Origin of the sequence: Paracoccus sp. MA (assembly GCF_020990385.1) — a bacterium.
Classification (GTDB): Bacteria; Pseudomonadota; Alphaproteobacteria; order Rhodobacterales; family Rhodobacteraceae; genus Paracoccus.
In genome coordinates this window covers 1,196,458-1,251,921 of record NZ_CP087597.1, presented here as the reverse complement: position 1 = coordinate 1,251,921, position 55,464 = coordinate 1,196,458, and the positions used below count along the sequence as shown (strand labels likewise).

Here is a 55,464-nt window from a genome sequence, read left to right as displayed (position 1 = left end):
GCGCGGCGCCATGGCGATCACGGTCAGCGCGTTCGGCATGTCCTTGGCGGTCAGCGTGGTGCCCTCCAGCGGGTCCAGCGCGATATCCACCTCGGGCCCTGCGCCGGTGCCCACCTCCTCGCCGATATAGAGCATCGGCGCTTCGTCCCGCTCGCCCTCGCCGATGACGACGACGCCCTTGATGTCCAGCAGGTTCAGCTGCTCGCGCATCGCGTTGACGGCGGCCTGGTCGGCCGCCTTCTCGTCGCCGCGGCCGATCAGCCGCGCCGAGGCATGGGCGGCGGCCTCGCTGACGCGGGCCAGGCCGAGCGACAGCATGCGATCGTTGAAATCCTTGGGCGAGGTCATGCGGAAATTCCTTGTGCTTTCTGCCTTTCCGGGCTTCTACGCCCGGCGCCGGAAACGGGCAAGCCTGCGTGCGCTAACGAGTCAGTTTTCCGCCAGTTCCAGCGCCAGCGCATGGATGCGCGGCACGATGTCGCCCAAGGCGGCATGCACCAGCCGATGCCGCGCGACATGGCCCAGCCCCGCAAAGCGGGCGCTGGCCATGCGGATGCGGAAATGCGTCTCGCCGCCCTCTTGCCAGCCGCCATGGCCGCGATGGCTTTCGCTTTCGTCGATGATCTCCAGCCGCGAGGGCTGCAGTTCGGCCAGTCTTTCACGCATCTCGTCGGCAATCATGCGCTTGCCCCCTTTCATGTCCCGCGAAATAGCCTAAACTGCCTGTCCCGTTCAGGACAAGGCAGGCAGATGAGCAACAGCGACCCGTTCGGATTCGACATTTCCGCTGCCGCGGACAAGAAGCGCCGCGCCAAGGGCCGGCGCGGCATGTCCGGCGCCTTCGAGACCTCGACGCGGCGGTGCGACAAGGAGGGCTGCAACCAGCCCGGCCAGTATCGCGCGCCGAAATCGCCGCGGGCGCTGGACGAATACTACTGGTTCTGCAAGGAGCACGTGCGCGAATACAACCTGAACTGGAACTATTTCCAGGGCCAGTCCGAGGCCGAGTTCCAGGAGTTCCTGGACAATGCCACGGTCTGGGAACGGCCGACCAAGCCCTTCGGCCGGGCGGCGCAGGAACAGAAATGGGCGCGCCACGGCATCGACGACCCGCTGGAGATCCTGGGCGCGAACGGCACCAATCCCGAGCTGCGCAACCGCACCGCCCGGAAGCTGCCGCCGACCGAACGCCGGGCGCTGGAGATCCTCGAGGCCAAGGAGACCTGGACGCGGGCCGAGATCCGCAAGCAGTACAAGTCGCTGGTCAAGGACCTGCATCCCGACATGAACGGCGGCGACCGCTCGGACGAAGAGCGCCTGCAGGAGGTGGTCTGGGCCTGGGACCAGATCAAGGACAGCCGCAGCTTCAAGGACTGAAGAACGGGGGCTTTGCGCCCCCGCGCCCGTCGTGCAAGCCCGACGGGCTTCCCCCGCAGGATATTTTTCCAAGAAAGAAGGGCCGTCCTCGGTCCCCTTGTGGTTCTTTCTTGTCCAAATATCCTGGGGGAGCGCGGAACGCGCGGGGGCAAAGCCCCCTCACTCCCTCAAAGCTCGCGCTTGATCGCTTCGGCGAGGTCGGTCCTTTCCCAGGAGAAACCGCCATCCGCTTCCGGGGCGCGGCCGAAGTGGCCATAGGCGGCGGTGCGGCGATAGATCGGCCGGCACAGGTCCAGATGTTCGCGGATGCCGCGCGGCGTCAGGTCCATGGCGCGGGAGATCGCGCGCTCGATCTCGGTCTCGGGGATTTCGCTGGTGCCGAAGGTGTCGGCATAGATGGACAGGGGCTTCGCCACGCCGATGGCGTAGGAAAGCTGGATCACGCAGCGCTTCGCCAGCCCGGCCGCGACGACGTTCTTGGCCAGGTAGCGTGCCGCATAGGCGGCCGAGCGGTCGACCTTGGTCGGGTCCTTGCCGGAAAACGCGCCGCCGCCATGCGGGGCCGCGCCGCCATAGGTGTCGACGATGATCTTGCGCCCGGTCAGCCCGGCGTCGCCGTCGGGTCCGCCGATCACGAAGGTGCCGGTGGGGTTCACCCACCATTCGGTGTTCCCGGTCAGCCATTCCGCGGGCAGCACCTCGCGGATATAAGGCTCGACGATGGCGCGGATGTCGTCCGAACTCTGCGTCTCGTCCTTGTGCTGGTGCGACAGCACCAGACTGGTGATCTCGACCGGCCTGCCGTTCTCGTAGCGCAGGCTCAGCTGGGATTTCGCATCGGGCCCGAGCATCGGCTCGGCGCCGGATTTCCGGACCTCGGCCAGGCGGCGCAGGATGGCATGGGCATATTGGATCGGCGCCGGCATCAGCTCCGGCGTCTCATCCACGGCATAGCCGAACATGATGCCCTGGTCGCCGGCGCCGTCGCGGTCGACGCCCTGGCTGATATGGGCGGATTGCTCGTGCAGGTAGTTGTGGACGTGGCAGGTGTTCCAGTGGAACTTTTCCTGCTCGTAGCCGATGTCGCGGATGGTGTTGCGGGCGATCTCGGCGATGCGGCCCATGTATTCGCCGAGCTTCTTCTTGTCGCTCAGCCCGATCTCGCCGCCGATGACGACCGTGCCGGTGGTCGCGAAGGCCTCGCAGGCGACGCGGGCGGCCGGGTCCTCGGCCAGAAGCGCGTCCAGCACCGCGTCCGAGATCTGGTCGCACAATTTGTCGGGATGACCCTCGGAGACGGATTCCGAGGTGAACACATAGTCCTGTCTGGCCATGAAGATGCTCCGTTGAATGACGCCGCCACGCCAGGAAGCCGTTGTGACGGTCAGGCCGAAGCGTTAGTGGAGGCGCCGGTTGCCGTCAACCTCGGAGATTGCGGCGCCGTGCCGCAAGCAGCAGCCCGATCGCGGCAAGGCCGAGCGCCGGCCAGTCGCGCCAGCGCGACCAGGGGGTGGGCGGCAGGGCGCCGGGCAGGGCGGCGTCGATGCGGCCGGCCAGGTTCAGGCCCAGCGTGGCGCGCAGCTGCCCGCGCGCGTCGATCACCGCCGAGACGCCGGTATTCGCGGCCCGCAGCAGCGGCAGGCCCGATTCGATGGCGCGCAGCCGCGCCTGCGCCAGGTGCTGCCAGGGACCGGAAAGCTGGCCGAACCAGGCGTCGTTGGTGACCTGGAGCAGCCAGGCCGGGCGGTCGGCGCCGGTGACCAGATGCTGCGGGAACACCGCCTCGTAGCAGATCAGCGGCTGCAGGGGCGGCAGGCCGGGTAGGGTGATGACCTGAGGCCCCGGCCCGGCGGAATAGCCGAAACCGTGCTGGGCGGCAAAGGCGCGGATGCCGAAGCGGGCCATGACATCGCCCCAGGGCGTGTATTCGCCGAAGGGAACGAGGTGGAACTTGTCATAGACCGGGCCGATGCCCCGGTCCGAGAACGTGGTCAGGCTGTTGAAATAACGCGCGCCCTCGACGCGCTGGATGCCGAGGATGACCGGCGCGCCGACGAAGCCGGCGATGTCCTGCGGGGCGGTGCCGGATTGCTCGAGCAGGAAGTTCACCGCGGTTTCCGGCCAGATCACCGCATCGGGGGCGGGCCGGCCGGAATCGCGGATGGCGGAAAGGTCGAGCAGCCTGCGGAAGAACACCTCGGACCAGTAGGGATCCCATTTCAGCGCCTGGACGGCATTGGGCTGGATCAGGCGCAGATGCAGGGCGCTGTCGGCGGGCAGCGGCCGGGCCAGGCGCGCCATGCCGGCGCTCCAGGCCGCGGCGATGGCCAGGGCGGCCAGCAGCGCGCCGGGCAGGGCGGCGCGCAGGTGGTCGGGTCCGCCCCGCCAGAAGGCCAGCGGCAGCGCCGCTGCCAGCATGGTCAGCCCCGAGAGGCCGATCGAGCCAAGCGTCGCGGCGAGTTGGCCGGCCGGTGTGTCGATCCAGACATGGCCGGCCAGCGCCCAGGGCAGGCCGGTGAAGATCCAGCCGCGCAGCCAGTCGGAAAACACCATCAACGCGGCAAAGACCAGCCCTTGCCGGGGAAAACCCGGGGCGAGGCGCGCGGCGAGCCAGGCGGGAACCGTCCAGAACAGCGCGCCCCCTGCCGCCATGAAGAACAGCGCGAAGGGGGCCATCCAGCCATAGATCTCGGGCTCGACGAAGAACGGTTCGACGATCCAGTACATGGCCAGGGCGAAATGGCCCAGCCCCGCCGCGAAACCATGCCAGGCGGCGGCGCGGGCATGTCCGGCGCGGCCGATCTGCCAGCAAAGCGCGGCGAGCGCCAGAACCGTCAGGAACCACAGGTTCCAGGGCGCCTGTCCCAGGGCCGCCAGGGTCCCCAGCGCGAGATCGAGCGCGAGGGCGGCCCAGGATGGGCGCCGCCGCTGCGATGACGCCCGCGATAGTTTTCGCGTTGGTCCTGGAAAGACCGGCGAGACCATGCGGCCGGCTCAGGCCTCGGCGGTGCCGTCGTCCGGGCTGCCGGCAGCCTCGGGCTGGGTCGCATCGCCGTCGGACTCGACCGGCGCGGCTTCGGCTTGGTCGGCGGCCTTGGGCTTGCGCGGCGCGCGGGGCTTGGCCGGTTTCTTCGCCGGCTTGCGGGCCGGCTTCGCGGCCGGCTCGGTGTCGGCCGGTGCTTCGGCAGCTGCGGGTTCCACGGGCTCGGCGGGCACGGCTTCGGCCGTCTCTGCCTTGGGGGCACGCGGCTTGCGCTTGCGGGCGGGCTTGGCCGCGGCGGCGGGCTCGGGCGTTTCGGCCGGTGCCTCGGCTTCGGCGCTCGCCTCCGGTTCGGCCGGCGCCTGCGGCTCGGCCGGGGCTTCGGGGGCCGGCTTGGCCTTGCGGCTGCGCGAGCGCTTGGGCTTTTCCACCGCGGCGGGCGTTTCCGCCGCCGGGCTTTCGGCGACAGGGGTTTCCGGAACCGGGCTTGCCGTGGCGGGCGTTTCCGAAACCGGGCTTTCCCCAACGGGCGCTGCCGCGGCGGGGGCTTCGGCAGCCGGTTCGGGTGCGGGCCGCAGATCGGCCTGTTCGGCGATCTCCTCGGCGGGCTCGGTGAAGCCGGGGCGGAAGGTGCGGGTCAGGAATTCCGGCACATGGTCGCCCATGCCCATCACCGGATGGCGGTCGCCGCGGCGCTCCTCGCGCCGGTCGTGACGGTCATGGCCGCGCTCGCCATGGCGTTCGCGCCGATCCTCGCGGCGTTCTTCGCGCGCCGGGCGTTCCTGCCGGCGCTCGGCGGCTTCCACCGGCTTTGCCTCGGCGCGGGGTTCTGGGGCATGGCCGCGCTGCTCGCTGTCGTCGCGGCGGCCGCGGCGATCCCGGTCGCGGCCGCGTTCGCGGCGGCCGCCCTCGCGCGACGGGCGGGGCGCGTCCTGGGCGGCCGAGGAAAGCGCGAATCCCTTGGGCAGCGCCGCGCGCGGCAGGCTTTGCTTGACCAGTGCTTCGATGGCGCCGAGATATTTCTCGTCCGCGGGCGTGGCGATCGAGATCGCGGTGCCCTGGCGTCCGGCGCGGCCGGTGCGGCCGATGCGGTGGACGTAATCCTCGGCATGGCTGGGCAGGTCGAAGTTGATGACATGGCTGACCGCCGGGATGTCGAGCCCGCGCGCCGCCACGTCCGAGGCGATGAGGAAGCGCAGCGTGCCTTCGCGGAAGCCGTCCAGCGTCGCCATGCGGTGGCGCTGGTCCAGGTCGCCATGGATCGGCGCGGCGTCGAAGCCATGCGCCTTGAGCGACTTGGCGACGATGTCCACCTCGGTCTTGCGGTTGCAGAAGATGATGGCGTTCTTCAGCCCCTCGCCCTCGGCCCGAATCAGGGCGCGCAGCAATTCGCGCTTCTGCTTGGCGGTCTGGTCGCGGCGGGTCGGGGTGATCTCGACCAGCTTCTGGGTGATCGTTTCGCTGGTGGTGGCCTGGCGGGCGACCTCGATGCGCTCGGGCGCATGCAGGAAGGTGTCGGTGATGCGCTCGATCTCGGGCGCCATGGTGGCGCTGAAGAACAGCGTCTGCCGGGTGAAGGGCGTCAGCTGGAAGATGCGCTCGATATCGGGGATGAAGCCCATGTCGAGCATCCGGTCGGCCTCGTCCACCACCATGATCTGCACGCCGGTCAGCAGGAGCTTGCCGCGCTCGAAATGGTCCAGAAGCCGGCCGGGCGTCGCGATCAGCACGTCCACGCCGCGGTCGATCAGCTTGTCCTGTTCGCCGAAGCTGACGCCGCCGATCAGCAGCGCCTTGGTCAGGCGGGTGTGCTTGGCGTAGATGTCGAAGTTCTCGGCCACCTGGGCGGCCAGTTCGCGGGTCGGGCAAAGGACCAGCGAACGCGGCATCCGGGCGCGGGCGCGGCCGCGGCCCAGGAGCGTGATCATCGGCAGGGTGAAGCTGGCGGTCTTGCCGGTGCCGGTCTGGGCGATGCCCAGCACGTCGCGCCCTTCCAGCGCCGGGGGAATCGCCCCGGCCTGGATCGGGGTCGGGGTTTCATACCCCGCCTCGGCGATGGCTTTCAGAACCTTGGGGTCCAGCTTCAGATCGGAAAACTTGGTCATTCAGGGCTTTCGTATCAATGCGCGGACAACCCGCGCCGTGCTTGCGTCCATCGCCGCCCGTCCCGGAAACCGGGCTTCGCGGCGGGTCGGGACGCAATTTCCGCACGCCCCTCGCCTTGTCTGCCGGATGCAGACAGCGCGGGCCTAGCCGAAAACCCGGTCTGCGTCAATCTGATGCAGAGTTTTCGTGCCGCGGGGGCGGCTTGCCGGCGGTCGCGGCGCGGTTGACGGCCCCCTTGGGCAGGCGCTATCCCGGCGCGATCTTACGGATGGAAGCCATGAACCTCTTTTCGGATATCCGCGCGCTGGTCCTCGATGCGCTGGCGCAGATGGAGCAGGCCGGCGAGCTGCCCCCCGGCCTCGACACCGCGAACGTGACGGTCGAGCCGCCGCGAGACGCCGCGCATGGCGACATGGCCACCAACGCCGCCATGGTGCTGGCCAAGCCCGCCGGGAAAAAGCCGCGCGATATCGCCGAGGTGCTGGCTGCCCGCCTTGCCGCCGATCCGCGCATCGTCTCGGCCGAGGTGGCGGGGCCGGGCTTCCTGAACCTGCGCCTGGCCCCCGGCGAATGGCAGGGCGTGCTGCGCGCCGCGCTGACCGAGGGCGCGGATTACGGCCGCTCGGAGATGGGCAAGGGCCAGCGGATCAACGTCGAATTCGTCAGCGCCAACCCGACCGGGCCGATGCATGTCGGCCATACCCGCGGCGCGGTCTTCGGCGATGCGCTGGCGGCGCTGCTGGATTTCTCGGGCCACGAGGTCACGCGCGAATACTATATCAACGACGGCGGCGCGCAGGTCGATGTGCTGGCCCGGTCCGCCTATGAACGCTATCGCGAGGCCAACGGGCTGGAGCCCGAGATCCGCGAGGGACTTTATCCCGGCGACTACCTGATCCCGGTGGGCGAGGCGCTGAAGGCGAAATACGGCACCAGCCTGCTGGACAAGCCCGAGGAGGAATGGCTGGCCGAGGTGCGCGCCTTCGCCACCGAGGCGATGATGGACATGATCCGCGCGGATCTGGCGCTGCTCAACGTCCACATGGACGTGTTTTCCAGCGAGAAGGCGCTTTACGGCACCGGCCGGATCGAGGCGGCGATCGAGCGGCTGCGGCAGCAGGACCTGATCTATGAAGGCGTGCTGGAGCCGCCCAAGGGCAAGACCCCCGAGGATTGGGAGCCGCGCGAGCAGACGCTGTTCCGGTCCACCGCGCATGGCGACGACGTGGACCGGCCGGTGAAGAAATCGGACGGGTCCTGGACCTATTTCGCGCCGGACATCGCCTATCACTGGGACAAGATCGAGCGCGGCTTCGACGCGCTGATCGACGTCTTCGGCGCCGACCATGGCGGCTATGTCAAGCGCATGACCGCGGCGGTGAAGGCGCTGTCGAACGGCCGCGTGCCGCTGGACGTCAAGCTGATCCAGCTGGTCAAGCTGTTCAAGAACGGCGAGCCCTTCAAGATGTCCAAGCGCGCCGGCACCTTCGTCACCCTGCGCGACGTGGTCGAGCAGGCGGGGGCCGACGTCACCCGCTTCCACATGCTGACGCGCAAGAACGACGCGGCGCTGGATTTCGACTTCGACAAGGTTCTGGAGCAGTCCAAGGACAATCCGGTCTGGTATGTGCAATACGCAAGCGCCCGGGTGAACTCGGTGCTGAACAAGGCCGCCGGGATGGGCGTCGATATCTCGGATGCGGCGCTGGCCGGGGCGGATCTGGCCCGGCTTTCGCATCCCGCCCAGCTGGAGCTGGCCCGGAAAGTTGCAGAATGGCCACGCACCGTCGAAATCGCCGCCCGCGCGCATGAGCCGCACCGGATCGCGTTTTTCCTGTATGATATCGCCTCCGAGCTGCATTCGCTGTGGAACCGCGGCAATGACGAAGCCGCCCTGCGCTTCCTGCAAGAGGGCGATGCTGCGGCCACGGCGGCGAAAATCGCGCTGGCGCGGTCCGTCGGCGTTGTCATTTCGGCCGGTCTTGGTATCTTGGGGGTGACTCCGGCCAAAGAAATGCGCTGAAAAACGGCGCCCTGCCGGGGGACGAGCAGATAAACGAGCAGCGTCGGGACAACCGGCAGGCAGGCAGGAATGACGGTAGTGGATTTCCGCTCTTCGGGCGGGCTTGACGGGTCGCAGCCGGGCAGGCTGTCGCATGACTATCCCCATGGCCAAGGCCATCAGGGCTATCAGGACGATTGGCAAGAGGACGGCTGGGACGATCACGCCTATGACGCCCATGCCGGGCCCCTGGCCGAATCGCCCTCGCTTCTGGGGCGGCTGTCGCGGCTGACGCATTACCTGGGCGCGCTGATCTCGGTCGGGCTGATCGTGATCCTGGCGGTCTGGGGCTTCAAGCTGGTGGTGCGCGACGTCTCGGGCGTGCCGGTGATTCGCGCCATCGAGGGCGAGGCCCGCACCGCGCCCGACAATCCGGGCGGCGAGCTGACCGAGCGGACCGGCCTTGCGGTGAACTCGGTCGCCGCCGGCGCCGAGCCCGCCCGGGTGGACCGCGTGGCCATCGCGCCGCCGGCGACGCCTCTGGACGGGCAGGACGTGCCCATGGGCGAGCTGGGCGCCACCGCACAGGAGCCCTCGCACCCGGTCGAGTTGCCGCTGATCGAGGAAACCGCGCGCGTCATCGCCCGACCCGACGGTGAGACTCTCGTCGAACCCGACGCGGTCGAGAATGCGGTGATCTCGGATGCCCCGGCTGTCGATGCGCCGGTGAACGAGATGGTGACCGATCTGGCCGGCAACGAGACCCGCGACATCGCCATCACCACGGCGCTGGCCGAGGCGGGCGCCGCCCCGGCCCCCGGCGCCATCGCGAAATCGCCGCGCCCCGCGCCGCGTCCGCGCCGCGTGGCCGCCAGCAATGCCGCCGCCCCGGCGCCGTCGCCGACCCCGGCTGCCGCCGAAAGCCGCCCGGCCGCGGCGCCCGATGCCCCGGCGCCCGCCGCCCCCCAGGCTCCGGCCCAGGTCGCCTCGGGCGCGCCGCTGGTGCAGATCGGCGCCTTTGACAGCGATGCGCTGGCCAAGGGCGAATGGAACCGCGTCTCGGGCAAGTTCGGCGCGCTTTTCGCCGGCAAGGGCATGGTGGTGCAGGAGCACAAGGCCAATGGCCGCACCTTCTGGCGGCTGCGCGCCTCGGGTTTCGCCTCGCGAGACGAGGCGCGGCGCTTCTGCGCGGCGCTGATCGCCGAGGGCGTGGACTGCATTCCCGCCGCGGCGAAATGAGCCGCTGAGATGATCGGCGCCACCATCCTCGGCGGCATCGCCGGCCCGGACCTGAGCCGGGCCGAGCGCGATTTCTTCCGCGCCGCCGATCCTTGGGGCTTCATCCTGTTCGCGCGCAATGTCGACACGCCGGACCGCCTGCGCCGGCTGACCGACGCGCTGCGCGAGACGGTGGGCCGCGACGCCCCGGTGCTGATCGATCAGGAGGGAGGGCGCGTGCAGCGCATGCGCGCGCCGCACTGGACCGACTGGCCGGCGCCGCTGGATCAGGCCGGGCGCGGCGAGCGGGCGATCTGGCTGCACCATCACCTGCTGGCGCAGGAATTGCGCGCCGTGGGCATCGACGCGGATTGCGCCCCCGTGCTCGATATCGCCCGCGACGACACCCATCCCTTCCTGCGGAACCGCTGCCTCGGCCCGGATGCCGATACGGTGATCCGCCTGGGCCGCGCCGCCGCCCAGGCGATGCTGGCCGCCGGGGTGCTGCCGGTGGTCAAGCACATGCCGGGCCATGGCCGGGCGCGGGTGGACAGCCACAAGGACCTGCCGGTGGTCGAGGCTGCGCTGGACGAGCTGCGCGCCACGGATTTCGCCCCGTTCCGGGCGCTGGCCGACCTGCCGATGGCGATGACCGCGCATATCCGCTTTACCGCCATCGACGATGCGCCCGCCACCGCCTCAGCCGCGGTGATCGACCTGATCCGGCGCGAGATCGGCTTTGACGGGCTGCTGATGTCGGACGATATCGGCATGCAGGCGCTGTCGGGCAGCCCGGCCGAACGCGCCGCCGCCACCATCGCCGCCGGCTGCGACCTGGTGCTGTCCTGCAACGAAACGCCGGCGCAGATGGAGGAGATCGTCGCCGCGGCCGGGAGCATGTCCCCCCGCGCCGCCCTGCGGGCCGAGGCGGCGCTGGCCCTGCGCCGCGCGCCCCTGGCCGGGGACACCGCCGCGCTGCGGGCCGAACTGGCGGCGCTTGGCGGGCTGGCGGCCTGATCGGTTGACTAAGCCCGGGCATTGGCGGATTCTGCGCAGACCCATCTGCCCGGAAGCGTCATGACCAAGGTGCCCTATCTGACCCCCGTGCCCGATCCGCTTCCCGATGCCGGGCCGGCGCCGCATCTGCCGGGGCTGGCGCCGCAGCCGGCGGCCGAGCGCCGCGCCGAGGAGGTGCTGGTCGTCGACGTCTCGGGCTTCGAGGGGCCGCTGGACCTGCTCTTGACGCTGTCGCGCACGCAGAAGGTCGACCTGATGCAGATCTCGGTGCTGGAGCTTGCCGACCAGTATCTCGCCTTCGTCGAGGAGGCGCGGGCGCTGCGCATCGAGCTGGCGGCGGATTACCTGGTCATGGCGGCCTGGCTCGCCTATCTGAAATCGCGCCTGCTGCTGCCGCCGGATCCCGAGGCCGAAGGGCCCTCGGCCGAAGAGCTGGCGGCGCATCTGGCCTTCCAGCTGGAACGGCTGAACGCCATGCGCGAGGCGGCGGCGCGGCTGATGGCCCGCGACCGGCTGGGGCAGGACCGCTTTGCGCGCGGCGCGCCGGAAACCGTGGCCCGCCAGCGCCAGGTCGCCTGGCAGGCCGGGCTGATCGACCTGATGCGCGCCTATGCCCGGCTGCGCACCCGCGACGAGTTCCGGCCCTATGCCTTCGACCGCCGCGACGTCTTTACCATGGAACAGGCGCTGGACCGGGTGCGCGGGCTGATCGGCTTCGCCGGCGACTGGACCGCGCTTTCCACCTTCCTGCCCGACGGCTGGGAGACCGATCCGCAGCGCCGCCGCTCGGCCACCGCGGCGACCTTCGCCGCCACGCTGGAACTGGCGCGGCAGGGCGCGGTCGAGATCGCCCAGGCCGGCACCTTCGCCCCGATCACCATCCGCAGGCGCCCGCAATGAGCCAGGACAAGACCGCCGCCGACCCGCAGCGTTTCCCGCCGCCGCCGCTGGCCGAGCAGGAGCGCATGATCGAGGCCGTCCTGTTCGCCTCGGCCGCGCCGATGAGCCAGCGCGAGATCGCCGCGCGCCTGCCGGCCGGCTGCGACGTGGCCGAGGCGCTGCAGGCCCTGCGCGCCCGCTACGAAGGGCGGGGGGTGCAGCTGGCGCGGGTCGGCGATGCCTGGGCGTTTCGCACCGCCGCCGATCTGGGCTTCCTGATGCAGGAAAGCGTGGTGGAAAGCCGCCGCCTGTCGCGCGCCGCGACCGAGACGCTGGCGATCATCGCCTATCACCAGCCCGTCACCCGCGCCGAGATCGAGGAGATCCGCGGCGTCGCCGTCAGCCGCGGCACGCTGGACCAGCTGATCGAGCTGGACTGGGTCCGTGTGGGCCGTCGCCGCCAGACCCCCGGTCGGCCGGTGACCTTCGTGGTGACCGAGACCTTCCTGGACCATTTCGGCCTGGAAAGCGCCCGCGACCTGCCGGGCCTGGCGGAGCTGCGGGCGGCGGGCCTGCTGGAATCGCGCTCGCCCGGCGAGGAGATGGCGGCGGGCCTGTTCCGCGACGAGGACGGCGAGGAGAGCGGAGCCATGGCCGAGGATCTGTTCGAAGACGAATGAAGATCGGGACGTAACGCAATGAACATGAACCAGTTCATCAATATGCTGACCCGCATGGTCGCCCGGCGGCTGCTGAACTGGGGCATCCGGCGGGCGACTGCGCCAAAGCCCGGCGCGCCGCGGAACCCGCAGCAGAAAAGCCGCGACAAGGCCGCGCGCGAGGCGGCGAAGCGTGCCCGCCAGGCGGCGCGCATCACCAGGCGGATGCGGTAAAGGGGGCTCTGCCCCCGTCGCGCTGGCGCGCGACTCCCCCGGGATATTTGGGCAAGAAGGAAGGCCGGTCCTGGGCCGCGGTGCTAGGCGAATTGCTTGGCGAGCTTCAGACCCTGGCCCTGGTAGTTCGAGGCGATGCCGCTGCCATAGAGCCGGTCGGGGCGGGCGGCCATGCGCTCATAGACCAGCCGGCCGACGACCTGGCCATGTTCCAGCGCGAAGGGCGCCTCGTGGCAGCGCACCTCGAGCACGCCGCGCGCGCCTTGTCCCGCCGCGCCATGGCCGAAGCCGGGGTCGAAGAAGCCGGCGTAATGCACCCGGAACTCGCCCACCATGGCCAGGTAGGGCGCCATCTCGGCGGCGTAATCGGGCGGGATCGCCACCGATTCGCGGCTGACCAGGATATAGAAGGCGCCGGGGTCGAGGATCAGTTGCCCGTCCGTGGTGCGCAGCGCGTCCCAGAAGTCGCGGGCCTGATAGGCGCCGATGCGGTCGAGGTCGATGACGCCGCTATGCGGCCGGGCGCGGTAGCCGACCAGATCCCCCGCCGCGGGGCGCAGATCGACCGAGAAGCCCAGGCCGTCGTCGATCAGCGCCTCGCCGGTGACCAGGGGCTCGGCGGCATGCAGGTCGCGCAGCTCGGCATCCGTCAGCACCGCTTGGCCTTGCCGCAGTCGCAGCTGGTTCAGCCGCATGCCGGGCCGCACCAGAACCGAGAAGCTGCGCGGGCAGATCTCGGCATAGATCGGGCCGTCATAGCCCTCGGGCAGGCGGTCGAATTCGGTGCCCTCGTCGGTGACCAGCCGCGTCAGCAGGTCGAGCCGCCCGGTCGAGCTTTTGGCGTTGGCGACCGCGTCGAGGCCGGCGGGCAGCGACAGCCGCTCCATCAGCGGGACCAGATAGACGCAGCCCTTTTCCAGCACCGCGCCCTCGGTGAGGTCCATGCGGTGCATCTCGAAATCCTTGAGCCGGTCGCTGACCTTGCGCCCGCGCCCGGCCAGGAACGAGGCGCGCAGCCGCCAGGCGGTCGCCCCCAGCCGCAGGTCGAGGCTGGCGGGCTGGACCTGTTCGGGCAGGATCGGCTGGTCCGCCGAGATCGCGCCGCTGGCGATCAGCTGGCGCAGGGACGAATCGGGAAGCACACCGTTCACGCGAAACCCTTTCGGCAAAAGGAAACGCCCACCCCCGGATGGGGATGGGCGTTTTCGGAATGGTCGGGCCGGCGAGATTCGAACTCGCGGCCTTCCGCCCCCCAGACGGACGCGCTAACCAGGCTGCGCCACGGCCCGACGAGGGGCATATAGAGCGAAGCGGGCCGCCAGCACAAGGGGCGAAGCACGGAAATTTCGGCAGGAATTTCGATTGCGGTGGTCGGGCCGCCGCTTGCGGCTGCTGGGCGGCCGGTCATGCGGGTCAGCGGGGGGCCGACAGCGCGTCGCGCAGGGTTTTCGCCCCTTCGGGCAGAGACTTGCCCTGCAGCTCATGCAGGCGCAGCGCAAGCGCGGTGGCGGCGAGCCGGCCCAGCCAGTCGTCGGGCGCGGGACCGGCCGCCGGGACGAGGGCGGCGAAAAGCGGCAGCGATTCCGGTGCGGATGGCGGGGGGGAAGGCTGTCTGGCGGGACGCTGCGGCGCAGGGGGCGAAGCCGGGGCAGGGGGTTCGGCCGCGCGGGGCGGGGCCAGGCGTACGGCCGGGGCCGGGCGCTGGGACGGGGCGGCATCGCCCAGGGTCTCGCCCAGACGGGCGGCGCCGATCTCTCGCAGGGCGGTGCCCCGGTCGGCGGCGATCAGCCGCTTTGCGCCGCGGATGCTGAGCCCTTCCTCGCGCAGGACCTGGCACAGACCCGCCGCCAGCCGGACGTCGTCAGGCCGGTAATAGCGGCGCCCGTCGGCGCGTTTCACCGGCGCGAGCTGCGTGAATTGCGATTCCCAATAGCGCAGCACATGCGGCGCGACGCCCACGAGGCGCGAAACCTCTCCGATGGATCTGAAGGCGTCGGGGGACTTGCTCATCAGCCCTTGCGCCTGTTCCCTGCCGCCACGCGATCCTTCATCAGATGCGACGGCCGGAAGGACAGCACCCGGCGGGGCGTGATCGGCACCTCTTCCCCGGTCTTGGGGTTGCGGCCGATGCGCTCGTTCTTGTCGCGGACCGAAAACGTGCCGAAAGACGATATCTTGACCTGCTCGCCGCGCACCAGCGCGTCCGAGATATGGCCAAGCACGCTTTCGACAAGCTGGGCCGATTCGTGGCGGGACAGACCCACCTCACGGAACACGGCCTCGGCCAGGTCCATGCGGGTCAGGGTAGAGTCGCTCATCTCGGAAACCTCTCGAATGCTGCGAAGGATGATTTCTTTACGGCGCCGAGTCAACAACCCCGACCCGATTCCGTTCCCTCAACGGCCGATTTTGTCCCGCATTATTCGCGCCTTACCGGCAAGACCCCGCGCAAGCAGCCCCGCAGCCCGCTTGGAAATGCGGCAATGCGCGCCTATCTTGAGGACGAAGGACAGGCGGGACCGGAAGGATATGGCTGGCGGCTGGGCGCGCGACGACGCGGTGAACGAACAGATCGAGGTCTCGACGCAGGAGGCCATCGAGCGCATGCGGCTGCGCAATGCGCAGGCCGGCGCGCGGGAAAGCGCAGACTTCTGCGAGGAATGCGACGAGCCGATTCCCGAGGCCCGGCGGCAGGCGATTCCGGGCGTGCGGCTTTGCGTCGACTGCCAGTCCGGCCGCGACAGGGCCTGGCGGCCGGCCGGAGGGATCAATCGGCGCGGGTCGAAGGATTCGCAGCTGAAATAACGGCTTACCAGCGCAGGACGACGGAACCCCAGGCGAGGCCGCCGCCGATCGCCTCGGCCACCAGCACGTCGCCGGGCTGGAAGCGGCCTTCGGCATTGGCCACGGAAAGCGCCAGCGGGATCGAGGCCGCCGAGGTATTGCCATGGTCGGCGACCGTCAGCACCACCTTTTCCATCGGCAGATGCATGCGCTTGGCCGTGGCCTCGATGATGCGCAGATTGGCTTGGTGCGGCACCAGCCAGTCCACCTGCTCGGCGGTCAGCCCGGCCTTGTCCAGCGCGCGATGCGCGGTGTCGGCCAGCTTCTCGACCGCGTGGCGGAACACCAGGTTGCCCTGCATGCGCAGATGCCCGGCCGTGCCGGTCGAGGCGACGCCGCCATCGACATAGAGCAGGTCGCGATACTGCCCGTCGCTGTTCAGGTCGGTGGCGAGAATGCCGCGGTCGGCGGCGACGCCCTCGCCCTCGGCCGCTTCCAGCAGCACGGCGCCGGCGCCGTCGCCGAAAAGCACGCAGGTGCCGCGGTCGCTCCAGTCCATGATGCGGCTGAAGGTCTCGGCCCCGATGACCAGCACGCGCTCGGCCAGGCCCGAACGGATCATCGCATCGGCATTGGCCAGCGCATAGACGAAGCCGGCGCAGACCGCCTGCAGGTCATAGGCGAAGCCGCCGCGCATGCCCAGGCCCGCCTGCACCATGGTCGCGACCGAGGGGAAGGTCAGGTCGGGGGTCGAGGTCGCCACGATCACCGCATCGACCTGCCCGGCCTCGATGCCCGCATCGGCCAGCGCCGCCTGCGCCGCCCGGATGGCCAGGTCACTGGTGCCCTGGTCCTCGGCGGCGAAATGGCGCCGCTCGATGCCGGTGCGGGCGCGGATCCATTCGTCGCTGGTGTCCAGCTTGTCCTCGAACCAGCTGTTCTCGACCACGCGTTCGGGCAGGTAATGGCCGGTTCCCCGGACGATCGCACGCCGCATCAGGACGCCTCGCTTTCCTTGCTGCCGTTGATTTGGCTGGCCGCCGCGACGGATTGCGCCACGCGCGCCGCCAGCCGGTCCTGGAAGCCGGATTGCGCCAGCCGGAAGGCCAGCTTGATCGCCGCCGAGACGCCGGTCGCATCGGCCGAGCCGTGCGATTTCACCACCGTCCCGTTCAGTCCCAGGAAGACGCCGCCATTGACGCGGCGCGGGTCGATGCGCTTTTGCAGCCGCTTGAGCGAGCCCATGGTCAGAAGCGCCGCGAATTTCGACATCACCGACTTGCCGAAGGCTTCCTTCAGCAGCTCGCCCACCAGCTTCGCCGTGCCCTCGCCGGTCTTCAGCGCGACATTGCCGGTGAAGCCGTCCGTCACGATCACATCGACGCGGGCCGAGGGCAGGTCGCCGCCCTCGACGAAGCCGACATAGTCGAAATTCGCCGCCTGCGCCGTGGTGGGGATGAGTTCATGGGCCTGCTTGAGCTCGGGCCGGCCCTTGTGTTCCTCGGTGCCGACGTTCAGCAGGCCGACGCGCGGCCGCTCCAGCCCGAAGCCGTTGCGGGCATAGGAGGCGCCCATCAGCGCATAGGTCAGCAGGTCCTGCGCATCGGCGCGGATATCGGCGCCCACATCCAGCATGACGTTGAAGCCCTGCGGATTGCGCGAGGGCCAGAGGCAGGCGATGGCGGGGCGGTTCACGCCGGGCAGCTTGCGCAGCCGCAGCATCGAGAGCGCCATCAGCGCGCCGGTATTGCCGCAGGACACGGCGGCGGTCGCCTCGCCCCGGCGCACCGATTCGAGGGCTGACCACATCGAGGTGCCCTCGCCCTTGCGCAGCACCTGGCTGGGCTTGTCGTCCATGGTCACGACGCCGGCCGCGTCGCGGATGTCGCAACGCTGCAGCAGATCGCCGCGGCGGCCGATCAGCCGCTGCAGCTCGGCCTGCGGGCCGTGGACGATGAAACGGATATCGGGATTCTTCCCGGCGCTTTCGGCCATGCCGGCGACCACCGTCGCCGGACCCCGGTCGCCGCCCATCGCGTCGACCGAGATCACCACGCCGCCCCCGTCGCCAGGGGCGCGAGGCAGAGTGCTGGAATCTGCCGAAGCCATATCCGCGGTCGGTCCGCTCAGGCCGCGTCTTCGTCCAGATCGACCTCATTGGCCTGCGCCACGACCTCGCGGTCGGCATAATGGCCGCAGGAGGGGCAGACGTGATGCGGGCGCTTCAGCTCGCCGCAGTTCGAGCATTCGTTCGGGTTGCCGGCGACGAGCGCATCATGCGAACGGCGCATGTTGCGGCGGGAGCGGGTAACTCGGTTCTGAGGGACGGCCATGTCTCAACCTCAAGTGGTTCGGGGGGCAACCCGGCTGGGCGGCCCCGGATTCGGTGTTCGTGTCTGGGGCGGGCATAGGCCACTGGAGCGTTGGCCGCAAGACGCGAAAACGGGTCGCAGAGCGGGGGCCGCGGTCCGGGATTCCCCCGCCGGTCGAATGAAGGCGGCAAAATAGCGGGATTTCCGCATTTCGCAAGGGGAATCTGCAAGAGAAGCGGCGCATGCGCGCCGCTGCCTCCGGCGGGGATATTTGGGCAAGAAAGAAGCCGGGCGCCGGGGGGCGCGGCGGGTTCAGCGGCCGAGCTTGGCATGGACCTCGTCGAGGTCGATCTCGTTCTTCGGCAGCTTGTTGTCGGGGTCGTCGAAGTCGTATTTGAAGAGCTGGAAATCCTTCTTGTAGATTTCCCAGACCAGATGCCGCGACAGGTCGTCGAAATAATCGCTGACCTTGTGGGCGCGCTTGGGGCCGTGGCCTTCGGATTCGTTGAACTTGGGCACGTCGTTGACGTCGAGCCTGACCGGGGTCGGCGCGGCATCCAGCACCTTCTGCATGCCCTCGTTGAACTTCTCGGTGAAGAAGATCTGGTCGTAGCGGCCGCCGTTCACGATGAAGGTCGAGATATGGCCGGACATGGCCGACCAGTGGATGTCCGGCTCCATCGGCCGGCGCCAGCGGATGGTGTCGCGTGCAAACAGCAGGAAGCGGCGGAAGCTGGCGACCTGGTCGAATTCGAAGCCGTTCTCCGGGCTGCCCACGTCGACGCCGTAGCGCTGCATCAGCTGCGGCACGAGATTGCCGCGGTAACGCTTGCCGTTTCTCTGGATGCCGGCGATCTTGTCGAAGAACGAGGACAGGATGCGCGCATAGGGATTCCTTACGCAGGTGAAGGTCAGCGCCTTGTGTGCCTTGACGTTGCTTTCGATGAGCTGCTGGCTTTCGGGCTGGTTCCATTTGTGCAGCCCGCTGGTGGAATCGTGGATGTCGCCGTCGAAATAGCGGCCATGGTCGGAATAGAACATGATCTGCCCGATCGAGGAACAGGCGCATTTCGGGACGACGCGATAGACCATGCTTTCGCTTTCCGTCATCCAGGTTCCTGGAAAACCCATAACTCTCATTCCCTTCAAAAAACTGCGCCGGCCGGGGCGGGCTCGGCCGGGTTGCCCCTGCGGCCAAAATCGGTAAGGACACAAAGCAAATCAGCGGCAGAGATTCAACCTGCTGTGGAGCATGCGCCGGCGCGAACCGGAGGGGATGGCTGTATCGATGGCACGGATTGCCTTCATTCTGCTCTGCCACAAGGATCCCAAGGGCGTGGTGGCGCAGGCACGCCGGCTGACGGCCTCGGGCGATTACGTGTCGATCCATTTCGACGGCCGCGCCAAGCCCCGGGATTTCGAGCTGATCCGCGCGGCCCTGGCCGACAACCCCTCGGTCGCCTTCGCGCAGCGGCGCTGGAAATGCGGCTGGGGCGAATGGTCGCTGGTCGGCGCCACGCTGGAGGCGGTGCGCGCCGCCGTCGTCGCCTTTCCGCAGGCCACGCATTTCTACATGCTGTCGGGCGACTGCATGCCGATCAAGTCGGCGGAATATGCCCATGCCTTCCTGGACGCCGAAGATTGCGACTATATCGAGAATTTCGACTTCTTCGAATCGGACTGGATCAAGACCGGCTTCAAGGAAGAGCGGCTGATCTACCGGCACTGGTTCAACGAGCGGACGCGGAAATGGCTGTTCTATGCCAGCTACGACCTGCAGAAGCGCCTGGGCCTGACCCGGCCGGTGCCCGCCGACATCCAGGTGATGATCGGGTCGCAATGGTGGTGCCTGCGCCGCCAGACGGTCGAGAAGGTGCTGGATTTCTGCGCCACCCGCCCGGACGTGCTGCGGTTTTTCTCGACCACCTGGATCCCCGACGAGACCTTCTTCCAGACCATCGTGCCGCATGTCGTGCCGCGGAAGGAAATCCGGGCGCGCACGCTGACCTATCTGATCTTCACCGATTACGGGATGCCGGTCACCTTCTATAACGACCATTACGACCTTCTGGTCGGGCAGGACTATCTGTTTGCGCGCAAGATCAGCCCCGAGGCGATCCGGCTGCGCGAGCGGCTGGGCGCGCTTTGGGCGGCGCGCGGGGTGCATTTCCCGATCTCGAACGAGGCGACCGGGCTCTTTCGCTTCCTGACCGCGCGGGGCCGGGTCGGGCGGCGCTTCGGCCAGCGGTTCTGGGAGGCCGAGGGCAGCCTGGGCCGGGCCAATACGCTGCTGCTGGTGGTGGCCAAGAAATGGCATGTCGCCAAGCGCCTGACCGCCGCGATCCGGACGCAGACCCCGATCCCGGCGGTGGATTTCGTCTTCAACGAGCATCGGGCGCATCTGCCCGATCTGGGCGGGGTCGAGACCACCATCGAGAAGCGCGACCGGCATCGGCGGGCGCTGATCCGGCTGCTGTTCGAGCATTTCGAATCGAACCGGCTGGTGCTGTGCCTGGACCCTTCGGCGCTGCATCTGATCCAGGACCTGACCTCGGACAAGGCCGACACCCGGCTGCTGCTGATCGATTCGCGTTTCGACGACGATTATCTGCGCGGCCATATCGCCCGGGTGGGCCTGGCCGGGGCCGAGACGGCGCCCGAGGTGATCGAGCGGCTGCTGCCGACGGTGCGCGCCGATCTGGAGCACGAGGCCGAGCGGCTGCGCGACATGGATTTCGCCGGTTTCCACGCCATCGCCCCCTGGCGCCCGCCCGAGGAGAACGCCGCGCAGCTGGCGCGTTTCCTGGACGTGCCGGCCACGGCCGCGCTGGCGCTGGCCCGGACCGAATACCTGTTCGACGATTGAGGAGAGAACCGCCATGCCCGCCTATGACGACAGCAACATCTTCGCCCGCATCCTGCGCGGCGAGATCCCCAATGATACGGTGCTGGAGACCGAGCATACGCTGGTCTTTCGCGACATCCGGCCGCAGGCGCCGGTGCATGTGCTGGCGATCCCCAAGGGGGCTTATGTCAGCTATGACGATTTCGCCGCGAATGCCTCGGAGGCCGAGATCGTGGATTTCCACCGCGCCGTGGCGAAAGTCACCCGCGAGCTGGGCGTGGCGCTGGACGGCGGCCGGGGCTTCCGCGCCATCACCAATGCCGGGCCGGACGGCGTGCAGGAGGTGCCGCATTTCCACATGCACATCCTGGGCGGCCGCCCGATGGGCCGCATGGTTCAGCCGGGCTGAGGCGCGGGGCGCGAGGTCAGCTGGACGAAGACATCCTCAAGGTCCGGCGCCTCGACCGCGACGTCGCGAATCGCCAGCCCGGCTTCGCGCAGCGCGTCGATCAGCCGGTCCGCCGGAATGCGCGAGGGCGCGTAGCTGAGGGCGAGCCGGCCGTCGCCGCGCCGCTCGACCCGCACGCCTTCGGGCAGGGCGGGCAGGGCGCGGCCTTCGCCGGTATCGACCACCAGCGTCTTGGAATCGGCCCGGCCGAGCAGGGCGGCGGTATCCTCGCACAGGATCAGCGCGCCGTGGTCGATGATGGCGATGCGGTCGCACATCTCTTCGGCCTCTTCCAGGTAATGCGTGGTCAGGATGATGGTCATCCCCTGGTCGTTCAGCCGCCGCACGTTGCGCCACAGCATCTCGCGCAGCTGGATGTCGACGCCCGCCGTCGGTTCGTCCAGCACGAGGATCTGCGGCCGGTGCACCAGCGCCTTGGCCAGCAAGAGCCGCCGCTTCATGCCGCCCGAGAGGTGGCGCGAATAGCTTTCCGCCTGATCCGTCAGCCCGACCAGCTCCAGCAGTTCGTCGGTCCAGCGCTCGCGCTTCGGCACGCCGTAGAGGCCGGCCTGCACCTCGAGGCTGGCGCGCGGGGTCAGGAAGGGGTCGATGTTCAGCTCCTGCGGCATGACGCCGATGGCGGCGCGGGACTGGCGCGGGTTCACGTCCTGGTCGAAGCCCCAGATCGTCACCTGACCGGCGCTCTTGCGCACCAGCCCGGCCAGGATGTTGATGGTGGTGGACTTGCCGGCGCCGTTCGGGCCCAGCAGGCCGAAGATCGAGCCGGCGGGAATCGCCAGGTCCAGCCCCTTGAGCGCATGTTTCGCCGGCGCCTTGCCGGCGGCGGCATAGGTCTTGGTCAGGCCTCTGATTTCGATGGCGTTCGGACTGCTTGCGGGGGCTGGCATCGGCTCTTCGCGTTCATTATGATCGCCGCCGGTTTAACCGCGTTTGTCGTCAAAGCTCAAGGAACCGCCATGACCATCCCGGCCCCCGAGATCCAGACCGTCACCTCGTGGAAGGTCGCCTGCGACGGCGACGAGGCGCGGGGACTGGGCCATCCGCGCGTCTGGCTGGCCATTCCGCAGGATACCGGCTGGGTCGAATGCGGCTATTGCGACAAGCGCTTCGTCATCGACCGCGAACACGCGCACGACGATCACTGATCGCGCGCCATGGCGGCCTGGTTGGGGTGGTGCGGTTGCCGCGCCTCCGGCGGGAGTATTTGTGAAACAGTGAAGGCGGGGGCGGACTTGGCCCGGTCGGCGCTTCGTGGCAGTAAGGGGCCTTGGACGCTGGCAGAAGGATGAGGCGCAGATGACGGACGGATTCGGCAAGGGCCATCACCTGCATCTGATCGACGGCTCGGCCTTCATCTTTCGCGCCTATCATGCGTTGCCGCCCTTGACCCGGCGCTCGGACGGGCTGCCCATCGGCGCGGTGGCCGGGTTTTGCAACATGGTCTGGAAGTATCTGCAGGACGGCAAGGGTTCGGACCAGCCGACCCATGCGGCGGTGATCTTCGACCATTCGGCGCGGACGTTCCGCAACGACATCTATCCGCTCTACAAGGCCAACCGGCCCGAGCCGCCCGAGGATCTGCGGCCGCAATTCCCCCTGACCCGCGAGGCGACGCGCGCCTTCAACATCGCCTGCATCGAGACCGAGGGCTTCGAGGCCGACGACATCATCGCGAGCCTCGCCTGCCAGGCGCGGGATGCCGGCGGGCGGGTGACGATCATCAGCAGCGACAAGGACCTGATGCAGCTGGTCGGCGGCGGGGTCGAGATGATGGACCCGATCAAGGGCAAGCCCATCGGCCCGGACGAGGTGCGCGAGAAATTCGGCGTCGGGCCCGAGCGGGTGGTGGACGTGCAGGCCCTGGCCGGCGATTCCATCGACAACGTGCCGGGCGCGCCGGGGATCGGCATCAAGACCGCCGCGCAGCTGATCCAGGAATATGGCGATCTGGAAAGCCTGCTGGCGCGGGCGGAGGAGATCCGGCAGCCCAAGCGCCGCCAGACCCTGATCGACCATGCCGAGCAGATCCGCATCTCGAAGCGGCTGGTCGAGCTGGATTGCCGCATGGCGCTGGATTTCAGCCTGGAGAGCCTGGAGATCCGCGAGCCCGATCCCGAGGCGCTGCTGGAATTCCTGACCCGGATGGAGCTGCGCACCCTGACCAAGCGCGTGGCCGAACGGTTCGGGACCGAGGCGCCGACCCTGGCCGAGGTGGCGGCGCCCGCGGCGGCCGATGCCGAGCCGGCCGTGCCCGCCGCCGCGCTGCCGGCCATCGACCGCGGCCTTTACGTCACCATCCGCGACGAGGCGGTGCTGGCCGCGTGGCTGGCCGAAATCGCCGAGACCGGCGTGGTCGCCATCGACACCGAGACCACCGGGCTGGACGAGATGCAGGCCGAGCTGGTCGGGGTCTCGCTGTGCACAGGGCCGGGGCGGGCGGCCTATCTGCCGCTGGGCCATGTCGACGGCGCCGCCGACCTCTTCGGCTCGGGTGCGCGGGCCGAGGGGCAGATGGATCTGGAGCGCGCGCTGGCGATGCTCAAGCCGGTGCTGGAGGATCCCTCGGTGCTGAAGATCGGCCAGAACATCAAGTATGACTGGAAGGTGCTGGCCCGCCACGGCATCCGCATGGCGCCCTTGGACGACACCATGCTGCTGTCCTATGCGCTGAATGCCGGGGCGCATAACCACGGCATGGACGAGCTGGCGGACCTGTATCTGGGCCATCGCTGCCTGCCGATCAAGGACCTGATCGGCTCGGGCAAGGCGCAGATCAACTTCTCGCAGGTGGCGATCGACAAGGCCAGCGAATATGCCGCCGAGGATGCCGAGGTGACCTGGCGGCTCTGGCATTACCTGCGCCCGAGGCTGGCGCCGAACCATGTGACCACCGCCTATGAGCGGCTGGAGCGGCCGATGATCGGCGTGCTGGCCGATATGGAGATGGCCGGCATCCGCATCGATTCCGAGCATCTCAAGCGCATGTCCAACGCTTTCGCGCAGAAGATGGCGGGGCTGGAGGCCGAGATCCACGAACTGGCCGGCGGTCCCTTCAATGTCGGCAGCCCCAAGCAGCTGGGCGAGATCCTGTTCCAGCGCATGGGCCTGGCCGGCGGCAAGCAGGGCAAGACCGGCGCCTTTTCCACCGGCGCCGAGGTGCTGGAGGACCTGGCCGCCGAGGGCCACGAACTGCCCGCCCGGGTGCTGGACTGGCGGGCGATCTCGAAGCTGAAATCGACCTATACCGATGCGCTGCCCCTGCATGTGAACCCCGAGACCGGGCGCGTGCACACCTGCTATTCCATCGCGGGCGCACAGACCGGGCGGCTGGCCTCGACCGATCCGAACCTGCAGAACATCCCGGTCAGGACCGATGAAGGCCGGCGCATCCGCGAAGCCTTTGTCGCCGCGCCGGGGATGCGGCTGGTGAGCCTCGATTACAGCCAGATCGAGCTGCGGATCCTGGCGCATGTGGCGCAGATCCCGGCGTTGAAGCAGGCCTTCCGCGACGGCATCGACATCCATGCCATGACGGCGAGCCAGATGTTCGGCGTGCCGGTCGAGGGCATGGACCCGATGATCCGCCGCCGCGCCAAGGCGATCAATTTCGGGGTGATCTACGGCATCTCGGGCTTTGGCCTGGCGCGCAACCTGCGCATTCCGCGCGCCGAGGCGCAGAGCTTCATCGACACCTATTTCGAGCGTTTCCCCGAGATCCGCGCCTATATGGACCGCACCGTCGCCGGCGCGAAGCAGGACGGCTTCGTGCGCACGCTGTTCGGGCGGCGCATCATGACGCCGGGCATCAACCAGTCGGGACCGGCGGCCGGCGGCGCGCGGCGCGCCGCGATCAACGCCCCGATTCAGGGCGCGGCGGCCGACATCATCCGCCGCGCGATGATCCGCATGCCGGAGGCGATCGCGCATCTGCCGGCCAGGATGCTGCTGCAGGTGCATGACGAGCTGGTCTTCGAGGTCGAGGAGGGCGCGGTGCCCGAGCTGATCGAGGTGGCGCGCGGCGTCATGCAGGGCGCGGCCGATCCCGCGATCCGGCTGGACGTGCCGCTGATCGTCGATGCCGGGCAGGGGCTGAACTGGGCCGAGGCGCATTGAGGACTGGCGGTCGCGCGGGTTGCGCGGCCGCATGGGTATTTGGGGAACGAAGAAGCCGGCGAGGGAACGGGATGGGCCATTCGCATTCGCATTCGCATGACGGCGGGCACGGCCATGCGCATCTGCCGGGCGGGGCGGGTGACGGCACCATCCTGGTCGCGGTAGTGGTCAACCTGGCGCTGACCGGGGCGCAGATCATCGGCGGCTATGTCGCGGATTCCACGGCGCTGATCGCGGACGGGGTGCATAATCTCTCGGATGCGCTGGCCTTGGTGCTGGCCTTCGGCGCCCGGCGGCTGGCGCGGCGGCCCGCCAGCCCCGACATGAGCTATGGCTGGGGCCGGGCCGAGATCGTCGCGGCCTTCGTCAACTACATCGCGCTGATCGCGGTCTCGGTCTGGCTGGGGATCGAGGCGCTGGGCCGGCTGATCGAGCCGCCGCAGGTCGCGGGCGGGCTGGTCATGGCGCTGGCGGGCTTCGCGCTGCTGGTGGACATGGCGACCGCGGCGCTGGTCTGGCGCGCCTCGAAGGAAAGCGTGAACATCCGCGCCGCCTTCCTGCACAACCTCGCCGATGCCGCGGTTTCGGTCGCGGTGATCCTGGGCGGGGCGCTGATCTGGGCCTTCGGCTGGAATCTTGCCGATCCGGTGCTGACGCTGCTGATCTCGGCGGTGATCCTGTGGCATATCGGCCGGGAGATCGGGCCGGTGATGCGCATGCTGATGCTGGCGGCCCCCGCCGGGGTGGATCACGCGGCGCTGGCCGGCGCCATGGCCGGCGTCGAGGGCGTGGCCGGCGCGCATCACCTGCACCTGTGGCAGATCGACGAGCGGCGCACGGCGCTGTCGGCGCATCTGGTCATGCGCGAGGGCGCCGATCCGGTCCTGGCGGTGCGCCGGGTCAAGGCCCTGCTGCGGCGCGATTTCGGCATCGACCACGCCACCATCGAGACCGAGCGCGCGGGCGAGGCCTGTGGCGACGACCATGCAGGCCATCGCCACTAGCGTCAGATCGCGGCGGAATGGCCCGAGGCCGCCATGTCGTAGCCGTCGAACATCCGCGCGATCATCCGGGTCAGCGGCCGGCCCTTGGGCGTGATGCGCAGGCCGGCGGCATCGGCTTCGACCATGTCGCCGAAATGCGCGGCGACCGGGGCGAGGACCTGGTCGAGGCTCTCGGCATCGAAGCCGTGGTCGCGGATGAATTCCTCGGCCCGGATCTCGAAATCGCACATCAGCGCCTCGATCATCCGCGAGCGCCAGCGGTCCTCGGTGGTGAAGGCATGGCCGCGCGTGGTCGAGAAGCGGCCGTCGCGGATCTTGCCCAGATGCGCGCCGGTGGCCGGGGCGTTCTGCGCATAGCCCTGCGGGAAGCGCGAGATCGACGAGGCGCCCAGCCCCACCAGCACCTCGGCCCGGTCGTCGGTATAGCCCTGGAAGTTGCGGCGCAGCAGCCCGGCCTTTTGCGCGCGGGCGAGCCCGTCGCCGGGGCGGGCGAAATGGTCGATGCCGATCTCGTCATAGCCGTCGGCCAGGAACAGCTCGCGCGCGGTCTCGAACAGCCGCAGCCGGCCATGCGGGTCCGGCAGGGTTTCCGAGGGGATCATCACCTGCCGCTTGGCCATCCAGGGCACATGCGCATAGCCGTAAAGCGCCACCCGGTCGGGCGACAGCGCCAGCAGCTTCTGCACCGATTCGGCGATGCGGCGCGGGTCCTGATGCGGCAGGCCGTAGAGGATGTCGGCGTTCAGGCTGGCGATGCCGCGGTCGCGGATCATGTCCACGGCGCGTTTCGTCACCTCGAAGCTCTGCTCGCGGCCGATGACCTTCTGGATCTCGGGGTCGAAATCCTGCACGCCGATCGAGGCGCGGGTCAGCCCGGCCTCGGCCAGGGCGTCCATGCGGGCCTCGTCGATCTCGTTCGGGTCGATCTCGACCGAGAATTCCGCGCCCTCGGCCAGCGGGAAGCTGTCCAGCACGGCGCCGGCGACCCGCCGCATCATCTCGGCCGGCATCAGCGTCGGCGTGCCGCCGCCCCAATGCAGCCGCGACAATCTGACGCCGGGCGCCAGCGCCGATTTCAGCATGTCAAGCTCGGCCAGCAGGGCTTGGGCATAGGCGCGCACCGGCTCGTCCGACTGCGTGCCCTGGGTGCGGCAGGCGCAGAACCAGCACAGCCGCCGGCAGAAGGGCACGTGCATATACAGGGAGATCGAGGCGCCGGCCGGGATCGCGGCGATCCAGTCACGAAAGACCGGCTCGCCCACGGCGGTGGTGAAATGCGGGGCGGTGGGATAGCTGGTATAGCGCGGCACGCGCGCGTCAAACAGTCCCAGCCGCTCAAGTTGCGATTGCTGTTCCATGCTGCTATATATGCCCGGAACCCGCGCCAGGACCTTGACCCAAATCAAATGCCACAAGACGCCGCCATCTGTGCGACGCAGCAGCCCTGCGAAATTTGTCCGATTCGCTATCGGGCGGTCTGTGCGCATTGCGAAGGCGATGAGCTGACCGAACTGGAAAGCATGAAATTCTATCGCCGCTACGAGGCGGGACAGGTCGTGGTCTGGGCCGGCGACCGGATGGATTTCGTGGGCTCGGTCGTCGCCGGCATGGCCGGGCTGACCCAGCAGCTCGAGGACGGGCGCACGCAGATGGTCGGCCTGCTGCTGCCCAGCGACTTTCTGGGCCGCCCCGGGCGCGAGATCGCGGCCTATACGGTCACCGCGACCAGCGATCTGGTGCTGTGCTGTTTCCGGCGCAAACCCTTCGAGAAGCTGCTGATCGACAATCCCCGCATCGCCAGCCGCCTGCTGGAGATGACGCTGGACGAGCTTGACGCCGCCCGCGACTGGCTGCTGCTGCTGGGCCGGAAATCGGCGCGCGAGAAGATCGCCTCGCTGCTGGTGATCCTGGCCCGGCGCGAGGCCGCGCTGATCAAGCGCCGTCCCGCGGGGCGCATCACCGTGGAACTGCCGCTGACCCGCGAGGCGATGGCCGATTACCTGGGCCTGACGCTGGAGACCGTCAGCCGCCAGGTGAGCGCGCTGAAGCGCGAAGGGGTGATCGAGCTTGACGGCAAGCGGCGGGTGATCGTGCCCGCCTTCGGACGGCTGGTCACGGAAAGCGGCGACGATTCGGATGGCGGGCCGCTGAGCTAGGCGGCGGCGCCGAATGCGGAACCCCCGGGCGCGATTCCCGGGGGCTTTCTTGTTGCGGCGGCGGTCAGCGCGCCATCAGCACCGGCACCTGCGCCTTTTCCAGCATGCTGCGGGTCGCGCCGCCCAGGATCGCCTCGCGGAAGCGGGAATGGCCATAGGCGCCCATCACCAGCATGTCGGCGCCGATCTCGGTGGCGCGGCGGTTCAGGATGTCGCTGATCAGCGGCAGGGTGCGGGCCAGAACCGAGATCTCGGCCTTGACCCCGTGGCGGGTCAGCATCTGGCACAGGGCACCGCCCGGGTCAGAGCGTTCGGGACCGCTGGGCGAGGGGTCGATCACGGTGATCTCGACGCTTTCGGCGGCGATCAGCAGCGGCAAGGCGCGGCGCACCGCCGCCAGGGCCTCGTTCGATTGGTTCCAGGCGATCATGATCTTCTTGCCGAAAGGCTCTTTCAGCGCGTCCGGCACGATCAGCACCGGGGCCGAACCTTCGAACAGCGCCGCCTCGGTCACGGCCTCGGCATCGGCGGGCGCGTTCTCGCCATAGGGCCGGTTCAGCACCACCAGATCGGAATAGCGCGCCCGCATGCCGACCAGCGTCGAAAGCCCGCCGACCTGCGCCACGGCGGAATCGACCGACCAGCGGACATCCTCGGCGGAAAGCCGGGCGCGGATGCCCTCCTCGAGCTCGCTGGCCGCGGCCATGGCCTTGTCGATGGATTCCTGGAACACATAGGCCGAGGCGCCCGCGTAGTAATAGCCGCTTTGGGTATGGTCGACGCCCATGCAGAACACGTCCAGATGCGCATCCTCGCGCCGGGTCATGGCGATGGCCGAGTCAAGCTGCTTCTGCTGGCCGGGATCGGTCAGAACGGTCAGGATCGTCTTGTAGCCCATGGGCCTCTCCTTTCGGGGTGTGGCACGAGTTTGCTCGGCATCCGGCAGAATCGCAATCGCCCGCCGGCGCCGGCCGCGACATCCTGTCCGGATATTTGGGAATTTTACACCTGTTCCGTGCAAGCTGATTGACGCAGATCAAAGTCTCACGAAACCGTGCGGCTATAGAGGGACCTGTCGAAGCCGTGTCCCGCATCGCATTCCGCTGCGATTCGGCCGCCTTTCGGCGCAGGATGAAGGACAGAAATTCATGTTGGACACCATCAAGCTGATCGCGCTTGGCACGATCGCGGTTCTGGCCGCAATCGGCGCCAATTATGCGCGGCCCGATGATCCCGCCTATCTGGTGAACGCCCTGATCGTCATGCTGGCGGCGGGGTTCATGTTCATGCGGGTGCTGCGCCAGATGGGGAACGGGCAGCCCGCGCTCGACCCGCATCCCGAGACCGAATACATGGACGGCGTGGTCCGGGCCGGGGTCGTCGCCACCGCCTTCTGGGGCGTGGTGGGTTTCCTGGTCGGCGTGGTCATCGCCTTCCAGCTGGCCTTTCCGGCGCTGAACCTCAGCGACCTGACCATGGGCTACACCAATTTCGGCAAGCTCCGGCCGCTGCATACCTCGGCGGTGATCTTCGCCTTCGGCGGCAACGCGCTGATCGCGACCTCGTTCTATGTGGTGCAGCGCACCTCGGCGGCGCGGCTCTGGGGCGGCAATGCGGCCTGGTTCGTGTTCTGGGGCTACCAGCTCTTCATCGTGCTCGCGGCGACCGGCTACATTCTGGGCGCCACCCAGTCCAAGGAATACGCGGAACCCGAATGGTATGTGGACTGGTGGCTGACCGTGGTCTGGGTCGTCTACCTGGCCGTGTTCCTGGGCACCATCCTGAAGCGGAAAGAGCCGCATATCTATGTGGCGAACTGGTTCTACCTGTCCTTCATCGTCACCATCGCCATGCTGCATGTCGTCAACAACCTGGCGATCCCGGTCAGCCCCTTCGGCTCGAAATCGGTGCAGCTCTTCTCGGGCGTGCAGGACGCCATGACGCAATGGTGGTATGGCCACAACGCCGTGGGCTTCTTCCTGACCGCCGGTTTCCTGGGCATGATGTATTACTTCATTCCCAAGCAGGCCGAGCGTCCGGTCTACAGCTACAAGCTGTCCATCATCCATTTCTGGGCGTTGATCTTCCTCTATATCTGGGCCGGTCCGCACCACCTGCATTATACCGCGCTGCCCGACTGGGCCTCGACGCTGGGCATGGTGTTCTCGATCATCCTGTGGATGCCCAGCTGGGGCGGCATGATCAACGGGCTGATGACTCTGTCGGGCGCCTGGGACAAGCTGCGCACCGATCCGATCATCCGCATGATGGTGGTGGCCGTCGGCTTCTACGGCATGGCGACCTTCGAGGGGCCGATGATGTCGATCAAGGCGGTGAACTCGCTGAGCCATTACACCGACTGGACCATCGGCCACGTGCATTCCGGCGCGCTGGGCTGGAACGGCATGATCACCTTCGGCGCGCTCTACTACCTGGTGCCGCGTCTTTGGGGGCGTGAGCGGCTTTATTCGACGGGGCTGGTCAGCTGGCACTTCTGGCTCGCCACCATCGGCCTGGTGCTCTACGCGGCCTCGATGTGGGTCTCGGGCATCATGGAGGGGCTGATGTGGCGCGAGGTCGATGCCCAGGGTTTCCTGGTCAATGCCTTCGCCGACACGGTGGCCGCGAAATTCCCGATGAACGTGGTGCGGGCGCTGGGCGGCGTGCTCTATCTCGGCGGTGCGCTGATCATGTGCTACAACCTCTGGGCCACCGTTGCCCGGCAACCCAAGGCCCAACCGCTCACCGTTGCGGTCCCGGCAGAGTGAGGGCGGATCATGGCCATTCTTGAAAAGCACAAGGTCCTGGAAAAGAACGCCACGCTGCTGCTGGTCTTTTCCTTCCTCGTCGTGACCATCGGCGGCATCGTCGAGATCGCGCCCCTGTTCTACCTGCAGAACACCATCGAGAAGGTCGAGGGCATGCGGCCCTATACGCCCTTGGAGCTGAAGGGCCGCGACATCTATGTGCGCGAGGGCTGCTATGTCTGCCACAGCCAGATGATCCGGCCGATGCGCGACGAGGTGGAACGCTATGGCCATTACAGCCTGGCGGCCGAGTCGATGTACGACCATCCGTTCCAATGGGGATCGAAGCGCACGGGGCCGGACCTGGCCCGGGTCGGTGGCCGCTATTCGGACGAATGGCATCTCGACCATCTGGTGAATCCGCAGGCGGTGGTGCCGGAATCGATCATGCCGAAATACGGCTTCCTGCTGGACCGGCAGATCAACCCCTCGAACATGGGCCAGCGGTTGCGGACCGATGCACGGGTCGGCGTGCCCTATAGCGACGAGATGATCGCCGCCGCCGCCAGCGACTTCCGCGCCCAGGCCGACCCGGATGCGGACGCCTCGGGGCTTGAGGAACGCTATCCGGGCGCGCAGCAGCGCAATTTCGACCGCCGCCCCGGCGTGTCCGAAATGGACGCCCTGATCGCCTATCTGCAGGTGCTGGGCACGATGGTCGATTTCTCGACCTTCGAGCCGGACCCGAACCGCTGAGGCCCGCCATGGACAGCTATTCCTTCCTGCGCGAACTGGCCGACAGCTGGGTGCTGCTGCTGCTGGTGCTGTTCTTCCTGGGGACGATCGTTTTCGCCTTCAGGCCGGGCTCGCGCCCGCTGCACCGAGACGCGGCGGAAAGCATCTTCCGCAACGAGACGAATCCCGCCCCGGCGGGCGAGAAGGAGGTCGAGTGATGGCCGATACCGACGACGAGCACACCAGCCCGCAGAACCCCGACAACCGGATCGAGCTGGAACGCCAGGCCGCGGACGAGGCCCACAAGGCCAGGATCCTGGCCGACCCGCCCGAGGGGCCGGGCGGCCAGCCGCTGCATCCGCCGGTCACGCCCCGGCCCGGCAGCACCCGCGTGGTGCGCGACCGCAAGGGCGGGCGGCGGGTGGTCGAGGTGCCCTCGACCGGCCACAGCTGGGACGGGATCGAGGAATACGACAACCCGCTGCCGCGCTGGTGGCTCTGGACCTTCTACGCCACCATCGTCTGGGGGCTGGCCTATATCATCGCCTATCCGGCCATTCCGCTGGTCAACGGCGCGACGCAGGGCATCCTGGGCCAGAGCTACCGTTCCGACGTCGCGGCCGAGATCCGGCGTTTCAACGACGCCAACGCCCCGATCCAGGCCCGGCTGGTCGAGACGCCGCTGGACGAGATCGCCGCCGATCCGGAGCTGGCGAACTATACCGCCAATGCCGGCGCCGCGATCTTCCGCACCTGGTGCGCGCAATGTCACGGCTCGGGCGCGGGCGGGGCCGCGGGCTATCCCTCGCTGCTGGACAACGACTGGCTCTGGGGCGGCTCGCTGGACGAGATCCATACCACGGTCCTGCACGGCATCCGCGATCCCAAGGATGAGGATACCCGCTATTCGGAGATGCCGCGCTTCGGCGCCGACCAGCTTCTGGACAATATCCAGATCCGCCAGGTCGTGAACCATGTGCTGGAACTGGGCGGCCTGCCGCATGACGCGCGGCTCGCGGCCGAGGGGGCGGCGGTCTATGCCGACAACTGCTCGGCCTGCCATGCCGAGGACGGCACCGGCGACCGCAGCCAGGGTGCGCCCGACCTGACCGATGCGGTCTGGCTCTACGGCTCGGACCCGGAGACGATCACCCGGATCGTGCATTCCGGCCCCTTCGGCGTGATGCCGGCCTGGTCGGACCGCCTGTCCGAGGCGGATATCCGCGCCGTCGCCTCCTACGTCCACAGCCTTGGCGGTGGCGAATAACAGATCCCGAGATCCGCGGCCGGGCAACCGGCCCCGGAGGCACCGGCCCCCCGTCCTGTTCGCGCGTTTCCAAGGGGGGCCGGTGTTCATATGAAACGCCAGGCCCTGCGTCCCCTGCAAGCGGCGCGCCCGCTTTTTTCCGGCGGGATGCGACAATGCGGCCCATGCCCCGGCTTTTTCGCCCCGGCTATAAGCCAGCCTGCCCGTGCTTGACGCAGATCAATGCGCCGTCGCGGCGAGGCTCTATACCCGAGCCACGCGAACAGGAGCCAATCATGTCGAATTCCGACATCGACCCGCCACATCTCTATGCCGCCCGCGAGCCGATCTTTCCGCGGCGCGTCCAGGGGTGGTTTCGCAACCTGAAATGGGTCATCATGGCGGTGACCCTGGCGATCTATTACGTCACACCCTGGTTTCGCTGGGACCGCGGCCCCGGCATGCCCGATCAGGCGGTTCTGGTCGATCTGGCCAATCGCCGCTTCTATTTCTTCTGGATCGAGATCTGGCCGCACGAATTCTATTTCGTCGCCGGCCTGCTGGTCATGGCGGGGCTGGGGCTGTTCCTGTTCACCTCGGCCCTGGGGCGGGTCTGGTGCGGCTATGCCTGCCCGCAGACGGTCTGGACCGACCTGTTCATCCTGACCGAGCGCTGGGTCGAGGGCGACCGCAACGCCCGGTTGCGGCTGTGGAACGCGCCCTGGGATGCCAGGAAGCTGCGGCTGCGGCTGGCGAAATGGGCGATCTGGCTGGTGATCGCGCTGGCGACCGGCGGCGCCTGGATCTTCTATTTCACCGATGCGCCGACGCTGCTGGGCAATCTGCTCACCGGCCAGGCCCATCCGGTCGCCTATACCACCATGGCCATCCTGACCGCGACCACCTTCGTCTTCGGCGGCTTCGCGCGCGAGCAGATCTGCATCTATGCCTGTCCCTGGCCGCGCATCCAGGCCGCGATGATGGACGAGGACACGCTGACCGTCGCCTATCGCGACTGGCGGGGCGAGCCGCGCGGCAAGCTGCACAAGGGCGAGGCGACGAAATCCGACGGCGGCGCCAAGGGCGACTGCATCGACTGCATGGCCTGCGTCAACGTCTGCCCGATGGGCATCGACATCCGCGACGGCCAGCAGATGGAATGCATCACCTGCGCGCTTTGCATCGATGCCTGCGACGACGTGATGGACAAGATCGGCAAGCCGCGCGGGCTGATCGACTACATGGCGCTGAAGGATGAGACGGCCGAGCGCGCCGGCGCCGCGCCCAAGCCGCTGATCAAGCACATCCTGCGGCCGCGCACGGTGCTGTATTTCACCCTCTGGGCCGGGATCGGCGTGGCGCTGCTGGTGGCGCTGTTCCTGCGCTCGCCCTTCGACCTGAACGTGACGCCGGTCCGCAACCCGCTTTACGTCACCATGGCCGACGGCGCGATCCGCAACACCTATGCGCTGCGGTTGCGCAACAAGCAGGGGGATGCGCGCGACTTCACCGTCTCGGTCACCGGCCCCGACGGCGCGGTGCCGCAGGGCGTCGGTCTGGCGCTGGAGGGCCTGCCGGGCGCCGGGGTCAGCGTCCCCGCCGACAGCACCCATACCCAGCGCCTCTATGTGACCGCCGAAAAGGGCTCGGCGCTGGCCGAGAGCGGACAGAGCGAGTTGACGCTTTGGGTCGAGGATGCCACCGATGGGGTGCGATCCCGGATCGGCACCGTCTTCCATGGAAGGAGCGAATGATGTCCCGCGAACTGACCGGCCGCCATGTGCTGATGATCACCCTTGCCGCCTTCGGCACCATCATCGCGGTGAACCTGTTCATGGCGTTCAAGGCGGTCGGCACCTTCCCGGGACTCGAGGTCAGGAACAGCTATGTCGCCTCGCAGAATTTCGACCGGGAACGCAATGCGCAGGCGGCGCTGAACTGGACGGTGACGCCGGATTACGACGGGCGCGAACTGGTGCTGGCGATCCGCGACGGACAGGGCAACCCGGCCCCGGTCAGCACGCTCGAGGTGACGGTCGGCCGCCCGACCCATCTGCGCGACGACCAGCGCCCGCAATTCACCTATCAGGGCGGGCTGTTCCATGCGCCGCTGGAACTGGCGCCGGGGCTGTGGAACATCCACCTGACCGCCACCGCGCCGGACGGCACGGTCTTCCGCCAGCGCATCGACCATTACCACGGCAGCCGGGTGAACTGAGATGTCGGACGCCGCGCTGCACGATCACGACGCCCGGCTCTCGGCCTGCCCGGCCTGCGATGCCGCACCGCTCGCGCAGCGCATCGCCGGAGCCCGGGGCGGGCAGGAGGAGGTCATCCTGTCGCTGCCCACCATTCATTGCGCGACCTGCATCACCGATGTCGAGCGGGTGCTGAACCGCCATCCCGGCGTCAGGGATGCGCGGGTCAACCTGACGCTGCGCCGCGTGATCGTGGACGCGCCCGGCCTGACCGCCGAGGAGCTGATCCCCGTGGTCGAGAGCATCGGCTACGAGGCGCATGAGCTCGACCCCGCGGCGCTGTCGGCCAGCGCCGCCGACCGCCAGGGCCGCGACATCCTGATGCGCATCGGCGTGTCGGGCTTTGCGATGATGAACATCATGATCCTGTCGGTTGCCGTCTGGTCGGGGGCCGAGGACGCGACGCGCGACATGTTCCACTGGATTTCCGGCGCCATCGCCCTGCCGACCGTGGCCTTTGCCGGCCAGCCCTTCTTCTCCAGCGCCTGGCGGGCGCTGCGGCATGGCCGGCTGGGGATGGACGTGCCGATCTCGCTGGCGCTGATCCTGGCCAGCGCCATCTCGGTCTACGAGACGCTGCATTCCGGCCATCACGCCTATTTCGACGCGGCGGTGATGCTGTGCTTCTTCCTGCTGATCGGGCGCTATCTCGACTATCGCACCCGCGCCGTCGCCCGCTCCGCCGCCGAGGAGCTGACCGCACTGGAGGTGCCGCGCGCCTTCCGCATCACCCCGGCCGGCGACGAGCCGGTGCCGGTGGCCGAGCTGCGCCCCGGCGACCTGATCCGCATCCGCCCCGGCGCCCGCATCCCCGCCGATGGCGAGATCGCCGAAGGCAGCAGCGAGATCGACCGCTCGCTCCTGACCGGCGAGAGCATTCCGGTTCCCGCCGGCCCCGGCTTCGCGCTTTCGGCGGGCGAGGCGAACCTGACCGGACCGCTGGTCATGCGGGTGACGGCGGCCGGGCGCGACAGCTCGCTGGCGCGGCTGACGGCGCTGGTGGCGGCGGCGGAATCGGCGCGCGGGCATTACACCGGGCTGGCCGACCGCGCCTCGCGGCTTTATTCGCCGCTGGTGCATCTTCTGGCCTTTTGCAGCTTCCTTGGCTGGTATCTGACCACGCATGACCTGCGACTGGCGGTGAACGTGGCGGCGGCGGTGCTGATCATCACCTGTCCCTGCGCGCTGGGTCTGGCGGTGCCGGCGGTGATCACCGCGGCCTCGGGCCGGCTGTTCCGGCGCGGCATGCTGATCAAGGACGGCACCGCGCTGGAGCGTCTGGCCGAGGTCGATGCCGTGGTCTTCGACAAGACCGGCACCCTGACCCTGGGCGTGCCGCAGCTGGTCTCGCTGGACCCGATCCCGGCGGAGGCCCGGCTCGTGGCGCTGGCTCTGGCGCAGGGCTCGGGGCATCCCTTGTCGCAGGCGCTGGCGCAGGCGCTGGTCGATGCCGGCACCGAGCCCGCCGCGCTGGCCGACCTGCGCGAGGTGCCGGGCTATGGCATTTCCGGCCTGTGGCAGGGGCGCGAGGTGCGGCTGGGCCGTGCCGACTGGCTGGGGGCCGAGCATGGCGACGCGACGCTTTCGGCAAGCTGGCTGTCGCTCGGGCAGGGGGCGCCGATCCGGTTGGAGTTCTCGGACCGGCTGCGGCCAGGGGCCGAGACCTGCGTGGCGCGGCTGCTGGGCTCAGGCCGCCGGGTGATGCTGCTGTCGGGCGATGCGGCGCCGGTGGTCGAGGATCTGGCGCGGCGGCTTGGCATCGCGGAATGGCGGGCCGGCGTCACCCCGGTCGAAAAGGCCGAGGCCCTGCGCCGGCTGCGGCAGGAGGGGCTGCATCCGCTGATGGTCGGCGACGGGCTCAACGACACCGCCGCGCTGACCGAGGCGCATGTCTCGATCTCGCCCGCCTCGGCACTGGATGCGGCGCGGACGGCCTCGGATATGGTGCTGATGGGCAGCGACCTGGCCCCGGTTGCCGAGGCGCTGGAACTCGCGCGAAGCGCCCGTGCCCGCATCAAGGAGAATTTCGCCATCTCGCTGATCTACAACATCGTCGCGGTGCCCATCGCCATCGCGGGCTTCGCCACGCCCCTGATGGCGGCGCTGGCCATGTCGCTGAGCTCGATCAGCGTGACGCTGAACGCGCTGCGGCTGCGGTAAAGGGGGGGAAGATGGAAATCCTCGGCCTTCTCATTCCGGTCTCGCTGGGGCTTGGCGGGCTTGGCCTCCTGGCCTTCATCTGGTCGCTGCGCGGCCGGCAATACGACGATCCCAAGGGCGATGCCGAACGGATCCTCAGCCCGGAATGGGACGATCATCCGAAACCGTGATCCCGGGCTGCGGCCCGGGTCCGCGGTCACGGCCTTGTTGGCTTGCATTGTCACCGCCGAAAGGCCAATCAGGCGCGAGCCAACAGACAGGTGAGCGATGGCCAGTCCCGCCCCGTTTTCGCGTTACGAATTCCTGATCGCCTGGCGCTATCTGCGCGCCCGCCGCGCCGAGGGCGGGGTCAGCGTGATGACCTGGATCAGCCTGATCGGCATCACCCTGGGCGTCATGGCGCTGATCACCACCCTGGCCGTGCGCGCCGGCTTTCGCGCCGATTTCGTCGATACCATCCTGGGCGCCAACGCCCATAGCACGGTCTATTACGCGCCCACGCAGATCTATAACGAACTGACCGAAGAGACCTATGTCACCCCCGGCCGGATCGAGGATTACGAGGCGCTGGCCGCGAAGATCGCGCAGATCCCCGGCGTGACCCGCGCTGTTCCGGCGGTTCGCGCGCAGGTCATGGCGCGGCAAGGCGATGCCATGGGGGTGGGCGATGTCTACGGCATCACGCTGGAGGCGCTGAAATCCATGCCGGGCATCGCCGACCCGGAACGCGCTGCCGGCGATCCGGATGATTTCGACAAGGGCATCGCCATCGGCGTCGGCATGGCGCGCGATCTGGGCATCGGGGTGGGCGACCGGCTGCAACTGGTCGCGCCCGAGGGCGCCAGGACCGCCTTCGGCACCACCCCGCGCATCGAGGCCTATGAGGTGGTCTATATCTTCTCGGCCGGGCGCTACGACGTGGACAAGGCGCGCATCTACATGCCCATGGCCGAGGCGCAGACCTTCTTCAACCGCGAGGGCGTCGCCGACGAGATCGGGGTCTTCGTCGCCGATCCCGAGCGGGTCGACGACTGGACGCTGCCGCTTTTGCAGGCGGCGGGCGAGCGCGGGCAGGTCTGGACCTGGCGCGACGCCTCGGGCTCGTTCCTGGCGGCGCTCGACATGGAGGATGACGTGATGTTCGTCATCCTGTCGATCCTGGTGCTGATCGCCTCGATGAACATCACCTCGGGGCTGATCATGCTGGTCAAGAACAAGGGCCGCGACATCGGCATCCTGCGCACCATGGGCCTGACCGAGGGCGCGGTGCTGCGGGTCTTCTTCCTTTGCGGCGCCTTTACCGGGGTGATCGGCACCCTCGCCGGCGTGGTGCTGGGCGTGGCGCTGTCGCTGAACGTCGACCATATCATGGCGGCGCTGAACGCCCTGACCGGCGGCAATGCCTGGCAGCCCGAGGTGCGGGGCATCTACCAGCTCACCGCCGATCTGCGGGCCTGGGACATCTTCCGCGCGGCGGCCCTGTCGCTGGCCCTGTCCTTCATCGTCACCATCTTTCCCGCGCGCCGCGCCGCGCGCATGAATCCGGTCGAGGCGCTGCGCTATGAATGACGTCCTGGTTCTGGAAGGGATCTCCAAGACTTACGGCATCGGGGGTCCCGCGCCGGTGCCGGTTCTGGACCGGCTGTCGCTGCGCGTCGGCCGGGGAGAGGTGGTGGCGCTGGTCGCCCCCTCGGGCGCCGGCAAGTCGACGCTGCTGCATATTGCGGGCCTGCTGGACATGCCCGATGCGGGGCGGGTGGCGATCAATGGCCGCGACATGGCCGGGCAAAGCGACCGGGCGCGGACCGAGGCGCGGCGCGAACAGCTGGGTTTCGTCTATCAGTTCCACCACCTGCTGCCGGAATTCTCGGCCGCGGAGAATATCGTCCTGCCGCAACTGGCCAACGGCATCGCCCGGGGCGCGGCGCGGGCGCGGGCGCTGGACCTGCTGGGCCGGGTCGGGCTGTCGCATCGCGGGGATCACCGGCCGGCGCAGCTGTCCGGGGGCGAGCAGCAGCGGGTGGCCTTCTGCCGGGCGTTGGCGAACCAGCCCTCGCTGCTTCTGGCGGACGAGCCGACGGGGAACCTGGACCCCGCGACCTCGGACAAGGTCTTCGACGTGCTGATGGCGCTGGTGCGCGAAACCGGTCTTGCGGCGCTGATCGCCACGCATAACATGGAACTGGCCGGGCGCATGGACCGGGTGATCCGGCTGGGCAGCTGAGCCATGCGGGACGCCGGATGTGCTTGGCAAAGGGGGCGCCGATGCGGGTGATGGCGGCGATCTGCGCCTGTTCGCTGGCGGCTCCGGCCTCGGCGGACCCGTTCGAGCAATTCGGCACGGCGATGAAATACGGCCTGCCGCTGGCGGCTGCAGTCTGCGCGGCGGATCAGGGCCGGCTTGAGGATTTCGCCGTCCGCGGCGTGCTGCAGGCGGCGCTGGTCTGGGGGATGAAGGAATTCTTCGACGGTGCGTCGGTCTCGCGCCGGCCCTCGGGCGGGGGCAGGGGATTCCCCTCGGGCCATACGGCGGCGGCCTTCTTCGGCGCCGCGGACCTGGCCGGGAAATGCTTCGACGACCGGCCCGGGGCCGGGGCGCTGGCCTATGGCGCGGCGGGGATGACCGGCTGGAGCCGCGTCCATGCGGGCGAGCATACGCCCGCACAGGTCTGGACCGGGGCGCTGATCGGGATCAGCTTCGGCGCGGCGAGCTTCGGGATCGGAACCGACGGAGCGAGCTTCTCGGTCGGGATGCGGTTTTGAGGCCTTAGCCGTCATTCGGCCGTTACCATCCGACAGCTATGTCGTCCCTTATCCAGGGAGGCGCGATGTCTGACCTCGAACATCTTATGCAAGCGGCGCTGAACCTCGCAGAGCTCGGGGCGCAGATTTCTGCCAAAGCATGGGGCGGTGACCTTGCCGTGACCTACAAAGCCGATGGCTCGTCACTGACGCAGGCCGACCTGTCCATCGAGGCTCTATGGCGAGAGCGGATCAAACGGCAATTCCCTTCGCACGGCATTCTGGGCGAGGAATACGGTTCCGACACAGGAAGCAGCGCCTTTACCTGGGTGCTCGATCCGATCGACGGAACGCGCCAGTTCGGGACGGGGCTGTTGAACTTCGCATCGCTGATAAGCCTGTGCCGGGACGGTCTGCCGGTTCTGGGTATCATCGACTTGCCGATGCCGGACGCGCGTTACGTGGCGGCGGAGGGGAAAGGCACCACATTCGCCGGCCGGACTGTCCGCAGCAGCATGTGCCGCAACATGGCGGAGGCCGTGGTCAGCCTTGCCAATCCTGACAGCTTCCGGGGCGAGAGCGCCGCAGGATACCAGAATTTCCGCTCGGCGGGGCGGGTGAGGGTCTTTGACGGCGGCGCTCCCGCATATGGTGCGCTTGCCCGAGGACTCATCGACATTTGCCTCAACGGCGATGATCTGGACGCCTACGACATTTGCGCCCTGTGCCCCGTGGTGCAGGAAGCCGGAGGCAAGATTACCGACTGGAAGGGACGGTCACTGTCATTCGCTTCGAGTGGAGCCATCGTCGCCAGTGCCTCCCCCGAACTCCATGCAAAGGTTTTGGATCGGCTCTTGCCGAATGGCTGACCGTCCGCTTCGTCCCGCATAAGGCGATCCCGACCTTCCTGCTCGAACGATCCCCTACCCCGCGCGGGGGCCTGCCAGGATCACCATCGCCCCCAGCACGCAGAGCGCGCCGCCAAGCAGATCCCAGCGCGTCGGCACCTGGCCCTCGGTCAGCCAGAGCCAGCCAAGCGAGGCGACGACGTAGATGCCGCCATAGGCCGCATAGGCGCGGCCGGCGAAATCGGTATCGACCCGCGTCAGCAGAAAGGCGAAGGCGGCCAGCGACAGCATTCCCGGCACCAGCCAGAGCGGCGATTTCCCCAGCCGCAGCCAGGCCCAGAAGGCGAAGCAGCCGGCGATCTCGGCCAGCGCCGCGAGGACATAGACCGCAATCGGGGCGGCCAGGATCACACGTCCAGTTCCTCGGTATCGGCGAACTGGGCATTCTCCTGGATGAACTGGAAGCGCAGCTCGGGCTTCTTGCCCATCAGCCGCTCGACCAGATCGCCGGTCTCGCCGCCCTCCTCCTCGTCGATCGAGACGCGGATCAGCTTGCGCGTCCTGGGGTTCATCGTCGTGTCCTTCAGGTCCTTGGCATCCATCTCGCCCAGGCCCTTGAAGCGCTGCACGTCGATCTTGCCCTTGCCGCCCAGGCCCTTGGCAAGCATCGCCTCCTTCTCGGCATCGTCGGCGACATAGACGCGATGGGCGCCTTGCGTCAGCCGGTAGAGCGGCGGGCAGGCCAGATACAGATGCCCCTTGTCGATCAGCGGCCGCATCTGGGTGAAGAAGAAGGTCATCAGCAGGCTGGCGATATGGGCGCCGTCGACATCCGCATCGGTCATGATGATGATCTTGTCATAGCGCAGATCGTCGATGTTGAATTTCGAGCCCATGCCGACGCCAAGCGCCTGGCAGAGATCCGAGATTTCCTGATTGGACCCGAGCTTGGAGGAGGCCGCGCCCAGCACGTTCAGGATCTTGCCGCGCAGGGGCAGCAGCGCCTGGGTGGTGCGCTCGCGCGCCATCTTGGCGCTGCCGCCCGCCGAATCGCCCTCGACGATGAAAAGCTCGGTGCCCTCGCGATTGGTGGCCGAGCAATCGACCAGCTTGCCGGGCAGGCGCAGCTTTTTGGTCGCCGACTTGCGGGCGGTTTCCTTTTCCTGCCGGCGGCGCAGCCGTTCCTCGGCCCGCAGCACCAGGAAATCCAGGATGGCGCCGGCCGATTTCGTATCTGCCGCCAGCCAGTTGTCGAAATGGTCGCGCACCGCGCCCTCGACCAGCCGCGCCGCCTCGGTGGTGGCCAGCCGGTCCTTGGTCTGGCCGACGAATTCCGGCTCGCGGATGAAGCAGGAGACCAGCGCGCAGCCGCCCGCCAGCAGGTCGTCGCGGGTGATCTGCGCCGCCTTCTTGTTGCTGACCCGCTCGCCATAGGCGCGGATGCCGCGCAGGATCGCCGACCAGAAGCCGGCCTCATGCGTGCCGCCCTCGGGTGTGGGCACGGTGTTGCAATAGGACTGGATGAAGCCGTCGCGCGACGGCGTCCAGTTGATCGCCCAGTCCACCTTGCCGGGCGTGTTGAACTTTTCCTTGAAATCGACGCTGCCGGCAAAGGGCCGGTCGGCATAGGTCGAGGCATTGCCCAGAACCTCGGTCAGGTAGTCTGCCAGGCCGCCGGGAAAGTGGAAGCTGGCCTCCAGCGGCGTCTCGCCGTCGTCGATTTCGGATTTCCAGCGGATCTCGACGCCCGAGAACAGATAGGCCTTGGACTTGACCATGCGCAGCAGCCGTGCCGGCTTGAAGCGGTGATGGCCGAAGATCTGCTCGTCGGCATGGAAGGTGACGGTGGTGCCGCGCCGGTTCGGGGCGGCGCCGACCTTCTCGACCGGGCCAAGCGGCAGCCCGCGCGAGAAACGCTGCTCGTAAAGCTCGCGGTTGCGGGCGACCTGCACCACCATGCTGTCCGACAGCGCATTGACCACCGAGGCGCCGACGCCGTGCAAGCCGCCCGAGGTCTGATAGGCGTCGCCCGAGAACTTGCCGCCGGCATGCAGCGTGCACAGGATCACCTCCAGCGCCGACTTGCCGGGGAATTTCGGATGCGGGTCGATGGGGATGCCGCGGCCGTTGTCGCGGATGATGACCGAGTAATCGGCCAGCAACTCGACCTCGATGCGGGTGGCGTGGCCGGCCACCGCCTCGTCCATCGAGTTGTCGAGGATTTCGGCCACCAGGTGATGCAGCGCGCGTTCGTCGGTGCCGCCGATATACATGCCCGGACGCTTGCGGACCGGCTCCAGCCCTTCGAGCACCTCGATCGAGGAGGCCGAATAGCTTTCGGAAGCCTTATCCGCGGCGGGGAAGAGATCGTCGGCCATGACACCTGCTCGTCTTGTTCTTCTGGGGCGCGGTTATCTCATGCCCGACGGGGCGGGGGCAAGGGAAAGTGGATCGGCGGCGGTGCACCGCAAGGTGTGGCGTGAGAATATGAACAATTTGTGCAAAATTCCTGACGATCTTGATGCGGATCAAGGCCGAGGCCCGAATCCTGTGGCACGCTTTCAATGTCTGGGAATGGCACAGGGAGCGAGGGATATGGACCGTGACCCGATCTTGAGCGGAACCCTGGTCACATCGGCGGGTAGCGAGTCTTCTGTGGCTGAGGCGGGGAGGGCAGAGCAATCCGCCGCCCCGTCTTTTGTCTTGCCGGACGGGCCCGGCCGCGGCGGGCCGAAAAGCTTTCCCAGCCTTGACCCGGACGCGATCCGGCTGGCCTTCGAGACCGGACGCTATCCCTATCCGCGCCGCATGGGGCGCGTCGCCTATGAGCGGGAAAAGGCCCGGCTGCAGGCGGAACTGCTGAAGGTGCAGATCTGGGCGCAGGAGACGGGGCAGAAATTCGTCATCCTCTTCGAGGGGCGTGACGCCGCCGGCAAGGGCGGCACGATCAAGCGCTTCATGGAGCATCTGAACCCGCGTTTCGCCCGGGTGGTGGCGCTGAACAAGCCCTCGGAGGTCGAGCGCGGGCAATGGTTCTTCCAGCGCTACATCCAGCACCTGCCGACGGCCGGCGAAATGGTGTTCTACGACCGCAGCTGGTATAATCGCGCCGGGGTCGAGCGGGTGATGGGCTTCTGCTCGCCGGTCGATTACCTGGAATTCATGCGTCAGGCGCCGGAGTTCGAGCGCATGCTGGTCCGCTCGGGCATCCGGCTTTACAAATACTGGTTCTCGGTCACCCGCGACGAGCAGCGCGCGCGTTTCAAGGCGCGCGAGACCGACCCGCTGAAACGCTGGAAGCTGTCGCCCATCGACCTGGCCTCGCTGGACAAATGGGACGACTACACCGAGGCGAAGGAGGCGATGTTCTTCTATACCGACACCGCCGACGCGCCCTGGACCATCGTCAAGTCGAACGACAAGAAACGCGCGCGGCTGAACTGCATGCGGCATTTCCTGGCGACGCTGGATTATCCCGACAAGGATCCGGCCATCGCGGCGGCGCCCGATCCGCTGATCGTCGGCCATGCCAGCCATGTGATCCACTCGGCCGAGCATATCCTCGGCACGTCCCTGCATCCCGACCGGCGGCGATCCGCGCCGCCCTTGGGCTAGGGAACGGCGGGCCCGGGACCGGAAGCCCGGTCACTCGGGCTCGGCCAGCCGCTCCTGCCACATCTTGCGAAAGGCCGGGCGTGCCTGGCAATCGGCCAGCCATGCGGAGACGGCGGGGAATTGCTCCATCAGCGCGCCATGGCCCTGGGCATAGCGCAGGATCTCGGCCAGGTTGAGGTCGGCCACGGTGAAGCGGCCGCCGACCATATGGCCGTGGCGGGCAAGGTGGTCCTCGAGCACGCTCAGCGGCCGGACCAGCCGTTCGGCCGCATTGGCGACCGTCGCCTGGGCCGCGCCGGATTGCGCCTGACCCTTGCCGTGGTTGAACAGGATGGCCAGCGCATCCGGCTCGACGGTGGTGCAGGCGTAGAAGCTCCATTGCAGCATCAGCGCGTCCTCGACGGCATCGGCCGGGCCGAAGGGCTGGCCGTATTTCCGCGCCAGATGCAGCGTGCAGGCCAGCGATTCCGACAGCACCAGGTCGCCGTCCTGGATTACCGGGACGGCGCCGGCGGGCGAAAGCTTCAGGAAGCTCTCGGAACGGGTGTTCAGGGGCGCGTCCGGCGCATCGGGTTCGGCCAGGCGATAGGCCTGGATCACCGGGACCTGCTTGAAGGGAATGCCGAGCTCGTGGCACAGCCAGATGATGCGCGAGGCGCGCGAGCGGGTGACGCCATAGACGGTCAGCATGGGCTCTCTCCTGGTTCCGGCGCGAGCTTAGGCGCGTTCAGAGCACCTGGGCAAGATAGCGCATCATATTGCCGCCCATGACCTTGGCGATCTGCTGGTCGCTCAGCCCCGCATCCAGCAGCGCCTGGGTCAGCGCGGCCAGATGCGCGGCGTCGAAGGGCGCATCGACCGAGCCGTCGTAATCCGAGCCCAGCGAAACGTGATCCTCGCCCACCAGCGCGATGGCGGCCTGGATGGCGCCGGCAATGTCGGCCGGGGTCTTGCCGCAGACCACGTCGGCCCAATAGCCGATGCCGATCAGCCCGCCCTTTTCGGCGATGGCCTTCAGCAGCGCGTCCTCCAGGTTGCGCGGGCTGGGGCAATGGCCATGGACGCCGGTATGCGACAGGATGGGCTGCGTGCCCGGAATGGCCAGCACGTCGCGCACCACTTCCGGGCTGGCATGGGCCAGGTCGATGATCATGCGCTTGGCCATCATCTCTTCGACAACCTGCCGGCCGAAGGGCGTCAGCCCCGAGCCGCTGCCGCCTTCGCCATGCAGGCTGCCCCCGAGCTCGTTGTCGAAGAAATGCGTCAGTCCCAGCAGGCGGAAGCCGGCGCCGTAAAGCACCTGCAGATTGGCGATATTGCCCTCGAGCGGGTGGCCGCCCTCGGTCCCCAGCAGGGCGCCCAGGGTCTTGGCGCCGTTCTGCCGCGCCTCGAGCAGGGTCTGCAGATCCTCGGCCGAGCGGATCAGCATCAGCTGTTCCGGCGCTCGTTCGGCGGCCCGGTGCAAGGCGGCGGCCTGGACCAGCGCACGCTCCTTCAGGCTGAACCAGCTGGGCAGCGGGCGCAGCTGGCCGATGAAGAGCGGCGTGATGTTGTCGGGCGCCTCGGCGGAGTTCTTGCTGTAATTCTGGCCGCGCGGGCTTTTGGTCACGGTGGTGAAGACCTGCAGCGCGACATTGCCCTGGACCAGCCGCGGGATGTCGGTATGGCCGCGGTCGGCGCGCTTGAGCAGGTCGCGATCCCACAGCAGCGCGTCGGAATGCCAGTCGCCGATCACCAGCCGCTGGTGCAGCGCCTCCGCCTGGGTCGAGACGGGCCAGCCCCCGGCCGGCATGGTCACCGGATTCAGGCGGCGCTCGACGAAACCCGGTCCCCAGATCGCCACCGCGATGGCGGCCAGCACCGCCAGTCCCAGAAGGCCCAGGATGATGCGACGGATCATGCGGATCATGCCGTTCCCTTTTCCCTGTTTGCCGGCAGGATAGGCCGGTCGCGCGCTTCAGGCGACGGAAAACTGTCGCAAACGCAATTCCTCGATGCTCTCGGAGGAAGAGGGGCTCCGCCCCATCCCTTCGGGATTCCCCGGGATATTTGGACAAGAAAGAAGCAAAACCCGGCTTCCCGGCTTCTTTCTTGCATAAATATCCTCGGGGGGTCCGGGGGGCGAAGCGCCCCCGGCCGCGACGGATCAGCCCTCCATCGCCTCGAGCTCGTCGATGAAGCCTTCGATCATGGACAGGCCTTTGTCCCAGAAGGCCGGATCGGAGGCATCGAGGCCGAAGGGTGCCAGCAGTTCCTTGTGATGGCGCGAGCCGCCGGCCGCCAGCAGGTCGAAATATTTCGCCTGGAAGTCGGGCAGCCCGTCCTCGTAGGCGGCATAGAGCGCGTTCACCAGCCCGTCGCCGAAGGCATAGGCATAGACGTAGAAGGGCGAATGCACGAAATGCGGCACATAGGTCCAGAAGGTCTCGTAGCCCGGCATGAACTCGAAGGCGTCGCCCAGCGATTCCGCCTGCACCGACATCCAGAGCGCATTGATGTCGTCCGGCGTCAGCTCGCCCCTGGCGCGGGCGGCGTGCAGCTTGCATTCGAAGTCGTAGAAGGCGATCTGGCGCACGACCGTGTTGATCATGTCCTCGACCTTGCCGGCAAGCAGCGCCTTGCGCTGCGCCTTGTCGGCGGTCCTCGCCAGCAGGGCGCGGAAGGTCAGCATCTCGCCGAAGACCGAGGCGGTCTCGGCCAGGGTCAGCGGCGTCGCGGCCAGCAATTCGCCCTGCGCCGCTGCCAGCCGCTGGTGCACGCCATGGCCCAGTTCATGCGCCAGCGTCATCACGTCGCGCGGCTTGCCCAGGTAGTTCAGCAGCACATAGGGATGCACCGTCGTCACGGTCGGATGGGCGAAGGCGCCCGGCGCCTTTCCGGGCTTCACCGCCGCGTCGATCCAGCCCTTGTCGAAGAAGGGCTGCGCCAGTTCCGCCAGTTTCGGCGAGAAGCCGGCATAGGCGTCCAGCACGGTCGCCTGCGCCTCGGTCCAGGGGATCAGGCGGGGGCTTTCACTGGGCAGCGGCGCGTTGCGATCCCAGATCTGCAGCTTGTCGAGGCCCAGCCAGCGCGCCTTGAGCCGGTAGTAGCGATGCGACAGGCGCGGATAGGCGGCGGTGACGGCGTCGCGCAGCGCCTCGACCACTTCGGGCTCGACATGGTTCGACAGGTGGCGCGCGGTCTGCGGCGTCGGCATCTTGCGCCACTTGTCCTCGATGGCCTTTTCCTTGGCCAGCGTGTTGTGGATGCGGGAGAAGAGCTTGACGTTCCGGCCGAAGACCTCGGCCAGGGCGCGGGCGCCGGCCTCGCGCCGGCCGCGGTCGTGGTCGGTCAGCAGGTTCAGCGTGGCCTCCAGCCCCAGTTCCTCGCCCGCGACGTCGAAGGTCAGGCCCGCCGTGGTCTCGTCGAAGAGCCGGTTCCAGGCAGCGGCGCCGACCACGGAATTGTCGTGCAGGAATCGTTCCAGCTCGTTCGAGAGCTGGTAGGGGCGCATGGCGCGCATGCGGTCGAAGACCGGCTTGTAGCGCGCCGGGCCGTTCGGGGCGGCGAAGACCTCGTCATAGCGCGCGTCCGGGATGCGGTTGAATTCCAGGCTGAAGAACACGAGCTTGGTGGTGGCGACCGTGATGCGGTCCTGCAGGTCGCCCATCTGCTTTGCGCGCGCCGCGTCGGTGGTGTTCTGGTAATAGCGCAGCCCGGCATAGGACATGATTCGCCCGGCCAGGATGTCGATCTGCTGGTAGCGTTCGATGCAGTCCAGCATCTTGCCGGGGTCCAGCGAGGCCAGCTTGCCTTCGTAATCGCGGGCGAAGCTGCAGCAGGCCTGCTCCACCGCCTCGAGATCGCGGGTCAGCGCGGGCGAATCGGGGGCGGGGTAAAGATCGCTCAGGTCCCATTCCGGCAGCGCGCCCAGATCGGGGGTTTCGGCTGCGACGGGCAGGGCGTTCTCGTCGCGCGGCAGGATGCGGTCCAGGGGGCGGCGGGCGGAAATCGTCATGGTCGGTCCTTTCATATGGTCAAGATGTGACCTCTGAACGGCCGGGCTGCAACCCGTTCGATGGGCGGAATTGCCGGCGCCGCCCCGCTTCAGGCCGCGGCGGAAGCGGCGAAATGGGCGATCGCGGCCTCGATGAAGCGGCTGCGGACGGGGTCGCGCTCCATCATCGGCTCGTGCCGGCAATCGGACAGTTCCAGCAGCCTGGCGCCGGGCCAGGCTGCGGCGCGGCTGCGGATGGCCCGGGGCGAGACGATCCTTTCGCGGTCGCCGAGCGCGATCAGCGCCGGCAGGGCCGGGGCGGGCAGGGCGGCGAGGCGGCGGCATTCCAGCAAGGCGGCGCGCAGCCAGTCGTTGCTGGCGCCCCCGACCGAGATGTCGGGCCAGGTCGCGGCCTCGGCCACCAGCCGGCCCCAGCGCCGGCCGTCATGGGTCAGCAGGTTGTCGTGGAACGGGTCCAACAGCACGAAGCTTTCCTCGCCCCCCGAACCGGGGGCCGGATGCCCGCCCCGGCCAAGCCGGCACAGGGTGGCGGCAAGGGCCATTGCCGCCGCCTCGGGCACGCGGCGCAGGTTGATGCCCCACATCGGGGCCGAGAAGACCGCACTTTGCACCGGCAGTCCGGCTTCGAGCGCGGCAAGGCCGATGGTGCCGCCCATGGAATGCGCCAGCAGGTGCCAGGGCCGGGGCAGGTCCAGTTCCTGCGCCGCGACCACCAGCTCGACCACGTCGCGCTGGTAATCGGCGAAGCTGCCGATATGGCCGGGCCGGACATTGGCCTGCAGCCGGTCGGACATGCCCTGTCCGCGCCAGTCCAGCGCCAGCACGTCCAGCCCGGCGGCGTTCAGGTCCGCCGCGACCTCGCCGTATTTTTCCAGGTATTCGGTGCGGCCCGGGAACAGCAGCACCGTCCCCGAGGCGCCCCCCGTCGCCCAATGCGCCGCGCGCAGCCGCACCCCGTCCTCGGCCCGCAGCCAGAAGGCGCGGGCCGTGGGGATGGGGTCGCCGGGCAGCGTGTTGAAGGGTGCGGGCTTCATCGCTTACGAGAGCAGCGCCCCGAGCTTCATCGCCGTGCCCATCGAGCCGTCCACCCGCAGCTTGCCGGTCATGAAGGCGGTGGTGGGGTTCACGTCGCCCGAAAGCAGGCCCTCGAAGGTTTCGCGGCTGGCGGTCAGGGTCACCTCGGCCTCGTCATCGCCGGCCCGGGCGCCCTCGGCGTCGATATAGACCGAGCCCTCGCCCTCGATGACGAATTTGGCGGTGCCGTCGAAGCCCTTGGCCTTTTCGTCCAGCGCGGCCACGGCGGCCTCGACCACTTTGCTCATTCTCGATCTCCTGTTCTCGTGTCTGGAATTAGACGATGGGGAAAGTTACATGGTGAATATGCTTTTGCCAGTCCCCCATTTCCATCGTGCCGTTGCGGCAGCGCTTCTGCTGGGGCTGACCGGCTTCGGCGGCGCGCAGCCGGGGCAGGCCGCGCCGCTGGCGCAGGTCCCCCAAGCGATACCTGTTCAGGACGAGGGGCCGCAAGAAAATTCTCCTGAAAATGAGGGCGATCCGGCGCCGGAAAGCCCGCTGTCCGAACCCGCCGCCCCCTCGGAGCCCACGGCCGAGGCGCGGCTGCGCGAGCGCGAGGATCTGGACCTGCTGTTCGCCGAGCTGGCCCAGCCGGGCGGCGAGACCTGGGCCCGGGCCGAGACCGACATCCTGCGCATTTGGTCGCGCTCGGGATCGGCGGCGATGGACCTGCTTTACAAGCGCGGCGAGGCGGCGCTGGATGCGGGCGACACCGCCACCGCCATCGGCCACCTGACGGCGCTGACCGATCACGCGCCGGATTTCGCGGCCGGCTGGTATCTGCGCTCGATCGCCTTTTACCTGGATGGCGATTTCGGCCCGGCCCTGGCCGATCTGGGCGAGGTGCTGCGGCTGGAGCCGCGCCATTTCGGCGCGCTGACCCAGCTTGGCACGATTCTGGAAGAGCTGGGCGACGACCGCGACGCGCTGGAGGCCTTTCGCCGGAGCCTGGAGATCCATCCCCATCAACAGGATGCGCAGGACGCCGTGCTGCGCCTTGAACAGAAACTGCAGGGCATGGACGCCTGATGAACGACAGATCGCGGGTCACGGCCGTCCTCGGCCCGACCAATACCGGCAAGACGCATTACGCCATCGACCGGATGCTGGCGCATCGCACGGGGGTCATCGGCCTGCCGCTGCGCCTGCTGGCGCGCGAGGTCTATGACCGCATCGTCAAGGCGCGCGGCCCCTCGGTGGTGGCGCTGGTGACGGGCGAGGAGCGCATCGTTCCCGAACGCGTGCAATACTGGGTCGCCACCACCGAGGCCATGCCCGAGGTCGGCGCCGATTTCGTCGCCATCGACGAGATCCAGCTTTGCGCCGATCCCGAGCGCGGCCACGTCTTCACCGACCGGCTGCTGAACATGCGGGGCCTGCACGAAACGCTGCTGCTGGGCAGCGACACCATGCGCCCGGCCATCGCCGCCTTGGTGCCGCAGGCGCAGTTCATGCGGCGCGAGCGGTTCTCGGCGCTCGGCTGGGCCGGCTCGAAGAAGATCAGCCGGATGCCGCCGCGCTCGGCCATCGTCTGCTTCTCGGTCGAGGAGGTCTATGCCACGGCCGAGCTGATCCGCCGCCAGAAGGGCGGCTGCGCCGTGGTGATGGGGGCGCTGTCGCCCCGGACCCGCAACGCGCAGGTCGCCATGTATCAGCAGGGCGAGGTGGATTACCTGGTCGCCACCGACGCCATCGGCATGGGGCTGAACCTCGACATCCGCCACGTCGCCTTTTCCGCCACCGAGAAGTTCGACGGCCGTCGCTATCGCCCGCTGTTCCCGCACGAGCTGGGCCAGATCGCCGGCCGCGCCGGACGGCATACCGAGCCGGGCACCTTCGGGGTCACCGGCGATGCCGGCCCGCTGGAGGAGGGGCTGATCGAGGCCATCGAGACCCACCGCTTCCAGCCCATCAGCCGGCTGATGTGGCGCAATGCGGCGCTGGAATTCGGCACGGTCGAGCGCCTGCTGCAAAGCCTCGAGACGCAGCCGCAATCGGAATGGCTGGCGCGCGGGCGCGAGGCGGACGACATCCGCGCGCTCAAGGCGCTGTCCGCCATGCCCGAGATCCGCGACAGGGTGTCGCACCCCCGCGACGTGCGGCTGCTCTGGGATGTCTGCCGCATCCCGGATTTCCGCGCCATCTCTCCGGTCGAGCATGCGACGCTGCTGGCGCGGATCTTCGGCTTCCTGCGCGAGGGTGGCGTGCCCGGCGATTGGCTGGAAGGGCAGATCCGGCGCATCGACCGGATTCAGGGCGACATCGACACATTGTCGAAACGATTGGCATATATACGGACATGGACCTATGTTGCCCAGCGTTCCGGCTGGGTTTCGGACGAAAGTCATTGGCGTGCCGAGACGCGCGCGGTAGAAGATCGGTTGTCGGACGCGTTGCACGCGGCTCTGACGCAAAGATTCGTGGACCGGCGCACATCCGTGCTGCTGCGCCGGCTCAAGCAGAAGGAGAGCCTTTTGGCCGAGGTGAATGACAAGGGCGAAGTGACGGTCGAGGGCGAGTTCGCCGGCCGTCTGGAAGGCTTCCGCTTCCACGCCGATCCGAGCGCAACCGGGGACGAGGCGCGCATGCTGAGCCGCGCCGCCTATGAGGCGCTGCGCCCCGAGTTCCATCTGCGCGCCGACCGCTTCTACAACGCGCCGGATACCGAGCTGGACTTCACCGAACAGGGCGGCCTGATGTGGGGCAGCTCGGCGGTGGGCAAGCTGGTCAAGGGCGCCGAGGCGCTGAAGCCCGGCGTCGAGCCCTTCGTCGACGAGGAGGCCGGTCCCGAGATCGCCGAAAAGGTGCGCCGGCGGCTGCAGCATTTCATCGACCGCAAGGTCGCCACCCTGTTCGAGCCGCTGCTGGCGCTGAAGAACGACGAGACGCTGGGCGGCCTGGCGCGCGGCTTCGCCTTCCGCCTGGTCGAGTCGCTGGGCGTCCTGCCCCGCGAGGGCGTTGCCGCCGAGGTCAAGGAGCTGGACCAGGAGGCGCGCGGCCTGTTGCGCAAGCACGGCGTGCGCTTCGGCCAGTTCACCATCTTCCAGCCGGCGTTGCTGAAGCCGGCGCCGACCCGGCTGCGGCTGGTGCTCTGGGGCCTGGACCAGGGCCTGTCGGAGTTCCCCGAAAGCCCGCCTCCCGGTCTGGTGACGATCCCGAACCTGCCGGATGTGCCCAAGGGCTATTACACGCTCTCGGGCTATCACCCGGCGGGCGAGCGGGCGATCCGCATCGACATGCTGGAGCGGCTGGCCGACATGCTGCGCACCCAGGACAGCCGCGGCGGCTTCGAGGCGACGGCGGACATGCTGTCGATCACCGGCATGACGCTGGAGCAGTTCTCGGGCCTGATGCAGGGGCTGGGCTATCGCGCCGAGCGGGGCGAGCGGCCCAAGGCCCGCGCCGAGGCCGCGCCCGCCGCCGAGCCGGCGCCGGAAGAGGCCGATCACGAGCATCCGCTGACCGAGGAGGAAAGCGTGCTCGCCGCCGAGACCCGCGCCAAATGGGAGGCCGAGCAGGCCGCTCGCAAGGCCGCCGAGGCCGCGCCCGCCGCCGAGGCCGGGGGGCAGGCCGAGGAAGCGCCCGCGCCCGAGATGGAGGTGTTCTACACCTTCACCTGGGCGCCGCGTCCGCGCGGCGGCCAGCGCCGTCCCGAACGGGGCGATCGTCAGGGCCAGGGCCAGGGCCAGCCGCGTCCGCAGGGCGAGCGCGGCCCGCGCCGCGAGCGCGAGGCGGGTCAGGAGAACCGCCGCGAGGGCAAGCCCTTCGAGGGCAAGCCGCGCGGCGAACGGGGCGACCGGCCCGAGCGCGGCCCGAAGGGCAAGCCCAAGGGCAAGCCGCGCCATGACGGTCCCAAGAGCTTCGAGGCCCGCCCGCCGCGTGCCGAGAAACAGGCCGATCCGGACAGCCCCTTCGCCATTCTCGCCGCGCTCAAGAACAAGACGTGAGCGTCGAAGGCGCCGGCGCCATCCGGCTTGACCGCTGGCTGCATCACGCGCGGCTGTTCAAGACCCGCACCCTGGCCGCCGATGCCATCGGCGCCGGGGGAATCCGGGTGAACGGCCAGCCCTGCAGCAAGCCGGCGCAGGCGGTGCGGGGCGGCGATACCGTCACCGTCTCGGCCCATGGCCGGGTGCGGGTGCTGCGCGTGCTGCTGCTGGGCGAGCGGCGCGGCCCCGCCAGCGAGGCGGCAACGCTTTACGAGGAACTCTAGCCCCGTCGCGGGGGAACCCGGTTCCGCGCCGCGCCCCGGCGGCGGAACGCCGTCCCGGGCCGGCCCGGCGCGGGCCGCATCGCCGTCTTTTCGCCCGCGGCGGCCTTGAATGATGGCGGCGGCGGGCGTAACTAGCCGATCAGGAAACAGGAATATCGCGCCATGACCTATGTCGTCACCGAAAACTGCATCATGTGCAAATACACCGACTGCGTCGAGGTGTGTCCCGTGGACTGTTTCTATGAAGGCGAGAACACGCTGGTCATCCATCCCGATGAATGCATCGATTGCGGCGTCTGCGAACCGGAATGTCCGGCCGATGCGATTCGCCCCGATACCGAACCCGACATGGAGAAATGGGTCGAGTTCAACCGCAAATATGCCGAGTCCTGGCCGGTGATCACCCGCAAGAAGGACCCGATGCCCGGCTATCAGGAGATGGACGGCCAGCCCGGCAAGCTTGAGAAATACTTCTCGGAAGCCCCGGGCGAGGGCGATTGAGACCAGCGGTCCCGTTGGTTTGCGGCCGTTCGTTCGCAAAGCTAACGACTGTGCTGATCGCGCATCATAAGCCGCTTTTGTCTGGTGCTGCGCTGGCGAGAAAAGGCCGGAGCCGGTAAGCCGGAACTGTGACGGGGCGCAGGTGATTCGCCTAGGGTCACGCACCGGTTCTGCCGGGGAACGGGTTGCCGAGTGGCTGTTTTTCAACGATTATTTCTCTTCAGGCAGGACCGGTGCCGCTTTGCAGCGAACCTTTGAACCGGCGCGATTTTTATGCTATGGTGCAGCCATCTCGCGCCGGTCGGGCTGCTTCCTGTGGCCTGTCTGGCGTTGCTGCCTGTCCTGATCGCCTGCCCGGTCAGAAGTGCAAGAACAACAATATTGACCCGTAAGGGGGGATTCGCCCCGCCTTGGGGGTTTTTGTGCCGTGTAGCGGCGCCGCTGCGAAGGAAGCCCAATGTCGAAAGCCAAGAAGACCGAATTCCGCCCCGATGATTTCGTGGTGTATCCGACCCATGGCGTGGGTCGCATCGTTTCGATCGAAGAGCAGGAGGTCGCCGGGCTGCGGCTCGAAATGTTCGTGATTTCCTTTGAAAAGGACAAGATGACCCTGCGCGTGCCGACCGCCCGCGCCGCCGAGATCGGCATGCGCGGCCTTTCGACCCCCGACCTGGTCGAACGCGCCCTGGACACGCTGAAGGGCAAGGCCCGGGTCAAGCGCGCCATGTGGTCGCGCCGCGCCCAGGAATATGAGCAAAAGATCAATTCGGGCGACCTGATGTCGATCGCCGAGGTGGTGCGCGACCTGCATCGCAACGACGATCAGCGCGAGCAGTCCTATTCCGAGCGCCAGCTCTACGAGGCGGCGCTGGACCGCCTGACCCGCGAGGTCGCCGCGGTCAGCGGCATGGACGAGGCCGGCGCCCAGAAAAGGGTCGAGACCGTGCTGACCGCCCGCGCGGCCTGATCGCCTTGCCCAAGCCGGCACGGGGCGCCTTCGGGCGCCCTTTTTCTTGGCCCGGAGACTTGCGGGCCGCTGCACATCTGCCTGACAAGCCCAGCCAAGCCGCCGCGCCGGGCTGGCGGCGGGCCTAAGCCGTCCGAGGGCGCGGGCCGCCGGCCGGATCGGAGGCCGTCCGGCGCGTCCGGTTCGGGCGGCCTAGGGCCGCAGCA

At 68.4% G+C, this 55,464-nt stretch carries 54 protein-coding genes, 1 tRNA gene and 1 riboswitch (1 of these 56 only partly in view); of the genes, 32 read left to right on the top strand and 23 right to left on the bottom strand.

Annotation, left to right across the window (positions count from 1 at the left end; genetic code table 11):
• Nucleotides 1-348, bottom strand: the beginning of a protein-coding gene (gene glpX / locus LOS78_RS06260) for a class II fructose-bisphosphatase (RefSeq protein ID WP_028716434.1). 618 nt of this gene lie to the left of the window's left edge; only the first 348 of its 966 coding nucleotides appear in the window; its start codon is at nt 346-348; its stop codon lies off the left edge, out of view.
• Nucleotides 349-429: 81 nt separating this feature from the next.
• A complete protein-coding gene (locus LOS78_RS06255) occupies nt 430-681 on the bottom strand; it encodes a BolA family transcriptional regulator (RefSeq protein WP_230376205.1) in 252 nt (83 codons plus the stop codon).
• 69 nt (nt 682-750) lie between these two features.
• Here LOS78_RS06255 and LOS78_RS06250 point away from each other — a divergent pair, with 69 nt between their 5' ends.
• Nucleotides 751-1,377, top strand: coding sequence for a J domain-containing protein (locus LOS78_RS06250; protein ID WP_028711466.1), 627 nt, complete (start codon nt 751-753; stop codon nt 1,375-1,377).
• Between the two features lie 167 nt (nt 1,378-1,544).
• Here LOS78_RS06250 and metK read toward each other — a convergent pair whose 3' ends face one another.
• The 3 genes from metK to LOS78_RS06235 all read right to left on the bottom strand — a co-directional run bounded on the left by metK (nt 1,545) and on the right by LOS78_RS06235 (nt 6,462).
• Entirely contained in the window at nt 1,545-2,711 is a 1,167-nt protein-coding gene (gene metK, locus LOS78_RS06245; RefSeq protein ID WP_028711465.1) for a methionine adenosyltransferase, read from the bottom strand.
• Nucleotides 2,712-2,716: 5 nt separating this feature from the next.
• Nucleotides 2,717-2,764: riboswitch (SAM-SAH riboswitch) on the bottom strand.
• Between the two features lie 32 nt (nt 2,765-2,796).
• Nucleotides 2,797-4,362 carry an apolipoprotein N-acyltransferase gene (gene lnt / locus LOS78_RS06240; protein WP_230376203.1) on the bottom strand — a complete coding sequence of 522 codons (1,566 nt, stop codon included), beginning with the start codon at nt 4,360-4,362 and terminating at the stop codon, nt 2,797-2,799.
• A 9-nt stretch (nt 4,363-4,371) separates the two neighbouring features.
• A complete protein-coding gene (locus tag LOS78_RS06235) occupies nt 4,372-6,462 on the bottom strand; it encodes a DEAD/DEAH box helicase (RefSeq protein WP_230376201.1) in 2,091 nt (696 codons plus the stop codon).
• Between the two features lie 278 nt (nt 6,463-6,740).
• Between LOS78_RS06235 and argS the strand changes: the two genes are divergently transcribed.
• The 6 genes from argS (at nt 6,741) to LOS78_RS06205 (ending at nt 12,472) form a co-directional block, all read left to right on the top strand.
• Entirely contained in the window at nt 6,741-8,486 is a 1,746-nt protein-coding gene (gene argS, locus LOS78_RS06230) for an arginine--tRNA ligase (protein WP_028711463.1), read from the top strand.
• A 69-nt stretch (nt 8,487-8,555) separates the two neighbouring features.
• Nucleotides 8,556-9,704 (top strand): SPOR domain-containing protein, encoded by a 1,149-nt coding sequence (locus LOS78_RS06225; RefSeq protein ID WP_230376193.1) that lies wholly within the window; start codon nt 8,556-8,558, stop codon nt 9,702-9,704.
• Nucleotides 9,705-9,713: 9 nt separating this feature from the next.
• The gene (gene nagZ, locus LOS78_RS06220) at nt 9,714-10,700 is read left to right on the top strand and encodes a beta-N-acetylhexosaminidase (RefSeq protein ID WP_230376191.1); all 987 of its coding nucleotides are present in this window, start codon (nt 9,714-9,716) and stop codon (nt 10,698-10,700) included.
• Nucleotides 10,701-10,760: 60 nt separating this feature from the next.
• Nucleotides 10,761-11,600 carry a ScpA family protein gene (locus tag LOS78_RS06215; RefSeq protein ID WP_230376189.1) on the top strand — a complete coding sequence of 280 codons (840 nt, stop codon included), beginning with the start codon at nt 10,761-10,763 and terminating at the stop codon, nt 11,598-11,600.
• Nucleotides 11,597-12,259 carry an SMC-Scp complex subunit ScpB gene (gene scpB, locus LOS78_RS06210; protein WP_230376187.1) on the top strand — a complete coding sequence of 221 codons (663 nt, stop codon included), beginning with the start codon at nt 11,597-11,599 and terminating at the stop codon, nt 12,257-12,259. The genes LOS78_RS06215 and scpB overlap by 4 nt, the downstream gene beginning before the upstream one ends.
• Nucleotides 12,260-12,283: 24 nt before the next feature.
• Nucleotides 12,284-12,472 (top strand): hypothetical protein, encoded by a 189-nt coding sequence (locus LOS78_RS06205; RefSeq protein WP_230376184.1) that lies wholly within the window; start codon nt 12,284-12,286, stop codon nt 12,470-12,472.
• 83 nt (nt 12,473-12,555) lie between these two features.
• Here LOS78_RS06205 and LOS78_RS06200 read toward each other — a convergent pair whose 3' ends face one another.
• The 4 genes from LOS78_RS06200 to ihfA form a co-directional block, all read right to left on the bottom strand.
• On the bottom strand, nt 12,556-13,623 hold the full coding sequence (locus LOS78_RS06200; RefSeq protein WP_230376182.1) for a 2'-deoxycytidine 5'-triphosphate deaminase: 1,068 nt from the start codon (nt 13,621-13,623) through the stop codon (nt 12,556-12,558).
• 60 nt (nt 13,624-13,683) lie between these two features.
• Nucleotides 13,684-13,761, bottom strand: a tRNA-Pro gene (locus tag LOS78_RS06195).
• 124 nt (nt 13,762-13,885) lie between these two features.
• The gene (locus LOS78_RS06190; RefSeq protein WP_028716439.1) at nt 13,886-14,482 is read right to left on the bottom strand and encodes a MerR family transcriptional regulator; all 597 of its coding nucleotides are present in this window, start codon (nt 14,480-14,482) and stop codon (nt 13,886-13,888) included.
• A complete protein-coding gene (gene ihfA / locus LOS78_RS06185) occupies nt 14,482-14,790 on the bottom strand; it encodes an integration host factor subunit alpha (protein ID WP_011748157.1) in 309 nt (102 codons plus the stop codon). Before ihfA ends, LOS78_RS06190 begins: the two co-directional genes overlap by 1 nt.
• A 211-nt stretch (nt 14,791-15,001) precedes the next feature.
• Between ihfA and LOS78_RS06180 the strand changes: the two genes are divergently transcribed.
• Complete coding sequence (locus tag LOS78_RS06180) at nt 15,002-15,277, top strand: DksA/TraR family C4-type zinc finger protein (protein ID WP_028711454.1); 276 nt, start codon at nt 15,002-15,004, stop codon at nt 15,275-15,277.
• A gap of 4 nt (nt 15,278-15,281) precedes the next feature.
• Here the strand turns inward: LOS78_RS06180 and LOS78_RS06175 are convergent, their stop codons facing one another.
• From LOS78_RS06175 to LOS78_RS06160, 4 genes are all read right to left on the bottom strand, one after another.
• Nucleotides 15,282-16,253 (bottom strand): beta-ketoacyl-ACP synthase III, encoded by a 972-nt coding sequence (locus LOS78_RS06175; protein ID WP_230376180.1) that lies wholly within the window; start codon nt 16,251-16,253, stop codon nt 15,282-15,284.
• Complete coding sequence (gene plsX, locus LOS78_RS06170) at nt 16,253-17,365, bottom strand: phosphate acyltransferase PlsX (protein ID WP_230376178.1); 1,113 nt, start codon at nt 17,363-17,365, stop codon at nt 16,253-16,255. Before plsX ends, LOS78_RS06175 begins: the two co-directional genes overlap by 1 nt.
• A gap of 17 nt (nt 17,366-17,382) precedes the next feature.
• Complete coding sequence (gene rpmF, locus LOS78_RS06165) at nt 17,383-17,589, bottom strand: 50S ribosomal protein L32 (RefSeq protein WP_011748153.1); 207 nt, start codon at nt 17,587-17,589, stop codon at nt 17,383-17,385.
• A gap of 291 nt (nt 17,590-17,880) precedes the next feature.
• The gene (locus LOS78_RS06160; RefSeq protein ID WP_028711451.1) at nt 17,881-18,699 is read right to left on the bottom strand and encodes a sulfotransferase family protein; all 819 of its coding nucleotides are present in this window, start codon (nt 18,697-18,699) and stop codon (nt 17,881-17,883) included.
• Between the two features lie 157 nt (nt 18,700-18,856).
• On the opposite strand from LOS78_RS06160, the gene LOS78_RS06155 reads away from it, so the two are divergent.
• Together LOS78_RS06155 and LOS78_RS06150 are read left to right on the top strand one after the other, a co-directional pair.
• The gene (locus tag LOS78_RS06155; protein ID WP_028711450.1) at nt 18,857-20,434 is read left to right on the top strand and encodes a DUF5928 domain-containing protein; all 1,578 of its coding nucleotides are present in this window, start codon (nt 18,857-18,859) and stop codon (nt 20,432-20,434) included.
• Nucleotides 20,435-20,447: 13 nt separating this feature from the next.
• A complete protein-coding gene (locus LOS78_RS06150) occupies nt 20,448-20,822 on the top strand; it encodes a histidine triad nucleotide-binding protein (protein WP_028711449.1) in 375 nt (124 codons plus the stop codon).
• Here the strand turns inward: LOS78_RS06150 and LOS78_RS06145 are convergent.
• Nucleotides 20,810-21,769, bottom strand: coding sequence for an ABC transporter ATP-binding protein (locus tag LOS78_RS06145; RefSeq protein ID WP_230376174.1), 960 nt, complete (start codon nt 21,767-21,769; stop codon nt 20,810-20,812). The genes LOS78_RS06150 and LOS78_RS06145 overlap by 13 nt on opposite strands.
• A gap of 69 nt (nt 21,770-21,838) precedes the next feature.
• On the opposite strand from LOS78_RS06145, the gene LOS78_RS06140 reads away from it, so the two are divergent.
• From LOS78_RS06140 to LOS78_RS06130, 3 genes are all read left to right on the top strand, one after another.
• Complete coding sequence (locus LOS78_RS06140; RefSeq protein WP_028711447.1) at nt 21,839-22,027, top strand: zinc-finger domain-containing protein; 189 nt, start codon at nt 21,839-21,841, stop codon at nt 22,025-22,027.
• 151 nt (nt 22,028-22,178) lie between these two features.
• Nucleotides 22,179-24,995 (top strand): DNA polymerase I, encoded by a 2,817-nt coding sequence (gene polA, locus LOS78_RS06135; protein WP_230376172.1) that lies wholly within the window; start codon nt 22,179-22,181, stop codon nt 24,993-24,995.
• A gap of 71 nt (nt 24,996-25,066) precedes the next feature.
• On the top strand, nt 25,067-25,999 hold the full coding sequence (locus LOS78_RS06130; protein WP_028711445.1) for a cation diffusion facilitator family transporter: 933 nt from the start codon (nt 25,067-25,069) through the stop codon (nt 25,997-25,999).
• A gap of 2 nt (nt 26,000-26,001) precedes the next feature.
• On the opposite strand, the gene hemN is transcribed toward LOS78_RS06130, so the two are convergent.
• Nucleotides 26,002-27,357: an oxygen-independent coproporphyrinogen III oxidase gene (gene hemN / locus LOS78_RS06125; RefSeq protein ID WP_230376170.1), complete on the bottom strand. Its 1,356-nt coding sequence runs from the start codon at nt 27,355-27,357 to the stop codon at nt 26,002-26,004.
• A gap of 48 nt (nt 27,358-27,405) precedes the next feature.
• Here hemN and fnrL point away from each other — a divergent pair, with 48 nt between their 5' ends.
• A complete protein-coding gene (fnrL, locus tag LOS78_RS06120; protein ID WP_028711443.1) occupies nt 27,406-28,155 on the top strand; it encodes a transcriptional regulator FnrL in 750 nt (249 codons plus the stop codon).
• 64 nt (nt 28,156-28,219) lie between these two features.
• On the opposite strand, the gene LOS78_RS06115 is transcribed toward fnrL, so the two are convergent.
• The gene (locus tag LOS78_RS06115; RefSeq protein ID WP_028711442.1) at nt 28,220-29,053 is read right to left on the bottom strand and encodes a universal stress protein; all 834 of its coding nucleotides are present in this window, start codon (nt 29,051-29,053) and stop codon (nt 28,220-28,222) included.
• Nucleotides 29,054-29,303: 250 nt separating this feature from the next.
• Between LOS78_RS06115 and ccoN the strand changes: the two genes are divergently transcribed.
• From ccoN to LOS78_RS06055, 12 genes are all read left to right on the top strand, one after another.
• A complete protein-coding gene (gene ccoN / locus LOS78_RS06110) occupies nt 29,304-30,923 on the top strand; it encodes a cytochrome-c oxidase, cbb3-type subunit I (protein ID WP_028711441.1) in 1,620 nt (539 codons plus the stop codon).
• 9 nt (nt 30,924-30,932) lie between these two features.
• A complete protein-coding gene (gene ccoO / locus LOS78_RS06105) occupies nt 30,933-31,658 on the top strand; it encodes a cytochrome-c oxidase, cbb3-type subunit II (protein ID WP_028711440.1) in 726 nt (241 codons plus the stop codon).
• 8 nt (nt 31,659-31,666) lie between these two features.
• Nucleotides 31,667-31,855, top strand: a complete 189-nt coding sequence (locus LOS78_RS06100) for a CcoQ/FixQ family Cbb3-type cytochrome c oxidase assembly chaperone (protein ID WP_028711439.1) — start codon at nt 31,667-31,669, stop codon at nt 31,853-31,855.
• Entirely contained in the window at nt 31,855-32,904 is a 1,050-nt protein-coding gene (gene ccoP / locus LOS78_RS06095; RefSeq protein ID WP_230376169.1) for a cytochrome-c oxidase, cbb3-type subunit III, read from the top strand. The genes LOS78_RS06100 and ccoP overlap by 1 nt, the downstream gene beginning before the upstream one ends.
• A gap of 275 nt (nt 32,905-33,179) precedes the next feature.
• The gene (ccoG, locus tag LOS78_RS06090) at nt 33,180-34,637 is read left to right on the top strand and encodes a cytochrome c oxidase accessory protein CcoG (RefSeq protein WP_230376168.1); all 1,458 of its coding nucleotides are present in this window, start codon (nt 33,180-33,182) and stop codon (nt 34,635-34,637) included.
• On the top strand, nt 34,637-35,101 hold the full coding sequence (locus LOS78_RS06085) for a FixH family protein (protein ID WP_230376167.1): 465 nt from the start codon (nt 34,637-34,639) through the stop codon (nt 35,099-35,101). The genes ccoG and LOS78_RS06085 overlap by 1 nt, the downstream gene beginning before the upstream one ends.
• 1 nt (nt 35,102) lies before the next feature.
• Nucleotides 35,103-37,301, top strand: coding sequence for a heavy metal translocating P-type ATPase (locus LOS78_RS06080; RefSeq protein ID WP_230376165.1), 2,199 nt, complete (start codon nt 35,103-35,105; stop codon nt 37,299-37,301).
• 11 nt (nt 37,302-37,312) lie between these two features.
• The gene (ccoS, locus tag LOS78_RS06075) at nt 37,313-37,471 is read left to right on the top strand and encodes a cbb3-type cytochrome oxidase assembly protein CcoS (protein WP_028711434.1); all 159 of its coding nucleotides are present in this window, start codon (nt 37,313-37,315) and stop codon (nt 37,469-37,471) included.
• Nucleotides 37,472-37,568: 97 nt separating this feature from the next.
• Nucleotides 37,569-38,870 (top strand): ABC transporter permease, encoded by a 1,302-nt coding sequence (locus tag LOS78_RS06070; RefSeq protein ID WP_230376163.1) that lies wholly within the window; start codon nt 37,569-37,571, stop codon nt 38,868-38,870.
• The gene (locus tag LOS78_RS06065) at nt 38,863-39,525 is read left to right on the top strand and encodes an ABC transporter ATP-binding protein (protein WP_028711432.1); all 663 of its coding nucleotides are present in this window, start codon (nt 38,863-38,865) and stop codon (nt 39,523-39,525) included. The genes LOS78_RS06070 and LOS78_RS06065 overlap by 8 nt, the downstream gene beginning before the upstream one ends.
• A gap of 41 nt (nt 39,526-39,566) precedes the next feature.
• On the top strand, nt 39,567-40,064 hold the full coding sequence (locus tag LOS78_RS06060) for a phosphatase PAP2 family protein (protein ID WP_230376162.1): 498 nt from the start codon (nt 39,567-39,569) through the stop codon (nt 40,062-40,064).
• Between the two features lie 65 nt (nt 40,065-40,129).
• On the top strand, nt 40,130-40,912 hold the full coding sequence (locus LOS78_RS06055) for an inositol monophosphatase family protein (RefSeq protein ID WP_230376161.1): 783 nt from the start codon (nt 40,130-40,132) through the stop codon (nt 40,910-40,912).
• Between the two features lie 54 nt (nt 40,913-40,966).
• On the opposite strand, the gene LOS78_RS06050 is transcribed toward LOS78_RS06055, so the two are convergent.
• The gene (locus LOS78_RS06050) at nt 40,967-41,302 is read right to left on the bottom strand and encodes a YnfA family protein (RefSeq protein ID WP_230376160.1); all 336 of its coding nucleotides are present in this window, start codon (nt 41,300-41,302) and stop codon (nt 40,967-40,969) included.
• Nucleotides 41,299-43,269 carry a DNA topoisomerase IV subunit B gene (gene parE, locus LOS78_RS06045; RefSeq protein WP_028711428.1) on the bottom strand — a complete coding sequence of 657 codons (1,971 nt, stop codon included), beginning with the start codon at nt 43,267-43,269 and terminating at the stop codon, nt 41,299-41,301. The genes LOS78_RS06050 and parE overlap by 4 nt, the downstream gene beginning before the upstream one ends.
• Nucleotides 43,270-43,486: 217 nt before the next feature.
• On the opposite strand from parE, the gene ppk2 reads away from it, so the two are divergent.
• The gene (ppk2, locus tag LOS78_RS06040) at nt 43,487-44,506 is read left to right on the top strand and encodes a polyphosphate kinase 2 (RefSeq protein WP_371824697.1); all 1,020 of its coding nucleotides are present in this window, start codon (nt 43,487-43,489) and stop codon (nt 44,504-44,506) included.
• A 30-nt stretch (nt 44,507-44,536) separates the two neighbouring features.
• On the opposite strand, the gene LOS78_RS06035 is transcribed toward ppk2, so the two are convergent.
• The 5 genes from LOS78_RS06035 to LOS78_RS06015 all read right to left on the bottom strand — a co-directional run bounded on the left by LOS78_RS06035 (nt 44,537) and on the right by LOS78_RS06015 (nt 49,825).
• Entirely contained in the window at nt 44,537-45,196 is a 660-nt protein-coding gene (locus LOS78_RS06035) for a glutathione S-transferase family protein (RefSeq protein WP_230376147.1), read from the bottom strand.
• Between the two features lie 37 nt (nt 45,197-45,233).
• Complete coding sequence (locus LOS78_RS06030) at nt 45,234-46,415, bottom strand: dipeptidase (protein ID WP_230376145.1); 1,182 nt, start codon at nt 46,413-46,415, stop codon at nt 45,234-45,236.
• A 237-nt stretch (nt 46,416-46,652) separates the two neighbouring features.
• A complete protein-coding gene (locus LOS78_RS06025; protein WP_230376144.1) occupies nt 46,653-48,503 on the bottom strand; it encodes a M3 family oligoendopeptidase in 1,851 nt (616 codons plus the stop codon).
• 89 nt (nt 48,504-48,592) lie between these two features.
• Nucleotides 48,593-49,537, bottom strand: coding sequence for an alpha/beta hydrolase (locus tag LOS78_RS06020; protein WP_230376142.1), 945 nt, complete (start codon nt 49,535-49,537; stop codon nt 48,593-48,595).
• Between the two features lie 3 nt (nt 49,538-49,540).
• Nucleotides 49,541-49,825 (bottom strand): SCP2 sterol-binding domain-containing protein, encoded by a 285-nt coding sequence (locus LOS78_RS06015; RefSeq protein WP_028711422.1) that lies wholly within the window; start codon nt 49,823-49,825, stop codon nt 49,541-49,543.
• A gap of 49 nt (nt 49,826-49,874) precedes the next feature.
• Here LOS78_RS06015 and LOS78_RS06010 point away from each other — a divergent pair, with 49 nt between their 5' ends.
• From LOS78_RS06010 to LOS78_RS05990, 5 genes are all read left to right on the top strand, one after another.
• A complete protein-coding gene (locus LOS78_RS06010) occupies nt 49,875-50,606 on the top strand; it encodes a tetratricopeptide repeat protein (protein ID WP_230376140.1) in 732 nt (243 codons plus the stop codon).
• A complete protein-coding gene (locus tag LOS78_RS06005; RefSeq protein WP_230376139.1) occupies nt 50,606-53,524 on the top strand; it encodes a helicase-related protein in 2,919 nt (972 codons plus the stop codon). Before LOS78_RS06010 ends, LOS78_RS06005 begins: the two co-directional genes overlap by 1 nt.
• Complete coding sequence (locus tag LOS78_RS06000; RefSeq protein ID WP_230376138.1) at nt 53,521-53,790, top strand: RNA-binding S4 domain-containing protein; 270 nt, start codon at nt 53,521-53,523, stop codon at nt 53,788-53,790. Before LOS78_RS06005 ends, LOS78_RS06000 begins: the two co-directional genes overlap by 4 nt.
• A gap of 162 nt (nt 53,791-53,952) precedes the next feature.
• Nucleotides 53,953-54,291 carry a ferredoxin FdxA gene (gene fdxA, locus LOS78_RS05995; protein WP_028711418.1) on the top strand — a complete coding sequence of 113 codons (339 nt, stop codon included), beginning with the start codon at nt 53,953-53,955 and terminating at the stop codon, nt 54,289-54,291.
• Nucleotides 54,292-54,748: 457 nt separating this feature from the next.
• Complete coding sequence (locus tag LOS78_RS05990; protein ID WP_028711417.1) at nt 54,749-55,258, top strand: CarD family transcriptional regulator; 510 nt, start codon at nt 54,749-54,751, stop codon at nt 55,256-55,258.
• Nucleotides 55,259-55,464: the final 206 nt, after the last annotated feature.

Coding starts and splice junctions, on each gene's coding strand:
- fnrL (WP_028711443.1), top strand. CDS start 27,406: ATGCCACAAGACGCCGCCATCTGTGCGACGCAGCAGCCCTGCGAAATT.
- hemN (WP_230376170.1), bottom strand. CDS start 27,357: ATGGAACAGCAATCGCAACTTGAGCGGCTGGGACTGTTTGACGCGCGC.
- argS (WP_028711463.1), top strand. CDS start 6,741: ATGAACCTCTTTTCGGATATCCGCGCGCTGGTCCTCGATGCGCTGGCG.
- metK (WP_028711465.1), bottom strand. CDS start 2,711: ATGGCCAGACAGGACTATGTGTTCACCTCGGAATCCGTCTCCGAGGGT.
- LOS78_RS06150 (WP_028711449.1), top strand. CDS start 20,448: ATGCCCGCCTATGACGACAGCAACATCTTCGCCCGCATCCTGCGCGGC.
- ccoP (WP_230376169.1), top strand. CDS start 31,855: ATGGCCGATACCGACGACGAGCACACCAGCCCGCAGAACCCCGACAAC.
- polA (WP_230376172.1), top strand. CDS start 22,179: ATGACGGACGGATTCGGCAAGGGCCATCACCTGCATCTGATCGACGGC.
- LOS78_RS06140 (WP_028711447.1), top strand. CDS start 21,839: ATGACCATCCCGGCCCCCGAGATCCAGACCGTCACCTCGTGGAAGGTC.
- LOS78_RS06015 (WP_028711422.1), bottom strand. CDS start 49,825: ATGAGCAAAGTGGTCGAGGCCGCCGTGGCCGCGCTGGACGAAAAGGCC.
- LOS78_RS06145 (WP_230376174.1), bottom strand. CDS start 21,769: ATGCCAGCCCCCGCAAGCAGTCCGAACGCCATCGAAATCAGAGGCCTG.
- LOS78_RS06225 (WP_230376193.1), top strand. CDS start 8,556: ATGACGGTAGTGGATTTCCGCTCTTCGGGCGGGCTTGACGGGTCGCAG.
- LOS78_RS06205 (WP_230376184.1), top strand. CDS start 12,284: ATGAACCAGTTCATCAATATGCTGACCCGCATGGTCGCCCGGCGGCTG.
- LOS78_RS06055 (WP_230376161.1), top strand. CDS start 40,130: ATGTCTGACCTCGAACATCTTATGCAAGCGGCGCTGAACCTCGCAGAG.
- plsX (WP_230376178.1), bottom strand. CDS start 17,365: ATGGCTTCGGCAGATTCCAGCACTCTGCCTCGCGCCCCTGGCGACGGG.
- LOS78_RS06190 (WP_028716439.1), bottom strand. CDS start 14,482: ATGAGCAAGTCCCCCGACGCCTTCAGATCCATCGGAGAGGTTTCGCGC.
- LOS78_RS06115 (WP_028711442.1), bottom strand. CDS start 29,053: ATGGGCTACAAGACGATCCTGACCGTTCTGACCGATCCCGGCCAGCAG.
- lnt (WP_230376203.1), bottom strand. CDS start 4,362: ATGGTCTCGCCGGTCTTTCCAGGACCAACGCGAAAACTATCGCGGGCG.
- fdxA (WP_028711418.1), top strand. CDS start 53,953: ATGACCTATGTCGTCACCGAAAACTGCATCATGTGCAAATACACCGAC.
- ccoG (WP_230376168.1), top strand. CDS start 33,180: ATGTCGAATTCCGACATCGACCCGCCACATCTCTATGCCGCCCGCGAG.
- LOS78_RS06160 (WP_028711451.1), bottom strand. CDS start 18,699: ATGGGTTTTCCAGGAACCTGGATGACGGAAAGCGAAAGCATGGTCTAT.
- LOS78_RS06025 (WP_230376144.1), bottom strand. CDS start 48,503: ATGACGATTTCCGCCCGCCGCCCCCTGGACCGCATCCTGCCGCGCGAC.
- LOS78_RS06010 (WP_230376140.1), top strand. CDS start 49,875: ATGGTGAATATGCTTTTGCCAGTCCCCCATTTCCATCGTGCCGTTGCG.
- ccoN (WP_028711441.1), top strand. CDS start 29,304: ATGTTGGACACCATCAAGCTGATCGCGCTTGGCACGATCGCGGTTCTG.
- LOS78_RS06155 (WP_028711450.1), top strand. CDS start 18,857: ATGGCACGGATTGCCTTCATTCTGCTCTGCCACAAGGATCCCAAGGGC.
- LOS78_RS06085 (WP_230376167.1), top strand. CDS start 34,637: ATGTCCCGCGAACTGACCGGCCGCCATGTGCTGATGATCACCCTTGCC.
- LOS78_RS06070 (WP_230376163.1), top strand. CDS start 37,569: ATGGCCAGTCCCGCCCCGTTTTCGCGTTACGAATTCCTGATCGCCTGG.
- ihfA (WP_011748157.1), bottom strand. CDS start 14,790: ATGAGCGACTCTACCCTGACCCGCATGGACCTGGCCGAGGCCGTGTTC.
- LOS78_RS06060 (WP_230376162.1), top strand. CDS start 39,567: ATGCGGGTGATGGCGGCGATCTGCGCCTGTTCGCTGGCGGCTCCGGCC.
- LOS78_RS06180 (WP_028711454.1), top strand. CDS start 15,002: ATGGCTGGCGGCTGGGCGCGCGACGACGCGGTGAACGAACAGATCGAG.
- LOS78_RS06100 (WP_028711439.1), top strand. CDS start 31,667: ATGGACAGCTATTCCTTCCTGCGCGAACTGGCCGACAGCTGGGTGCTG.
- LOS78_RS06250 (WP_028711466.1), top strand. CDS start 751: ATGAGCAACAGCGACCCGTTCGGATTCGACATTTCCGCTGCCGCGGAC.
- LOS78_RS05990 (WP_028711417.1), top strand. CDS start 54,749: ATGTCGAAAGCCAAGAAGACCGAATTCCGCCCCGATGATTTCGTGGTG.
- LOS78_RS06235 (WP_230376201.1), bottom strand. CDS start 6,462: ATGACCAAGTTTTCCGATCTGAAGCTGGACCCCAAGGTTCTGAAAGCC.
- LOS78_RS06080 (WP_230376165.1), top strand. CDS start 35,103: ATGTCGGACGCCGCGCTGCACGATCACGACGCCCGGCTCTCGGCCTGC.
- rpmF (WP_011748153.1), bottom strand. CDS start 17,589: ATGGCCGTCCCTCAGAACCGAGTTACCCGCTCCCGCCGCAACATGCGC.
- ppk2 (WP_371824697.1), top strand. CDS start 43,487: ATGGACCGTGACCCGATCTTGAGCGGAACCCTGGTCACATCGGCGGGT.
- ccoS (WP_028711434.1), top strand. CDS start 37,313: ATGGAAATCCTCGGCCTTCTCATTCCGGTCTCGCTGGGGCTTGGCGGG.
- parE (WP_028711428.1), bottom strand. CDS start 43,269: ATGGCCGACGATCTCTTCCCCGCCGCGGATAAGGCTTCCGAAAGCTAT.
- nagZ (WP_230376191.1), top strand. CDS start 9,714: ATGATCGGCGCCACCATCCTCGGCGGCATCGCCGGCCCGGACCTGAGC.
- LOS78_RS06215 (WP_230376189.1), top strand. CDS start 10,761: ATGACCAAGGTGCCCTATCTGACCCCCGTGCCCGATCCGCTTCCCGAT.
- LOS78_RS06020 (WP_230376142.1), bottom strand. CDS start 49,537: ATGAAGCCCGCACCCTTCAACACGCTGCCCGGCGACCCCATCCCCACG.
- LOS78_RS06175 (WP_230376180.1), bottom strand. CDS start 16,253: ATGCGGCGTGCGATCGTCCGGGGAACCGGCCATTACCTGCCCGAACGC.
- ccoO (WP_028711440.1), top strand. CDS start 30,933: ATGGCCATTCTTGAAAAGCACAAGGTCCTGGAAAAGAACGCCACGCTG.
- LOS78_RS06035 (WP_230376147.1), bottom strand. CDS start 45,196: ATGCTGACCGTCTATGGCGTCACCCGCTCGCGCGCCTCGCGCATCATC.
- LOS78_RS06005 (WP_230376139.1), top strand. CDS start 50,606: ATGAACGACAGATCGCGGGTCACGGCCGTCCTCGGCCCGACCAATACC.
- scpB (WP_230376187.1), top strand. CDS start 11,597: ATGAGCCAGGACAAGACCGCCGCCGACCCGCAGCGTTTCCCGCCGCCG.
- LOS78_RS06130 (WP_028711445.1), top strand. CDS start 25,067: ATGGGCCATTCGCATTCGCATTCGCATGACGGCGGGCACGGCCATGCG.
- LOS78_RS06255 (WP_230376205.1), bottom strand. CDS start 681: ATGATTGCCGACGAGATGCGTGAAAGACTGGCCGAACTGCAGCCCTCG.
- LOS78_RS06065 (WP_028711432.1), top strand. CDS start 38,863: ATGAATGACGTCCTGGTTCTGGAAGGGATCTCCAAGACTTACGGCATC.
- LOS78_RS06030 (WP_230376145.1), bottom strand. CDS start 46,415: ATGATCCGCATGATCCGTCGCATCATCCTGGGCCTTCTGGGACTGGCG.